Below are 57,671 nucleotides of genomic sequence, written 5' to 3' on the forward strand. Positions count from 1 at the left end.
GCGAAACAATCGAAAGGCCGTTTTGTTGAATAGCTATCGCATTTTCGAAACTGATCGATTTCAGAAAGATCTTAAACAGATAGCCAAATCGGGCGCTCCAAATATTTTGTTAAAATTAAAGGAGTATGTCTATCCTCAACTTAAAGTGCATCCCAATTACGGCCCCAATATTAAAAAACTTAAAACCTATTCCCCTCCAACCTGGCGCTACCGCGTCGGATCATGGCGCTTCTTCTACGAAATTGACGAACAGGAGTATATTGTTTTCATGATTGCAGCCCATCACCGCAGCCAAGCCTATCATTAAAAGTATTTTTCGCCTGTTCTCTTTCTCTCCGCATCTCGAACGAAGTAGGCGGTGAAAAAAAGCAGGTAGCAGGCTGTAGGTAGAAGGTTTTTAGGGCTGGATGAATGCTATCTTTTCCTATCAGCTATCAGCTATCAGCAAACAGCTTTGAGCTAATCTGTCCGTGTTCGTTCGTGTGTGTCGGTGTATGAAAACAGGTAATAGGTAGAGGGCTGAAGATGTTTAGGCCTGGTTGAATCTGTCGTTTTCCAAGCCCTTTTTCCTGTCGTTTGATTTCCATCTCAGAAATTAAGTCAACACCCTCTGTGATCTCCGCATCTCGAACGAAGTGGGCGGTGAAAAAAAGCAGGTAGCAGGCTGTAGGTAGAAGGTTTTTAGGGCTTGATGAATGCTATCTTTTCCTATCAGCTGTGTGCCTGTGGCTAAAAAAAGGCAGAAGGATGAAGTTGTTGAGGTCTGGTTGAACCTGTCGTTTTCTAAGCCCTTTTTCCTGTCGCTTAATTTCCCTCTCAGAAATCAAATCTTTCCCCCTGCGTCCTCTTCGTCTCGAGCGCAGCGGGCGGTGAAAAAAAACAGGTATCAGGCTGTAGGTAGAAGGTTTTTAGGGCTGGATGAATTTTCCGCTTTTAAAACTCAACCAACGACATACAACAAACAACCCACGACTCTCAGAAATTTTCTGAGAGTCTCTTTAAAGAAAACAACCCATCCAGCCCCTTCACCGACTTCGGCTTCTTCTCATGCCTGCACTGAAAAAGATGCTTGAACTGCTGGTAAGTTCCGGAAACAAATTCCCGCGACCCAATAATCCCGGAATCCGTAAAATACCGCGTCCGATATAAAAACCGATCCGTACGACTGATCTCGAAGTTCCTGTTCCGTTCTTTGGTTACGATTTTTCCACAAATCGATCTATCATTACGTTTTGCATTCGAGATGATACCGAGGCGGCCAGGAGATGCGGCCGCAGATGTACATTCAGAGTACTTCGAGGAGTCATCGACGCCGCCAACAAAGGTAGCGCTTGAATGCGAATTGGAATGTGGCTTGGTCGGTGGTTTTATTGCCCCCGTCTCATATACATATTCCCGATACCGCCGAACCCGCTCTTTCCCGCTCTTGACGTTGAATTCCTTTAACCCGAAATCAGTAGAAAGAAATCCACCTTTGTTCTTCGACTGAATGTGATACCCCAATGAATTCCAGCGGTAATCTTCGGGCCGTTCCACGATGCCGGCCCGCACCGGATTAAGATCGATGTAGGCCAGGCAGTTGATCAGTGTCTCCCCCTCCTCGACGATCACGCTCTTGAACCGGTCGCCCCAGAAATAGCCCCGACGTCCATGGCGTTTGTTATAAAAGCGGGTAAAATTGACCTTGATTTCTCGAATAAACTCCGAAAGGCTGCCAAGCTTCTGCCGGATAAACGGCAACTGGCCATCATCAACAGGCGCCTTCTTTTCGCCATAAAAAAGTACCAACCGTTGTTTCACCGCCTCGTCCGAAAAACGGTCTTCAGGGATCATCTTGACCAATAGATGAAAGTGGTTCCCCATCAAAGCAAACCCATAGACCTCGGTGAAAAACAAACCAGACATCCGTTTGATTAATTCAAGCAGAAAATCCTTTTCGAAAGCCTCCAGCGGGAATCCGTCCAGCGCTGTCCTGGACATTACATGATAAACCGCTGTCTGATTTTGAACAATCATCCGGGATACGCGTGGCATGATTATCTTCCTTTTTTATCGCTTTTTTGATCAATCTTCAGGAGAAAGTTTGTTTTTACGCAGAAATTCAACCACAGCTTCTTGGAACAACTTGAAATCGTTGAGGTTGTCCTGAAGGAATCCATATATGGATTCTTGATCAATATCCCAATACAGATGAACCAGTCGGTTACGAAATCTTGCCATTTTTATCAACCGCTGCTTGAAATCATGATCCACCACACCCAACCGACCAAGCTCTTTAAAAATATCAGCATATGTTTCCGGCGTCGTGACCGGTTTCATAAATTGAAACAAGGAAATAAGTCGATTACCAATATTTATACAGCTTTCTATGGCCAACTGTAGAAATCGCTCGGTACTTCCCTGATAAAGAAGGCTGTCGGCAAACTCGGTATAAGGTATTTTTCTGGATTCCAATAAGAGCAAATAGTATTTATTCAGATGCTTCAAATGGTCCTTGATGCGATCATCCATGATAGCCGACACCTTTCAGGAATGCTGAATCAAACGCGTCTCTCACAAACTTGAAATCCAAATAGGACATCACCACTTGTTCGCGAAAATCGATTAGCGCCCCCCTGTCATTGCACAACAGAAGATTTCCAGTTTTAACGATATGAAATGCTATATTAGACGGAGCATGGTTCATAAATACCAAGTCGATCTCTTCGGTTTGTAATGATTCTGTGAACAAGCCAACAAGTTTTAAATGCTTGTCAAAACTATCCTTTTTACTCATCTGATAGGAAAGCAGGATTCCAAAATCAAGATCGCTCAATGGTTTGAGTGCATTTTTCGCCAAGCTACCGAACGAATATAGCGCGACAACATCATTGTCACCAGCCAGCGAATCAACGAGTTTGGGAATCCTTATTAGGATATCATCCGGTAATTTTCCATTTTCCCTTATCATTTCAATGTATTTTCCGGTTTTAGAATCACCTGAGTTGAGCCCAACGTTGCAAAAGATAGAGGGCATCAGGGCCGAGGCGTCAAGGGTGAAGTTGTAATCGGCTACCGCGATCCCTTGTCAACACGGGATCTGAAGTCCTCCAGCTTTCCTGAAAGGTAAACAAAATGAGAAAAACTGTACCGTTTTTGGAATTCACCATTCGTGACATCCAGAAAATGATAGAAGCTTGGTTATATTCATTATAATATCTTTTATTTATCTATCTCTTCCCATATTGTTTATGCAACATTGGGGTTGAGCGATTGTCGAGTTTGATGCAGGTGCAAGGAAGATGTCTTTCCGCTATAGTGGGCTATGCGGGAAGATATCTGAGGCCGCAGATGCGGTAAGATCGGCAATCCCAACGTATCCATTCATCCATTACATGGTAAACCGCTGTCTGATTATGGACAACCATCCGCGATACACGCGGCATGCTCCCCTCCCCTTTTCATAATTCATTCGATGTCCAGCATTCTTTTGCCCTATCAGCTATCAACCATGAGCTACCAGCTACCAGCTATGAGCTATGAGCTATGAGCTTTTGTGCCAATACAGCCAAACCGCTTCCTTCTCAATCGTATCCACAAATCGACCACCTTTTTTCCGCATATCTTGCCACTCTTCCGTCGTATAGATAAGGATATCGGTCGGTACCGGCAGCGTATCGAAGTCCCACGCAAGTGGCCTTTTTTCAAAAGGTATTGAAGACTCTTGTATAATAACGATGAGATCGAGGTCGCTTCCGACGCCCCAATTACCTTTAGCCAGCGATCCGAAATATCCCAGCTGGATGATTTCTGGATGTATTGCCCTCTGTTTTTTAAGCCATTGCCGAAGCGCTTTTATTACCTCGTCACGACGCGGCCATTTGAGCACCGGCGAATTCAATGATCTCACTGGCATATTTAATCCCATCTGCGCTTTGCAAAGATCCATAATGCTCAAATGGTGCTCCCTCGGGATGGCCATTGGCATATCTGGTCGGAATATAAAAGGCATCGAGCACTTTTGCTTTGTCTATCAGCTCTTGCGGAACGGCTATGGGCAGCTCTTTAAGCAAACGTGCGACAACATGCCCCCAAGCCTCTTGTGAAAGGCTCAAATGGATGGCCTTCACGGCCTTTTCGGCAGCCTGTTGGGCTGCGAAACAGGCCCATTCGTGACGATCCTCAGCCCTTGAAGATTTGGCTTGTTCCAAATCCCTTTTGGCTTGCTGGAACCAGTCTCTCGCCCGATCCGGCATTTGCGACCTCCGATAAAAAGTAAGCCAATCACCCTTAACAGATCATACGGCAAAATTATTTCAATTTTTATTGGGTGTCAATCAAATTGTATTAAGTACCTGTCCCTTTATTCTTTTATTGGGTGTCAATCAAATTGTATTAAGTACCTGTCCCTTTATTCTATTTTCAGGTAAGGTAGGCATCCCAAGTTTCACGCAATCAGCGTTGCGGCGTCCAAAGTACATCCTTTTTCCCTGACCACACCCTCATCCAGGCAATAAATTGGGAAACACCGGTAATTAAAAATAATTTGCATATTGAAGGGATCCTTCCATCTCCGCTTCCAAGCATACTGCCGATACCAATGAACAAGAAGGTCAAAAAGCCTAACATCGGGATCCAATAAATAGTTGAAGTTCGGATCAGATACATGTTCAGAACAAAAGCTGCAATAAACCAAAAAGGCATCGTCAATCGCAAGAGCTTGTGTGACCACATAAAGTATGCAAAAAATCCATGCTTTTTTATATTTAACAAATCTCGGTTGTGGTAAAGCGCCCAAATGGTACGAGTTGAAATACGAATCTGCCGGCGCATGGCTTGCTTGCCCTGGCTGGATGCCTCTTCGATGCAAGGAGCATTCGGTTCGATAATTACACGCTTACCACCACGAACGACTTGCAGGGGAATCACTAAATCGTTGATGTCCTGATTTGAAAGCGGATGATAGAGTTCCTTGCGCAAGGCAAAAATGGCTCCGTCGGCCCCTACACACGAAGCGACGGCGCTTTCATAAACTTTGGTCCATTTCTCCAGTTTCGAATATATACCAGTCGGTTCCAGATTTCCTTCACTGTCGATATAAAGCGTGCCACCGGTAACGAGTCCGATGGATTGATCTTTGAAATGCCTTACCATCCTTTTAAGAGAGCCTGCTGGAAACATGGAATTGGCATCGGTGAAGACCACTATTTCTCCGCTGACCTGAGGTATCACCTTGTTCAGGCAGGCTGTTTTTCCGATTCTTTCGAAAGCCATCAATTTAACCCGCGGGTCATCAAAAGCTTGTACAATTGTATTGGTGTCATCCGTTGATCCGTCAGAACTGACTATTATTTCAAGCATCTCCGAAGGATACTCCAAAGCAAGGGCATTGCGGATTTTTTTCTGAATCACAGCGGCTTCATTAAATGCGGAGATTACAATCGAAACACGAGGGAAATCGTTTCCGCGCTGCCAACTCTTTTTGAAAAACAAGGCCAGGCACCAAAGCATCGGTGGATAAATGGCATATGAATAAACACACATGAACACACAAAGGATGAACAGGACTTGCATCAACGCACCCTCTCTTTTCCTAATTCTGAATGTAAATCTGGTGCCAACGCTGGAATACCAACATCGCCCATATCAACGTATCATGGATTTCTTTTCCCTCAAAATGAGACTTGACGATATCTTGCACAACAGCGTGGTTCAACACACCAACGGTTTCGATGTTCTCTTTTGAAAGCATGTCGAGTGTGAATTTTTTCAAGTCTTTCTTGAGCCATTGGGTCATCGGGCCGACAAATCCTTGTTTGCGATGGTCGATGACTTGATCGGGTAACAGTGGACGAACAGCCTTTTTGAGAAGGTACTTTTTTTGGGACGCTTTAATTTTCAAATTGGAGGGTATTTTGGCGCAAAGTTCAATGATTTTGTGATCGATGAACGGTACGCGAACTTCAAGGGAATGATGCATGCTCATACGATCTGTTACACACAGAATATCTTCCGGCAGATATGTTTTTAAATCGCAGTAAAAAGCACGATTGAGCAAGTCCCCACGATTACCGCCAGCTTCTTTGGAATTGAATAAGGACACCATCCGTTCGAGATTGGCCGAAAAACCTGATGCCATACGACCGTTATTGTTTAAAAGTGCCTTACACTTTTCCTCTTCAATGATTGTCAAAAAACGATAGTAAGCGATATCTTCAGGCAAGGCACCCGCGCGGACGAAACGTTTCAAGTGGTTGATCGTATAGTGGCCATCGGCTCGTTCCGGCAACATATTTACCAGTAGTGGCAGCAACTGCTGGCGTAGCAGCAAAGGTAATAGGTTGTAAGTATTGCGCAGTTTCAATCCAAGATATCGTTCATAGCCTCCAAAGGCTTCATCCCCGCCCAATCCCGACAACGCAACGGTCACCAGTTGACGCGCCATCTTGCAGACGAAATAGGATGGGATGGCGGAGTCATCGGCAAAAGGCTCATCAAAAGCCCGGACGATGATGTCTATAATGCCTTGCGGTTCAGGTACCACGTTGAACTCAGAGTGGTTGGCCTGATAACGGTCGGCAACACTTCGGGCATATCCTCGTTCGTCCAGGTATCCGCCGACATCGCCACCAAAACCGATGCAAAAGGTATTTACCGGTTCACTGCTGGATTTGCTCATCAAGGCAACCACCGCGCTTGAATCGACCCCTCCACTGAGGAAGGCCCCCAAGGGAACCTCGCTCATCAAGCGCATACGAACCGCCTCTTCGAACAGGTGCATGAATTCTTCGATGAAATACGATTCGGATTTGCCGTACTCCGGTGCGAATTGCACATCCCAATATTGATTCAACCGTATTTTGCCTTGTTGCCAGGACAAGGTATAACCTGCCGGCAATTTGCGGATATGCTGGAAAATGGTGAGCGGAGCGGGGATGTACGATAGCGAGAAGTAACTTACCAACGCTTCGTCATCAATTTTTCGCGGAATGGATGGATCGGCAAGAATGGCCTTCATCTCGGAAGCGAAATAAAGACGCCCATTATACAGTGCATAGAACAGGGGCTTGATTCCTAAGCGATCGCGTGCGAGAAAAAGTTTCTTTTTTACCGAATCCCATATGGCAAAGGCAAACATACCCCTTAATCGATCAACACACTTTTCACCCCATTGCTCATAAGCATGCAGGATTGTTTCTGTATCGCTATTGGTTGTGAATTGGTGGCCGTAATGCAGCAGTTCTGATTTGATAGCCTTGTAGTTGTATATTTCACCGTTAAAGATAATACATTGGGATCGATCTTCGTTGAAAATGGGCTGTTGCCCCCCGGACAGATCGATGATGCTCAGCCGGCGATGCCCCATTCCGATGTGATTGTCTTTATAGTAGCCGCATTCGTCCGGTCCCCGATGGGCTATCGTATCAGTATATCCTTCAAGATCAAAATCATAACGATCTTGACTCGCTATTCCAAAAATACCACACATACCTAATCACCTGTGTATTCCCATCAGTATTTTAATTATGGTTATAGTGGTTTATGATATTCTGCAAAGCATCATCTAAGGAAACTGGATATTTCCATTCTAATTCCCTGCTGATCTTTCTGCCGTCATAAATAACTTTTTTTTGTGAGGATTCAAGGCGATACCGGGTTAGGAAAGGTTTAATTCGAAAAGCTTTAAAAAGTATCTCCTGAAGATAAACAAGTAAATATAAGATCGGATAAGGCAAATATAAGAATATGGCTCGCGGATAAATTTTTTCCAACAGTACTTCAATGTATTCTTTTTTAGTCAAACGATGTGGGTCGATTAAATTATAAATTTGATTGTTGGCTTCCTTTTTTTGAAGTGCCACGCAAATCGCATCCGCCACATTATCGACATAAACAAGAGGGAGTACGAATTTCCCATCACCAATCGTAATAAAAACTTTTCGTCCTACTGAAAACCCCATCATTGGCGAATATATCTCACCGTCAGGCCCAAAGATTGTTCCGGGTCGCAGGCAAACAATCGGGAAGGCGTCCTCTTTGATTGCATGCCGAATAGCTTTTTCAGCTTGAAATTTGGCGTACGAATATGCCCCACGCTCAAAAGGCATCTCTTCAAGTGGTGAATCTTCGGTGATTACATCACCCTTTTTTCGATTAAACACATCGTAGACATTGCAGGAACTTATGTATACAAGCTTCTCTATCGTGTTTTTCTTGCACAACTTCAAAACGCTTAAGGTGCCTTGTACGGTAATACGTTGGCCACCATCAACGCTACCATCCGTGTCGGCAGCGGCATGAACCACGAAGTCGACACCCTTAAAAGCAGCTTTTAGAGAGCTAACATCCTTTACATCACCAACGCAAAGTTCTGCCCCCAATTTTTTTATTTTATCTGCTCTGGATGTTGGCCGAACAAAAGCACGGACCTTAAAACGTTCATTAATTAACCTTTCGACCACTCTCGATCCAAGAAATCCCGTGCTTCCAGTGACCAAAACTGATTTGTATTTATTATCTTCACTCATAGGCAATTCTCTGCGCTAGCCTCATCGCTAAAGAGCCGATGGTCAAGCCGGTATTCGCATAGGAGTGCTCCTGGATCACCGATCCGTCGCAGACAGAAACATTGTCACACCCGTGCAATTTAAGATTTTTATCCACGAGACCTTCAGGTGGGTCTCCCATCGAAATAGTCCCTGAGTGGTGCGCAGCGGACCAAAGCCAATCTTCTGTAATTGGCATTTGAATAACGATCTCTTCCGCAATAGGCTTGAGCATTGATCTCAATTTATGTATTAAGCCATTGTAGATGTTAAGCTCCTCTTCACTTACATCCCAATCGACCTTGATGGTCCTGCCTTCATAGGAAACGCGGTTAAGGCTTCGCTTCTGCTCAAAAAGTAAAAGCAGGTTAAAAACTCCGCTACGAACCTGGGCTCCCAATAAGTGCGAATAAATTTCCGCCAAAATATCAGGGTGAAAAAGGTTCGGAGAAAAAGCGGCACGTATCCGCTCCGTGCCGCTGCTCGCTCCAAGCAATGATTTATACTTATAAATGGAGAGGCGGTTTTGCATGGTAAGCGCGGGTCTGAAAAAAGCGCAGCCAGTATAACGCCCGCAATTGCTCTTCAAACGTACCGCCGTTCGGCATAGGTAATCGCTCTCGTTCCAGCAAGCCAGTTTCTGAACGCTCGCCTTGAATTCGGGTTTGACTTTAACTTTACCAACAAATCCCATGGGATGGTCTATCAAACCCATCCCTGATTGGTCATAAGAGTACCCTGAGGCTGAAAGGATTTGGGCAACCAACCTGGGTGTGCCCAAGGTACCGGCACAGATAATCACTCTATCAGGGGAAACTGATTGGGCACCGTACTGATTTTCGAAACGGATATTTGCTACATGGCTATTTTCAATATTGAAATCAATACTACCAACGTTATAAAAAGCCTTCACCCGGTCATTGACCCTGAGTCCTGTATGCTGTTTGGGATACAGCAAACAGTCAACTCCATCTGAAAATTCTCCACTGCTTTCTGCGACCCTGGTCATTTCAACCAGCGAAGATTCGTAGACAGTTGAATATCTCTGACGTGGGAAAAAGAGTCTATTTGCGGCACGATCCAAATAAGGCATGGTTTCATTCAAAACTTGCCTGAAGGCAGTGGATTGAACATCCTTCTGGTCAATGGGAATAAGCCCGTTATCCCAAAGGTTGGTGGTCCCCCCCTGGCCAAGACAAAACGTCTTCACCGCCCCGAATTGTTTACCAATATATTCCACACCCGGGTAGGATATACCAGTTTTCTGTCCCAACTCAAGAAGCGTTACCTCACAGAAACCGGACAGCACATTGCAGATCAGGCTGCCCGCCAACCCACTGCCGATGACGACCACTTTTTTTTTCATCTATTCCACCATCAATATGCGCCAACCCAATTTAGAACAGAAAAACTTTCCTTTTTTAAACACTGCGACCATAGCAATTTGCACAATCTTGCACATCTCCAGTCTTATACCTTGCACCAATAACTCAACTCAAGCCAAAAAAATCTTCCACCCTGTGAATTTCCCCTGTAACAGTGGGCACCAAGGTAAGCCGCAAGTGGATAAATTTCGTATTCTTGCGGCGTTGTATAATCAAGCGCGGAATAACGCCTTTTTCGGTTGCAGTAGATTTCAATATATAGAAACAGATTGCTGATCGCTTCTGATCGGTTGAGCTACCGATGGTGATGCCATATAAATTGGGTTTTCAGAGGTGTCCACGGAATTGAGGGAAATGCATTTCATTTTTTACCCCTTTTGCCTGCAAGAGTGCAAAAAAGGTAACCCAGACCCGCCTGCTGTGGCAAGCGGAGTAGGCAAGCAACAAATTCTAAATCTTATTTTCAGGGAGGATTTTCTTGGTAAGATTGTCCCTGGCAAAAGTGCCGAAAGGCCATGCATCTGAAAGGTCCGTTGGTATTCTTAGAATTGACTACGGGATACCTTGTGCATCCGGCAGGCATATGACGTTGCCCAGCTTTTCAGTCAACTGTAGCAGGGTAAGGTGCTTTTGTGCTAACTTTGTTGATGCGGTCATCGTTTCCTCCTTTTGAATTAGATGTTTTGGGGAAAACAAATAATACCCGAGAGGACGACCGTGCGCCATCCCCAGCCTCTATGGGCTGGGGATGACGCTTCTCTCAAACTGTCCGGGAAGATCTTAACTTTTTCAAGATATAAACAGCGAGGGGAAAAACGTAAACTACAAGATTAGGGCACCGCCCCTAAAACCTTAGTTAATGGGATAATATGCCCAAATCGCTATTTTCGATTAAATCGTATGTAAATTTAAAGATCAATAAATACAAAAAATCCGAGCCCTGGAAGCATCGGATTTTTTGTAATGATATAGTGATATAATTCTAATTCACGAGGGTTACTCCAGATGGAGGATCTATTGTATTCCCGGTATCCTGTACAGACCAAATTGATAATTCATCCAGCCACATGGTTTGATTAACTGGAGAACCATCTCCTATCCAAGGAGCAAGTGCCAACTTGTCCCAAGTTGCACCCTCATAAGCACCTGCAGCGTAAAGCACAGTATTGCTATCAATCGCTAAACTGTCATTGACCCACAGCTTCATAATACCATCAAAGTTTGCCACACCTGATGAAAAAGTATTCATTTTTACATAGGCGGTAATCTTTGTCCATACGTTTGCTGGAATTGCTACTGTCTTGGGGTTCCATGTGCTCGCTGAGTACCAACCGCCGGAATCATAGCACGTCCCAGAGGTCGCCCCTGTAAGAGCATAGGGAGTGTCACAGTGATTTGCACTTCGACTCTCTGTCACCTCGGTCAGGTCGTTCGTCCCTGATACTGCCCTGACTAGATCCTGATGATGTATGACCGGATAATTTTTGCCGTTACTTACAATAGATTCAAAATATAGATTACTATTAGACCCTGCAAAGCCTTGATAAGCTGTATCTTCGCTTGAAAGAACATGTATTAAGTGAGGGTGCCACGCAAGTCCCGATCCCTGCCAGCCGGTATCATGCTTGACATAATATTCAATCAAAAACTCATCAACAGACTCATCAAGTACTCTACGGATCGTACTAAATCCTGTTGGCCTTGTGCTGCCTGTTGTCCATGTCCACCGTAGTGCGTTCCCCTGATACCCCCCTAGAGCTGTTCCAGTTGAATCGGTACCGTCATACCATCCTCGGCTCGACCAACTATTATTCTCAAACGATTCTGACATAATTTGAGTCTGCTTCATCAGCCCTGTAACTGGATCAACAGGATCATAAGAATTACAAGGCAAACAGCTACCACCACAATCAATTCCAGTCTCATCCCCATTTTGTACACCGTCTGAGCAAGTAGGGGCAGGGTCGGTGGTAATTGGTGTAGAGCCTAATGGTCCAATTCTCCCTGTTGAACTTATGGCAATATCATCAAAATCAACAGGTTGGCAACCGCTACTTGCAGCGACATCTTCTTGATTTGAACCAATCAGAATATGTCTGATCCCTAAGTTTCCCTGAGTAAATCCCCCCCAGTCAACATTATGTTCGTCAATAATTTTTCTATCATCAATCCACATTTCCATAATGCCGTTAGAGCCGTTTGTATCAATTTTTATATGGGCTTCGAAATAATGCCACTGCCCATCACCACCTTCATAAATACTTCGTCCCATAGTAGTAGCCCATCCTCCGCTACCAGTAGGCGAATTAGTAGTCAACATCCCCTGTTTTGCTGCTTTGAACCCATCCCCACCAGCCCATTCTAGGATGATTTCTGAGTCCACTGAGGTAGGATGTAGATAAATATAGATCAACTTGTCATAGTTCAATCGATCCCAAGACAAACCTTCCGGAACTCTCATGTACCAGCGGAACCAAATTTCATTGGGTTGCTCAGACAAAGTTAGATTAAGGCCTCCGCTGTTACTATTTGTTCCCGGCCCGTACCAGTGTCTTTGCCCCCTCCCACCGCCACCACTAGGATTATTTGCAGCAGAGGTTATCTGCTCATGGTTTCCACAGGAATCAGTCCACCCTCCCGCCTCTTGAAGCCCGTCACAATTAAGATCATCAGAACCCTGTATAAACTCTGGGCAGTCATAGGTAGTAGACCACGGCAGGTTAACGCCAGCAAAAACGCTAATAGGAAAAAACAAATACAGCATCGTAATTATCTGTAAGAACATAATACATTGAGAAATTTTTTTTAAATTCACCATATCAGAAATTGTCCTTTCAAAAGCATTGGTTAATATCTTGGATATGGTCAAGCACATATTGTGCCGCATATCATAAATATGAAAAATTTGTTTGAATGATTCACTTTGAATGTCTCACAACAATTTGATAATAATAGAAATTATGCCCATAAGAATTCAATGTTTTGTTAAATTTTGTACTATTGAAATATGTGTGATTAAAAATTGTAGCCTGCAAAAAAGCACGAAATAAGACTCTTTGAGACCGAAGGTGGACCCATCGGCTGGTCACCCTGTCAATGGGAATGAAAAGTGTACCAGAAATGGGAAAATAAAATTGTACCACCCTGGGGTTCATTGAAGCTCCTTTTTCCCATCCTCGGCTACCGGCCCGGACGATCCGGCGGTGGCGAAAGCGCTCTTTGAAAATGTGTGGCCCCGGAGTCGGTAGCTGTGGCCCTTGATATTGATCACCCGGCAATGGTGAAGTAGCCGGTCGAGAATGGCGGTGGCGATGACCTGCTCGCCGAACAGTTCCTGCCAATCCCCGAAACTCTTGTTAGAGGTGATCAGGGTCGATGACTTTTCGTAGCGGTAGGAGACGAACTGGAAAAACAGGTACGCCTCCTTCGTGTCGATGGGCAGATAGCCGACCTCATCGACCACAACCAACGGTGATGTCAGATACGCCTTACGCCGGGATTGGGGTTCCTTGAGCTTTTTCATCAACGTATCCATGGTGGTAAAGTACACCTTGAAACCGTGATGGCAGGCCTTGGTGGCCAGCGATATGGCCAGATGGGTTTTGCCTACACCCCGGCGGTCCCAGGAAGATCACATTTTCCTGCTTGCCGATGAAGTCCAGATCGAAAAGGGCCATCACTTCCTTTTTGTTCAGTTTGGGATGAAAGGTAAAATCATACTCCTCGATGGTCTTGGCTGAAGGCAACCCAGCAGTTTTCATGGCGGTCTGCACACGCCGTTTTTCCTTGGCGGCGACTTCTTCTTCCAGCAGTTGGTCCAGAAAGGAAAGATAGGAGCCTTTTTCGTCTTCGGCCTGGGCAACAACGGTATCGAGCATCTCGGCAGCCTGAGTGAGCTTCAATCGCTTGAGGTTGTCCTGGAGGCGGTCTGATTGCGTATTCCGCCGCATAGTGACCACCCATTCCGCTGGAAACTGTCCAGTCATTCCGCTGCATTGTGACCACCCATTCCGGAGGAAACTGTCCACCGATTCCGGAACATTGTGACCACCCATTCCGCTGATTGTGACCACCTTTTCAGCAAACGAAGCGACGCTGGATCAATTGACCCATTAACGATAATCCTCCCTATTTTAATCCGTGAGGGGGGTTTGATGGCAAAGGATCGATTATCCATGCGAAAGTTCAAAGAAGTGTTGAGGCTCAAGCACGATCACCAGTTGACCAACCATAAAATCGCCAAAAGTTGCGCCATGTCCCATGTCACCGTGGGCAAGTATCTTGATCTGGCTGGACAGGCTGGGATCACGTGGCCTCTGCCCGACGACATCGATGACAGCCAACTCGAACAGCGCCTTTATGCAAAGGTCTCGCGACCTCCTTCCGACAAACCGGTCATGCCGTCCATGCAGTACCTGTTTCAGGAACTGAAGAAGAAACATGTCACCATGCAACTGCTGTGGTACGAATACAAACAGGACAATCCGGACGGATACCAGTACAGCTATTTTTGCGAACTGTATCACCGCTGGAGCAAGGGGCTTGATATCAGCCTGCGCCAGGAGCATCGGGCCGGCGAGAAGGCGTTCATCGACTACCCCCTGTGTCAGGATAGTTGTCGCATGAACCAAAACCCATTATAAGAGGGGGTACAGGAGGTTCATGCATGCGATATTCACCAGAGCGAAAAGAGGCGGTCCTGAAAAAGATGATGCCGCCGCACAACCGGTCAATCGCCCAGTTGGCCATTGAAGAAGGCATCAGCGAAGCTACTTTATACAACTGGCGCAAAGAAGCCCGGATTAAAGGGATTTTGATGCCTGACGGGGATACCGGTCCCGAAGGGTGGAATGCCCGGGACAAGTTTGCCGCCGTCATGGAAAGTGCGTCCTTGAACGAACAGGACACCGCTCAATACTGCCGGCGCAAAGGCATCTATCCGCATCAACTGGAACAATGGCGAAACGCCTGTGAAGATGCCAACGACTGGGACCGTCAGGCCAATATCAAACTGAAGTCGGAACAAAAAACCAGCCGTAAACGCATCAAGGATCTCGAAAAAGAGCTCCGGCGCAAGGAGAAAGCCCTTGCCGAAACCGCCGCTTTATTGGTGCTGCAAAAAAAAGTACAGGCGATCTGGGGGGACCCCGAGGACGAATGATCAGCACCGCTGATCGCCGCAAAAACGTTGTGCTGATCAACACTGCACGTCATGATGGTACCCGCCTGGCCCCGGCTTGCCAGGTGGCCCTGGAGGCCGGGGACGGTCTCGAAACGGATGTAAGCTTGGCGCTGGAGTTTCTTCTTCAGCTTACGCACATGGATTTTGACGGTATCGTACTTGCCGGCATACCCCAGTTGCTTGATCCGATTGTAAATCCAGGTGGCGCGGTAATCGTCGTCTTCCAGGAAATCATCGATGACCTGGTAGTAAGGCGCCAGAATGCTCTCCCGGCGCTTACCTTTTTGGTACTGAGGTGTTTGCCCCTCATGGATGTACTTTTTAACCGTATTGCGGTGAACTGCGTATTCCGCCGCATAGTGACCACCCATTCCGCTGGAAACTGTCCACCGATTCCGGAACATAGTGACCACCCATTCCGCTGATTGTGACCACTTTTTCAGCAAGCCAAGCGACGCTGGATAAATTGACCCGTTAACGATAATCCTCCTCATTTTTATCCGTGAGGGGGATTGATGGCAAAGGATCGATTATCCATGCGAAAGTTCAAAGAGGTACTGCGGCTCAAATACGAGCACCAGTTGACTAACCGAAAGATTGCCAAGAGCTGTGCCATGTCCCATGTCACCGTGGGGAAATACCTTGCACTGGCCGAAAAGGCCGGGATCACCTGGCCGCTGCCAGACGGTATCGACGACGGGGAACTTGAACGGCGCCTATACCAAAAGGTCGATCGGGCTGTGGCCCAGAAACCGACCATGCCTCCGATGGAGGATTTATTCAAAGAACTCAAACGCAAGCACGTCACCTTGCAGCTTTTGTGGTACGAATACAAACAGACCCAACCGGATGGCTACCAGTACAGCTATTTTTGCGAGCTGTACCAAAAATGGCGCAAGGGCCTCGACATCAGTCTGCGCCAGGAGCATCTGGCCGGTGAAAAGCTATTCATCGATTATGCCGGACAGACGGTGCCCATCATCGATCCCGAAACGGGAGCGGTCGCGTTCGAGGCCCAGGTTTTTGTCGCCACGTTAGGCGCCAGCAACTACAGTTTTGCCGAGGCCACCGCATCCCAGAAACTGCCTGACTGGATCAAATCCCATCTTCGTGCCCTGGAGTTCTTCGGCGGTGTTCCCCAGATCCTGGTGCCCGACAATCTGAAAAGCGGGGTCACTCATCCGTGCCGCTACGAACCGGATGTCAACCCTACCTACATGGATCTGGCGCGCCATTATGGCACCACGGTCATTCCCGCCCGGCCCGGTAAGCCCAAAGACAAAGCCAAGGTTGAGTCATCCGTTTTGATCGTCGAACGCTGGATACTGGCAGCATTGAGGAACCACCAATTCTTCTCTTTGGCTGAACTCAATCAGGCCATTTCTGAGAAGTTGACGATCTTCAACCAGCGACCGCTGCAACGCATGAAGGCCTCCCGCCGCCATCTTTTTGAAACCATCGACAAACCGGTGTTGGCACCGCTACCCGCCCATCGATACGAGTTTGCCCAGTGGAAAAAAGCGACCGTAAACATCGATTACCATGTGGAGGTCGACCGACATTATTACAGTGTGCCACACCAGCTTCGGGGTCAGAAGCTCGACGTCAGCATGACCGCTACCACCATCGCGATCTTTCACAAAAATCGTCGGGTGGTCAGCCACCTGAGAAGCCATCGCAAATACGGCCATACTACGGTCACCGAACACATGCCCAAATCCCACCAGCGGCACCTTGCCTGGACGCCCTCCCGGATTATCAATTGGGCGGGGAAGACGGGGCCGAGTACGCAGCTCGTGGTTACCGAAATTATGCGGCGTAAAACGCATCCGGAGCAGGGCTTCAGATCCTGTCTGGGAGTGATGCGCCTGGGCAAACGCTACAGTCCCGACAGACTGGAAAAGGCTTGCGAACGAGCGGTGGCCATCGGTGCCTATACCCTCAGAAATGTCGAATCCATCCTTAAAAACGGGCTCGACAAGCAACCGCTGGCGCCACCGTCCAAAAGTCGCAGTGTCTCCCATCCCAATATCAGAGGCTCCCGTTATTACCACCAGAAGGAGAATCAACCATGATGACCCAGCAGACCATAGACAAACTTCACGATATGAAATTGACCGCCATGGCCGATGCTTTTGCCGAGCAGATGGGCAAACCGGATCTGGGAGAGCTGAGTTTTGAAGACCGTTTTGCCATGCTGGTGGATCGGCAATGGACCTTTAAAGAGGATCGCCGCATGACCCGGTTGCTGCGAATCGCCAAACTCAAAGACAGCGCCTGCATCGAAAATGTCGACTTCAAGACGCCCCGCGCCCTGGATAAATCCCTGGTGGTGAGACTGGCCGGCAGCGACTGGATCAAAAAGGCCCAGAATGCGATCATCCTCGGTCCCACCGGTGTCGGTAAAACCTATCTGGCCTGCGCCATCGCCAACAACGCCTGCCGCAATGGTTTTGCCGCCATGTACAAGCGGGCGCCGCGATTGTATCAGGAGGTGGCCATCGCCCGGGCCGATGGCTCCTACCCCAAGCTGATGAATCGATTGTCAAAGATCAAGGTCCTGATCATCGACGATTTTTGCATCGCTCCGATGACCGATCCGGAGCGCCGGGATCTGTTGGAGGTGTTGGAAGATCGGCAGTCGATCTCCTCCACCATCATCGCCACCCAGGTTCCCGTCGAAAACTGGATCGAGCATATCGGGGATCCCACCCTGGCCGATGCCATTTTGGACCGCCTGGTTCACAACGCCCACAGAATCAATCTGAAAGGAGAGTCCATGAGAAAAATCCGTTCGTCCTTGACGAAATCCGACAAGTCTGGGAGGTAGGAAAAACCAGCGTCGCTTCGCTCCGATGAAGTGGTCACTATCCAGCGGAACGGGTGGTCACAATGCAGCGGAACAGGTGGTCACTTTGGAGCGGAATGACTGGTCACTATCCTCCGGAATGAGTGGTCAGATTGAGCGGAATACGCAGTGAACGCCAAGTTTTCTGGCAATGGCCCGATCGGAATGCCCTTGCCGATGTAATGCAACAATGTCCATGTACACCTCCCATGCGATCATGGCGACTCCCTCCTTTAAGAGAGGAATCTACCATGGGTTGCCTTTCAAGGGTGGTACACTTTTCGTTCCCATTTTTGGTACATTATTGCATTTCCGGCGACACACCCATCAGTATTGACGGCTGGGCTCCTATCGGGACAACATCTTCATCCACCGCCGTGATTCGCGTCTCTTTCATAAATTCGGCTTTCTGGATTTTCGAAACTTGAAAAAAGGAAATCAATTTTTTTGACCTCTTCACTTATTTTATAATATAATTTCTTAGTTTTTGGAAAACAAATATCGCTTCTGTCAAAATCTATCAAAAACGGTTTATCTCCAAACGTTAATATATTACCAAACTTCAAATCATTTATTATAACTCCTTTTTCATGGATGTCGTTTAACAACAAGTAGAGATCTGGAATAAAATCATGTTTAATCACGTTGGCCATTAAGATCTTAAAAGAAGCATAATTAATTTCCTGATTAAAAGGATTTCCTGATTTTAATTTGTTGTAATTAACGTCTAACTGATATTGATCAGAGACTGAAATGCCATATCTAGTTAATTCAGAGCCTAAATTTTTCCCTGGGACGAAAGTTTGATAAGTTACTAAATTATATAGATTAAATTTTTTTAAATCAGGAGTGTCTTTAACATTCCTAAGGAAATATAGTACGAATAATTCAGAAAAAAACATCCTTGGTGAAGCATATTTTTTTTTAATTAAAACCTCACCTTTAAAAAGAACAATGCTAACCCTATTAGTAGATCTGCTTTTAAACTCGTTTTGCGTTACAATAAATTTTGAGAATAGAGGTATGTCTCCAATATAAGAGAAAATCTTATTGTCCTGATCATATTCTGCTATCAAAACTTCTTCATTGTTTTTATGGCTTAATAGTTCTTGTATTACCGCGTCGTTTAATCCCATACCATAAAACATATCTTCTGATCTAAAATGCGGTATTGATATTTTTCTGTTTATAAAATATATTCTTATTTTCAAGTAAATCATTAGGATGATAAATATGCTAATGAAATTAAATAAAAAAAATACTAATATTGCAGGAATTAAATGCATATTTATTGATATAGCTGCTATTGAAATTAAAATTACAAAAATTAATGCTAAAATAATCCTTTTGTAAGTCGTTCTTTGTAATATTTTGTTATAAAATATAATTAACATCACTACCTTTTCTTACTCAACTTTCGGGGTAAAAGACCAAGGGGGCAACAATGAGGACAACTCTATGAATTAACTTGAGAAAATACTTGAAGAGCCCAGCCTTTTGATTTATAGTGGATTCGCCAAAAAACACAATAATATCAAATGGAAAGGGCTCAAATGATTCATAGCAGCATTGATCCCCAACACAAGCCGACATCCGCGTTCTTGGTAAAATCGACGATTTTTTCAGCCGACAACATCATTGCCGAACGCTATGAACGTTAAAGCACGATCGTCACGTCCAACCTGGATGTGCCTGAATGGACCGACGCCTTCCCTAACCGGATCCTGGGGGCGGCCACAATCGACCGCCTGCGCCACGGCGCCTACAAGGTCGTACTGGAGGGAAAAAGCTACCGGTCACCGCGCCCATTAAAAACATCTATAATAAGGTCAAAAAACAGAAAAAAGTGAACCCCAAAAAGGAGGAGAAAAAGCCTGATTTAGAAACCGTTCCGGAATGTTATTCGGTCACTTTCCGGTGGCTCCATTACGGCGAAAATCGGTGGCCTCATTAAGGTGATCATTGCCAGTTGACCTGGCTAACGACGAAATCATTCGTATTTACGGCAAGCGTTGGGACATCGAAGTATTTTTCAAAATGGCCATACAACATCTGAAACTGGCCAAAGAGATCCAATGCCGGGACTTCGATGCATTGATCGCTCATACCAGCATTGTGTTCATGCGGTATATGTTCCCGGCATATCAATGCCGGATAGAAACAGATCACCGCACATTCGGCGATCTGTTTTATGCCTGCTGCGATGAAATGGCAGATATTTCCTTTGTCGAGGCTCTCTACCGTATATTGACACTTGCCGGTGAACGCTTGAAAGAATTCGCCAGTTATTGTGAGAAAACGGCATCAGCCATATTTGATGCCATCATTGGAACCGCCCTGCAGTATATCGGCTTGTCAAAGAGCAACGGGGTGACAACAGCGTTCGCTTAACCCCGAAAGTTGAGTTCTTAGTGATAAAATTGGGAGAATGTGGGCGCTGGTCCCAAAAAACTGGACAGTATGATAAGCTCTGAGTCAGCCAAAACAAAAGGAGCTGAACATGAGCACGAAGCGCAAAACCTACTCACCCCAGTTTAAGGCCAAGGTGGCCTTAGCGGCCCTGAAGAACGATGAGCCTATTGCTGAACTGGCTGCCCGTTTTAAGATCCATCCAACCATGATCAACAATTGGAAGCGGGCCCTGGCTGACAGTGCCGCTGACATTTTCGATAAAGGCCATAAGTCACAAAAGCAAAACGAGGCCCAAGTTGATAATTTGTACCGACAGATCGGCAAGCTGAAAGTTGAAAACGATTTTTTGGCAAAAAAGCTCAGTCTTTAAGCATCAAGCAGCGGAAGCAGATGGTGGACCCTAAGGATCCGAACCTGAGCATTGCCAGGCAGTGCCGGATCCTGAACATTCAGCGATCCACGTATTACTTTAGACCCAAGCCGATAAAGGCAGAGGATCTGGAGTTGATGCGGCTCATCGACGAACAATACCTGAAGACGCCCACCTGGGGCTCACGGTCGATGAGAAACCATTTGCGTAGGCTGGGCTATAAAATCAACCGAAAACGTGTTCAACGACTGATGCGCCTGATGGGCCTTGAGGCGATCTATCCTCGACCTAAAACCAGCCGGCCGCATCCGGAGCATAAGGTATACCCTTACCTGCTAAGGAACCTGGACATTACGCGGCCGAATCAGGTGTGGTGTACAGACATAACGTATATTCCCATGAAACGAGGTTTCATGTACTTGGTGGCCGTCATGGATTGGCACAGCCGCAAGGTGCTTTCCTGGAGGCTGTCCAATACCATGGAGACCGACTTTTGTCTTGAGGCGGTGGAGGAGGCTATCCGCCGCTACGGAACCCCGGAAATTTTCAACACCGATCAGGGCTCCCAGTTTACCAGTGATGATTTTACCGGCTTGCTAAAAGACCATGGCATTGCCATCAGTATGGACGGCAGAGGCCGTGCCCAAGACAACATTTTTATTGAAAGGCTATGGTGGACCCTGAAGTATAACTATGTCTATCTCCGCGCTTTTAACAATGGGTCCGACCTGCGGAAAGGCCTTCGCGGCTGGTTCTCATTTTACAACAAGGAGCGATTTCATCAGGCACTTGACAACCTGACCCCGGATGAGGTTTATTACGGCCTTCCTCATCCATTCGCGGAGGCTGCCTGAGGCCTCCCCTTAACGAATCGGCTCAGAGCTTATCCTATACGTCAGGTTGTCCAGCCTTTCGGGTCCATCGCCCATTCAGCGATCCACGTATTACTTTAGACCCAAGCCGATAAAGGCAGAGGATCTGGAGTTGATGCGGCTCATCGACGAACAATACCTGAAGACGCCCACCTGGGGCTCACGGTCGATGAGAAACCATTTGCGTAGGCTGGGCTATAAAATCAACCGAAAACGTGTTCAACGACTGATGCGCCTGATGGGCCTTGAGGCGATCTATCCTCGACCTAAAACCAGCCGGCCGCATCCGGAGCATAAGGTATACCCTTACCTGCTAAGGAACCTGGACATTACGCGGCCGAATCAGGTGTGGTGTACAGACATAACGTATATTCCCATGAAACGAGGTTTCATGTACTTGGTGGCCGTCATGGATTGGCACAGCCGCAAGGTGCTTTCCTGGAGGCTGTCCAATACCATGGAGACCGACTTTTGTCTTGAGGCGGTGGAGGAGGCTATCCGCCGCTACGGAACCCCGGAAATTTTCAACACCGATCAGGGCTCCCAGTTTACCAGTGATGATTTTACCGGCTTGCTAAAAGACCATGGCATTGCCATCAGTATGGACGGCAGAGGCCGTGCCCAAGACAACATTTTTATTGAAAGGCTATGGTGGACCCTGAAGTATAACTATGTCTATCTCCGCGCTTTTAACAATGGGTCCGACCTGCGGAAAGGCCTTCGCGGCTGGTTCTCATTTTACAACAAGGAGCGATTTCATCAGGCACTTGACAACCTGACCCCGGATGAGGTTTATTACGGCCTTCCTCATCCATTCGCGGAGGCTGCCTGAGGCCTCCCCTTAACGAATCGGCTCAGAGCTTATCCTATACGTCAGGTTGTCCAGCCTTTCGGGTCCATCGCCGTGACCCTTAATTTAACCTAACGTAAACGATTTCCACGAAAAAAGAGGTAAGCGTGCAGGGCTATCCCAGAGAGTCATGATATCGGCGGCGGCCCCCAAAAACTGGTCCATGTGCTAAGCTATAAGAGTAGCAGAAGAGAAAATGTGACTATGTATTGCTTGCCCTCATTTATTTCAGTACCAGCAATCAACCCTTGAGAGTGTGAGCAATTTTCTTAATCATATCGGCGAAACCCAGAGTAATTAATTTATGTGGTAAAACTTTAATCCCGTGTGAATGATTGACTTCTATAATTTCTTTTATTTCTTTTGCTATCTTATAGTATACAGATCTGACATAATGATTTATATTGTCTGTGTAGGATTCCTGTCCCACAATGAATTTATTCACATCAATCAAATGAGTATTACTATAATTTTGAACAAATTTTTGTAATGAAGAATTGAACTCCTTATGAACTTCTTCTCTTTTAGAATACGATTCACTTCTATTATTCTCATAAATTAGTTCAGAGCCATTTATAATAAGAAATAAGGTTTTTTCAGAAAGTAAAGACCGGATGAGTCGCAAATTATCGTAAAAATCTTCAGGGCTAATTCGACCGACAAACTCGTAATCTGTTGAGAATTTTTTCAAAAACTCTATATTAAAAGATACACCAGAGTTGAACACTTCGCCTTCAATGTATTTTGCCCAACACATTTCATCAGTCAAAGGCCATGCAGCCTCCCCAAACGCGACATACTGATTAAGGCTACCCATTTTCTTGTATACACCCAAATTTGCGTCGGTATGCAAACTATATACAAATACATCAAAATCGTTATTAAATAATTTCGTGTCGAAATAGTTCTCATCGACAAATATCAAATCATCTTTTATCTCGTCCTTAACTTCTTGAGAAAAGGTCAAACTTCCAATAATCCCGTAAGTATGATTGTGACCTTCAACTGACATTCCATTATTAGCGACATAGGTAAACTCTTCGACAATATTATTATCACCAAAAAAAGCCATTGTTTGGGATATATCGCAAGGTCCTTTAGCAATAATATTATATTTATCTCCGGAATTTTCTTTTAGCAGTGAAGATCTTGCATTAATCCAAGTAACAACGTTACGCTCTTTAAGGTTAATGGTTGTTTCACCTTGTCTGTCAAATTTGGGAAAACCAAGATATTCATATATATATTGCTCTACACCCATCCCCATAATCCTGCACGAAAATAAAAAATGCTCTAATTCATTGTTCTTTAATGCATAAAAACCAGTAATGCCATAATCACCAAATCTATCTTTTACATACATATACCTGCAATCATAGTCTTTATCTTTGAGAAGAATCTCTAACTCGTCGAGAGTCAATCTCTTTTTAGTATAATTTAGTTGATTAGTTCTATTAATTAGCTCTAGAAGTCGACCTTGAACAGCTGAGCAATCTTTATGTAAAGTTACTTTTATTTTGGATGCGTGCAAGAATTCGTTGTCATTATCAAACCGAGTCCTTTCTTTCGTTTTACTCTCTAAAACTTTGTATTGCCTGAGTCTTTTTAACTGCGGATCACTATCTTCAAAGCCCTTTATTTTATGAATTAGTTTAGGTATCTCTTTATCACTAGCAACCATCAGTTTTGGTAAATAGAATCGAGCTTCTTCAAGATTATGAGTATTATCATCAAGAAATAAAACATTTTCATCCCTGAGTTGCATGTCCTCAATAATTGCTTTAATCCTTTTAGCTTTTGAATCCCAATTAATTGATGGAAAAACGAAAGAATCCCAAACTCCATATTTGACTAATTCTTTTTTAGTTAGATCATAATCATTTTTGGAACATATAGAGTTTACAATACCACTTTTGTTGAGTTTAAATATTAATTCTCTATTTTCTTGAGGAAGAGTTGTGTTCTCCTCACTCAAAGTTCCTTTCCAAAATGTATCATCTAAATCCCAAATAATGAGCTTTATTTTCTCATAATTAATCAAATCGTCTTGTATTTGCATATCATTTTCTCCCGAAAGGCATATATATCAATCCCAAAACGCTCTTTTAATATTATTTATCCACGCTTGATGACTAAATTGATGCTCTAACAACCTTCTCGCATTTTTTTGAATTCTCATTTGATCATAGGAACCATTAATGACTCTATTAAGAATTTCAGAAAGTTCACCATCATCATCACTATTGAATAAAAAACCGGTTTCATTATCACTAATAATTTCAGACACACCTGTAACATCGCTCCCTATACATATTAATCCGGTAGATAGTGCTTCTAATAAACTCACAGGGAACCCTTCTGAGAAGGATGGAAGACAAAAAGCATCCATAGCACTTAGCATTGCAGGTACATCGTCTTGATATCCAGCAAAAATGACCTTATCAGTCAAATTTAATTGGGTAATGAGTTGCCTGACGGTTTTTTCAGAATTAACATTGTCATCATCAAAACCAGTACCTACAAATAGTAATCTTGCATGTGGTTGTATTTTATTAATTTTGGAAAATGCTTTAACCAAACATAGGTGATTTTTAACCATCCTGAAATTCGCAACAATTCCGATTACATAATTTTCTTTATTAATACCAAACAATGATCGAACTTCGTTTCTTTTTGAACAACTTTCAAAAACTTCTAAATCAACAGAGTTATATACTGTAACAAACTTTGTTGTTGATTTTTGGTACTTTTTGATAAATGATTTAGTAATTTTGTCCGACACACCAACAACCAAATGAACATGTCTCAGCATCTTCTCAAAGAGATATCTATGAAATGAATGATATATTCCATCTACCTCAGTTGTTGAGTGTTCAGTGTAGATAAGCCTTGTGTTACTCAAACAAGAAGGAAAAAACGAATAAAATAAAGATATATAGTGATGAGCATTAACAACTTTAATATTATTAGTAATTATTATTTTGTAGATCTTGTAAATAAGTAACACATCAAATCTATATTTTTTAGTAAGGCAAAACACCCTAACACCATGATTGGCAAATTTATCAATTAATGGGCCTGGGCAAAAGGATATTACGAAAACAGCATCTCCTCTTTTTTTAAAGTTTAGTGCCAGATCAAGAACAGTATTTTCAGATCCACCTGATTTGAGCTGTGGAAGAATAAAAAGAATGTTATTTTTTTTATTAACTTGCATCAGTATGAGTGATATTTTTTTATTATTAATCCGGTGGCAAATAGAGCTATGCTGAATATTTTATTTTAGAATTATTAAAATACTCCTTCACCCTCTCCCTGGCTTCTTCTGTAACATTCTCATATGCCCTCGAACCTTACTTTTGAGCTCTTTAAGGTTTCTGGATGGTGATGAACTACGAACCCCATTTTTGAGGAAACAGTTCATATATTCGTCCGGGTTTAACTCCGGCGTTTATATGTAATCAGATAGTTTTAATGTTCATTTAATTAATCAACCATTAATGTCTTTTAGTCCTCACCCACTTTTTACCACGATATAACCCTGTAATGCAGAGGATATCAATGACCGCTTTCCACACCAAAAAAAAGGGCACGTAAAGCACAGCTTTAGAAGTTTTAATCGGTGATCCAGCGATGAAAGCTCCGGTAACAAACAGGGTGAATTGAGCCATGATTAGAAGAAAAAAAGCTATAAGTAAAAACAGTTTCAGGTTGGTGGTGGGCAACAGCAAAGAGATGAAAAAGCCGACAAGCGTCAAGTTGATCAATAGTGAGTAGTTGGGGGTCAACAATGGCAAAGAAGCATCAACAACGTGCCAGTTTTTTTTGCGAAGACCTTTAAACAATAAAGGTAAACCCTGGGTCCAGGCAACGTAAAAGCGCCCACTCGACCAGCGCAGGCGTTGGCTGGTGGCTTGATTGAGGGATTTCGACTCTTGATGAAACACCTTGGCTTTGGCTGCAAAAGCGACCATCACGCCCGACTCTACCAGCTGTGCGTAATATTCCCAGTCTTCACCAACTGAGAAAGCAGTCCAACCCTTTTTTTTGAGAAGTTCAGCTCTAAAACAAAGGCCATTCCCCATTAAATAGGATGACAACCCAAGCCGATATTTCGCCTCGTGGTACAGCAGATTTCCAATGGTACGCGACACGTAAAGCAACTGGGTGAACCAGCTATCCGCACGATTACCAACGGCATTGTAGCATTGAATTGATTGCTCACCAGAATTGATCATCCTGTTCAACTCAGTCAAGATGTTGTTGCCTACATAGTTATCTGCATCTACAATTAATACAGCATCAAACTGGTCAAGGTCAATTCGCTGTAACGCCCAGGATAGTGCTTGCCCTTTACCGACATCAGCAGGGTCAGTGCGCTCCAGAACCTTAGCGCATAGGCTGGCCGCGATATCAGCGGTACTATCGCTACAGTTATCAGCAATAATATGGACAACATATTTGTCTCTTGGGTAATCTACATCAAGTAAACTTTGACATAAAATACCAATCAGTAGTTCTTCATTGTGGGCTGGCACCAGTACCGCAAAACGGTTAAGCGGTTGATCGCTTCCCATTTTTCGTTCTCTGGTGATATAAAACGAAATAGCCAAAATCAGAAGGTAAAAGGTTGTTATTGTCAGGTAGATTAATAACACCGATACCAGCAGCGTCGCTATCAGTTGAATAAAAAATATCATGTTATTTATTATTGACCTTTTTTTATATCAATCCTGTTCTCTTTTTAACAAACCCGAGAACCGTTGCAGTTTGAAATAATTAGAGAGTGCAAAAGGGAGTAGCCTTTGTTCAGCCAATCGAAAACCATGATAAAAACGGCTAACCAGATCATAATAGCCTGGATAATTGACAATTGTCGGGCGATAGGCTGATTTAAGATTATCAAGACTATCTGCTTTTGGATCAAAAGAATCAGTGCCTTGTGTCGAGCCAAAATCGACAAATTTACAGCCATGCTCCCGGGCAATCTTTATAGCTTTCCACAATAACAACTTGTTCGGCATAATTTTGCGATAATTATAATCGTTGGCCAGATACAAAGCCCAGGCTCTGTTGCCAACCATTGTAACGACCAGACCGGAGATCACTTCATCGTTGTAGATAGCCTTTAAAAAGAAGCCTCTACTCTGACCAACTGTATTGTTGTAAATGGAGTCATAGTAGTCTTTTGAGTGAATCAGCGAATTTCTTCGCAATTCTAAACCACAAATTAAGTTGAAAAAAATATCTTTGTCACCTGGTGAAGCATCAGTTCCAACAGAAACACCTGATTTTATGGATTTATTGATATTTTGCCTGTGAGTCCGTCGCATATTCTTGAACAACTGATCTTCACTCTCATTGAGCAATACTCTTGTTGAGTACAACGCCCTGTTCCAAGTAGTTACCCTATCAGGCAATTTTACAACACCATGGTTAAATAAACACTCCTCAACACCAGTAAAAATAGAAGCGGGTTCAGGATCAAACCTCAAACACAGCCCATTGTGTTGCATAACAACGTCTTTCAATCCGTCGAAAAGCGCTGCAACGTGGTCAGAATTGGACCAATCAACAACAGGTCCACGGCAACAATATAAAAGTGAAAAAGGAAGTTTTATAATGTTTCTGATGAGGATTAATGCCGTCGCAACGAAAGCGTCATTATATTTCAATGCGTAACAGGCATAATTCCACCCAGAGGCTTTCTTAATTTCACCCCAATGGGTTGTTTGTCTGAAATTTCCGTGTGGAAAATCACCAATAAAATTATTGAAAGCAGAAAACTCAGAATCAGAAACGCGAGAAAATTTATACATAAACATCCATCCAATTTATCAATATAGTCCGTGTACCCAACAACATGTACAAAAAACTTTCCATAATGTTCTGAAGTCATCATACGAAGCGTTTTTTTGTGAAATCATCTTTTCAATAGTATCAAGATTAAATAAATTCATATTTTTAACACTATCATCCAAAATAATTTCTTTAACGTATTCATGCCAGTCATTATAAAAGAGCCTCTGATAAGGAATGCCCACCCCATAGGACATTTTTTTTCTATTGGTTATGTTTTCAGGTAGAAACCCTTTAGCAGCTTCGTATAAAACTTTTTTCTCTTGTTTTTTATCGCCTATCTTCAACGAAACTGGCAAAGAAAACGCAAATTCAACAAGTTTGTGGTCTAAAAATGGAGATCTCACTTCAAGAGAGTTTGACATTCCGGAGATATCGGTTGCAATAGTGGTAGCCCACGCGTAATTAATAAACAAATCCTGAGCAAGAACTCCATCCATAAAACATTTTGGGTTTTGATCTATATAAAATTGATCTAGCAGTCCAGACAAGCAATAATTATCAATACTAATATTGAAAGTATCTGAAAATATCTTCTTCGAACGTGATCTGAAGTTCACCTGCTTCAAATAGCCACGTCTATGTGCTCGTGGAATCATTGCTAAACACATAGCTAATAAATACTTATTACTGAAATTACCTGTATATTTTTTAGATTTTATGCTGTTTCTCAAGGGACTTAAAAAGCTTAATGCCTCAACAAAGCGCAATCTATGATAGACATCATAACCACCAAAAATTTCGTCAGAACCATCACCTGATAAAGCAACAACAACTGACTTTCTTGTTTCACGGCATAACTGATAATGAGCTAGAGCATTGGGAATACAAAAGGGTTCATCATAATTCTTCATCAATTGAGGCATATAAACGATAAGCCCCTTATCGAAAAGAAGCTCCGTGTGCTTTGTTTGAAAGTGCTCTGCTACTTCTCGACTGAAATGATATTCAGGGTCAGAGGTATTATCGTCTTTATAGCCAATTGAAAAAGTCGATATTGGTTCATTCACCAATTGGCTAGCAAGGCCAACAATGTAACTAGAATCAAGCCCCCCTGAGAGGAACATCCCTAAAGGAACATCGCTACGCAACCTTAAGGAAACGGACTCTTTCAATAATTGCTTTAACTCATCAGAAGCTTGATCAAGACTGATTTCGTGTTTGTGTTGTAAATCAAGTTTCCAATATGTTCTGACATCATGAACCCCTTCACCATTAACTATCATATAGGACGATGGTGGCAACTTGAACACATCTTTAAACATCGTCTTTGGCCATGGCACGTGGTCATAGGCAAACACATCAGCAAAGTTATCATACTCAACATCGAAGTTGAGCCAGGGGAGTGATTTCAAAGCTTTCAGTTCAGAAGCAAAAACGAAACAACCTTGCTGGTTCGTATAGTAGAGTGGTTTTTTCCCAATGCGGTCCCTGGCGATAAATAATTGTTTTTTATTAGAATCCCAAATAGAAAAAGCAAACATTCCACGAAGATGAGCAAGGCATTCAATCCCGACTTCTTCATATAAGTGGATAATTACTTCTGTATCGGTTGTACTTTTGAACTGATGGCCTAAGTCAATCAACCATTGACGAAGATATTCAAAATTGTAAATTTCACCATTATATGTAATCCAGATTTTGCCATCCTCATTTGTCATTGGCTGCTTGCCAAGTGAGCTCAAATCGATTATTGATAGACGGGTGTGAGATAGTCCGATATTTTTATCAGCCCATGTCCCGGATGCATCAGGCCCCCTGTGTGACAACATGCCGTTCATTAGAAGTAAATCCTGAGGGTTTACGTTTTTTTCAGTTTTGTTGTAAATCCCAGCAATACCACACATTTTATCACCAATTGCCTAATTTAATTGCTTCTTAATTTTAGCCGGAGCGCCTGCAACCAAAGTATCTGCAGGAACATCATTCGTTACCACACTGCCTGCAGCCACAACAGCGTTATCGCCTATTGTCACATCACATAAAATAATCGCTGCGGCTGCAACATAAACATTATCGCCTATTATTACAGGTGCAACTTTTCTTGGAAAACGAGAGACGGTAGTCGATTCAAACAGTTGGGAGCCTGAGTCTTGATGTGTAAAAATACTACCCGCAATGATCGTTTTTTTACCGATTTTTATATCTCCTGTAAGGTCTAGTCGCGCTTCATGCGTCAGCACTGAATAATCTCCAATCTCCAACTTATCAAAACCCCAATGAGCTTGATTGGCAACACTAATATCCTCTATCCTGACTTTTGTACCTATCTTAGCACCCAACATGTAAAACACCCATGAACGCAGCTTAGGATGTGGAATTAACAACTGTAACTTCGAAACATAAAAACGAATACAATATAGAAAAAAAGAAGTTAGTTTTTTTATAATCGAACCTATGTTCACTCCCACTCTCCTGAAAGACTATCATAAGCTACAGGCTTGACCCCTCTATTTCTTATCATTTTATAGATAGCGTGACAAAGCCAGGTAAAAAAAGGCAATGGGTCATCCCAATAAAATTCATCTGTTTTCGTTTTATCAACAAGCAACTTTAAGTAATGCCCTGCTGCACTTGATTTGCTCTTACTTTTGCTTAAATATTCTGGCAGAACACGCATATCGCCCCAAAACCATCTTGAGATCACATCAACTTGGTAACTATCTGGCATAGCCTTGTTGCCAACGGCCAAATCGAGATACATACTTACAACATCAAGACTTGACAAAATGGCACTGTTGACACCTCCCCAGATCCGTGGATTAATTTCGATCAGATAAAACTCTCCTGTTTCAGCATGCCTAACGTACTCCACTTCCGCAATACCATGCCACCCGATACCATCAAACAATCGCTTAGAAATCTCTGTCATCGGGGTTGCTTCACACGACTTCCTCAGCACACCCGCCCCACCAGTAAGAGGGAAGTCTCGAATGTGGATATCGGCAAAGTCCTGAATAAATTGTCCATTCTGGTAGATAACGACATGAGAAAATTTTTCCTGTGTCGGAATCCATTCTTGCACAAGAACTCTTGTGATATCTACATTCAAATCCTTCAAATACGGCTTGATTTGTTCGTTGTAACAAGAATCAGGCTCAGGAAACAATATCCCCCAATTCCCCCCGCCCTGTCTCGGTTTTAAAACGACCTTGCCGGGTAACTGTTGTTTTATTTGATTGTAATCATCGAAATCTTTTATATATCGAGTGGTTGGAGTTTTAATCGAACGCTGCGTCAAGGCATCATAGAGCTTGTCTTTGTTGTGTACGGTCAAAAATGATTCGTAATCAGGAACAGCTACCCTCAAATGATTTTCTACTTGGCTTTTTCTTTTTGAAAAAAGAAAGGTTTCTTCATGTACGGGAAAAACAACGTCTATATTTAATTTTTTAACTTGTTCTAAAATCGTTTCAATAAAACCATCTGGATCAGAATACGGAGAGGGATAAATGAAATGTTCTGATTTTTTATTTGAAAAAAAACACATTGATTTTTTTATATAATCAGCAACTACAACATCATGCCCTTTTTTCTTTAATTCTCTGGTAATACAAAGGGCCATTCTGCTGTTTGCATTGGTGACAAGCACTCTCATGGGATCCTCACAATTATAGAATTGTTATTTCTATATACAATTTTTCAATATTAAGGCACCACTGCTCTGCATTATACTCAGCAGCTATAGTCTTTTGTGCTTCAGCACTTAATTCGCCTGTAAGTACTTGATCTTCAAATGCTCGCCGTATCGCCTTTGCAATTGTATCAACATTTCCAGGTTCTACCAACAATCCATTATGTTCACTGATAACAACTTTCGGCACCCCCCCCACTTTAGTTGCCACAACCGGCACACCTATCGCCATGGCCTCAAGTAACGCCAGGGGTGTACCTTCCGTCAGTGATGGCAATGTAAATAGATCAAAAGCCGACAACCAGCATTGCGTATCAGTCTGAAACCCTGCAAAGGTGACATTTTGTTTTATGCACCTTTGAATAACCTGTTTTAGGAGATTTGCTCTTTCGTCACCATCGCCTACAATCAATAACCGGATCGACAGTCCATCTTTTATCAAATCAGCAACCGCTTCAATGAGAAAGTGGACCCCCTTCTCGCGACTGAGGCGGCCTAAAAAGCCTACAACAAAATCACCATCATCAATCTGCAACTCTTTGCGCTTACTAACTCGCCACCTCGCTATCTCAATATCATCGGATGTTACTTCAACCGCGTTAGGAATAACTGTAATCTTCTGAGACCTTACCCCTGATGCAATTAATTGTCCTTTGATGCCTTCAGACACCGCTACCACCTGTTGACATAACTTTATAGCACATACATTCAATCGATTATACAGCCTTAATCTTTTGTCGTTGGTAATGAATCCATGGCAAGTCGTGATCGTTTTCATACTTAGTATTCTCGCCATAGGTATGGCGCAAATATCGGCAAAATAACCATGGGTGTGCACAAGGTCAAAATTACCGATCTTCAAAAGCTTCAATAGTCGCCAGGCTACTTTTGGTACCCGTAGAGGACCACCGCCTGGTTTCAAACTAACAGTAAGAGTGATGTATTCGTAACCCAGCTTTACAATCTCTTTTACGAATAGTGGAGGTTCTTCCCAAGGACGCAACAGCAGTATCGGGGTGATATCAAACTGATGACGATCAACCGTTTTTAAAAAGTTGAAGCTGACCTTTTCAGCGCCCCCATAGGTGATAGGCGTCAATATGTAAGCGACTTTAATAGTAGCCATAAGATCTTCGTTCAAGCCCTGTCTCGTTCTTTAAATAACCAATAAATCTCAGCCAACAACAATCCGACCAACACAGAAAGACAAATACGGATCGTGAGGAGCAGTGATTTAAACAAAAGAATCTGTGTTTCAAATTGTTCAAGAAAACCATCATCAACGTATATGTGGTAATATTGCCCGAACAATAGAGCTAAACCGTCATAAAGCATTTTTTCAAGCTTTGGGCTGCCAAAACTCAAATATACGATTTCAATAAAATTGAAATACCTTATTACGTCAGATGCTGGAGTGAAACCAAGATAAACCTGATCGAGATATTCTTCTGTATAGTAGGTGCGATAAAAGTCACCGGCCCTCTCATTGACCAAATTAAATGAGATTCTGTCCTTTTGATCTGTCAAATCGTCAATATCAGCAATTGATGCGCCAACCATCGGCACGCCACCACCGGCAAGGTCGACTACACCAACACCCTCCAATCCATTATGTTGATATGGTACCCGAACAGCCACATGACCGCCGCCAGAAAACAACCTCTGCGGCGGAAGAAAATGCACCAGTTCAAAATATATATTATTGCGGATAAAATGATAGCCTCCTCCAAACGAAAAATTTGAACAGTCTCCATTGCCCCCTACAATGGTTTGTTCAAATTTTTCCTCGGGCGAGACAGCATATAAATAGTAGCGCTTTTCCTGGTAAGGAATAGTTTGAAGGGTGTGTTGCACCGATAATAGATTGTTGATATTTTCGAATCGCTGATTATTAAATTGTCGTGAGGATGTTAGAGAATTAAATTTCTGGAATCTGTTCGGCTCCATCAATACTATAATTGAGCAGAAGATAAGGAGGGCAAACGTTACGAAAAAAACAACTCTTAGAGTCTTCATGATGAAAGTACCCTTTGCGTAACTTTTTCTTTACTTTGCCGTTGTAGCATCTGGTTAATGGCAGCCGATAAAGCAATATAAAAGACCCAATAAATAGAGAAGGCTTGGCTTAAAAACATTGCCGCCGTGAACATGCCGACAAAACCGATGACAAGAAATTCACATATTCTACTTAAAACAGGCTCACGGGTTTGATTTCTGCCCCTGACAAAAATCCGCAAGGCATTAAAGCTGAGGTATAGATAAAGACCCAAAGCAATAAAGCCAGCCTCAGTTCCAACCTCAATTAATGAGTTATGAGGCGATTGCCACCTAGCTGGCCCTGATCCAATTTCTTGCCGTTCATAACCAATGGCACGAGCAAAATTACCAACTCCCACTCCCGTTAGAGGATTGTCTATCATCATCCTGAGGCCAGTCTTCCAGATTTCAATTCTTCCTGTAGGGGACGTAAGATTATAATCATCCTCAATACTCATCAATGTAGAAAACCTTTCAAAATTAACTGGTGCCACAGAAATTATAAAAGCACCTATAACAAGAAGAGCTATCTTTATTGATTTGGATATTTTTTTTGACCAAAAAAATAATATAATCAAAGAAACAACCAAGGCAACAAAGCCGCCACGCGATTGCGTTAAAAATATCAACACCAGACCGGCAACAATAAAAATAAGAGCGGACAGCCTAATAAAAATACCATTTGAGCGGGTAATAAAAAATAAATTAAGAGGCAGAAAAACTAATGTAAAATACGCAAGGTCATTCGGATCGAAGGTCGTGCTGAAGAAAAGTCGCCTATCAGCACCTCCGCCAGCTAATGAAGCCATCAAACTATAAATACCGCAACCAGCGCAGGTCACGAAAATTACCTTAATAAGATGTTCAAGATTATTAGTAAATTTGTAAAAAAGAATAAAAAAAATAAACGTTATAAGATAACCCGGAAAAATAAAATTGAAAGAAACACGCACATGAACAGCGGTGGGTATACTCATGATAAACATTGCTACAAGAAAAAAATACAAACCTACCTGTTTTTCTTCAAACAACTTGAACATAGAGTTTTTTTTAGAGTATATCAAACTAAAAAAAATTATCAGTGCAGTAGAAACAAGTGCCGGCCTAAGTGGAAGTAGAAATGAAATATAATTTTGAGGTCGACATAGTAGAATAAATATCCACAAATAAAAGACATTGTATATAGCGTCTGTATTTTTATTGTTTGTTTTTAATATTATTTTTGATCTTGACCTATGGTTCATTTAGGACTTCTTTATGATTTTTTAGATAGTGCGAGAATACTTTTATATTGCGATTTTCCCAGACTCAAAGTCAGCCCTGTATATACAAACACACCTAAGGCTATCAAAGTCACCAGCGTAATAGGTTGAGACAAATTTTGTGGTAGCATCACACCGAAAACAGATACGCATAAATACATCAACAAAGAAAAAACAACGGGCTTCACTAATAATGACAGCACTTCAGTAAGCCTCCCACCTACAGCACGCATACAAATAAACATATTTAAAGAAAATATCACAGGAAATCCTAAGACCCAAGCGAAGCTGACACCAAAAAGCTCCCACCGAACACCAACAAATAAAGATAAAGAAATTATTAATAGAAAATTAATTTGGTTAATAATTAATAATTCAATTTTACCGACTCCGCCCAACAATGGTGCAATCAGAGTGTTAGCCATTCGCAATGGAATTACCAGTGCAATCAGTTGCAAGGGTACAGCCGCCAATTGCCACTGCTCTCCCAACACTACCACTACCAAACTCGGCGCTACACTGGAAATACCCCAGAAAATCGGAAAGCATACAAAAGCAACAATGCCTACGGATTTTAAAAATCCACGTTTCACCCGTTCCAGGTCATTTTGAATCTTCGAGTAAGCAGGAAAAGCTACTTCCTGGAGTATCGGTGACAACTTATCCATCAGCAACGACGCCAAATGCTTGGCTACACTGTAAAAACCCAACAGTTCTTTACCGAGTAGCTTTCCAATGATAAAAACATCGATAGAGGTAGATACTTGCCATATAAAATCGTTAACCGTAGCCTTCCCGCCAAAGGACAAAATACCCTTCATGCCAGTAAATCCAAACTGCGGACGGATAAATTTGCTAGAAGAAAAATTATAGATGACCATTTTACATGATTTTATGGCAAAAGTTCCCCACACTAGCGCCCAAACTCCTTTCCCTAAAATGGCAAGCGACAAGGTGACAACACAACCAACCAGAGCCGCAATACAATTAAGCAGGCCAATTTTTCTGAAATCCATTTCTCTTCTTAAAAGTGTCTGCGGAATAACCGTCAGGGCAATAAAAATAAAATTCAGAGACAACAACCGCATGATTGGTGTGATTTCATCTTCCCCGAAAAAAGTTGCGGTTACCGGGGATAGGATATAGCCAAGACAAAACAATAACAGGCCGATCTGCAGGATAAAGCCAAATGACTTTCCTAAGAGGCTCTCGTCCAGATATTTTCGTTGTATCAGGGCCACTCCAATGCCTAAATCTTTGAACCCATGCATGAATGTTAGCACTACTCCAGCCAAGGCCATCAAACCGTAATCAGCCGGAGTCAACAACCTCATAACAAAAATTGTAGATACCCACGTTATGATTTGGGCAGCGAACCTAAAGGTCGCACTCCACTTCAACCCGTTGATAACTTTATTTTTTAGTTCACTCATAATCCAGTTCTACCCCATCTTTCCCTCTGCCAGAACCATTGATAAAAACCAGTTGTTAATGTCCTTGTTTAGTACTGGATCAATCTGTTGATCCGTAAGCGTCTAAGCAACCGCCTTCCTTGTGAAAGCATTGATTGCGGTTTTGTTAACGCGGTTGGGAAGAAGATTCAGAAAGTCAGCCTCGCTCTGGGCGTGGGGCAGGTTGGTTGGAAAGTCCAAACACCAGATTGAGAAAGTATCGATACCAGATCAATTTCACCCAGGCGTTTTCAAAAAGCAAAGGGGTGATTGCACTGTTGTTCCATGATACCCCAAACGAATCAATCGCTTGGTTGCTGATCTGCAACATATTTTTCAAAGAACCATAGAACCGGTCAGACCGGGAAGAAAATATCCGCGAAATCATAAAGCCAAATCGAGAAGATACTTCCTTCAGTACAAACCGATCGGTTAAGTTAATGACATTGATCGTAAAATCTCAAAATCTTTTTTAAAAGTGCCTAGTATTTTTGATAATTATAGAAACTTTAGCAGTTCTAAAGACAATTCCCTACGAGAAAACGAAGCAAGAAAATCCTGAATATTATTGCCAGGAAAGTCTTTCCTATTCGAAATCACAGCTTTACCTAACCAAGAAGCAACTGAGCTAGCCGACTCATCTGTAATAACTGCAGAACTCGGACTATATTTCCTCACTATTCTGGCAACCTCACCTTCTGGAATTGTTGATAGAAGAGGTATATCTAGCGCAATCCCTTCAAAAAGCTTGGTGCTAATCATTGGTTGAATAATCCTCAACAACTGTATATGTGCACGTTTTATTTCAACCAAGATATCAACATATGGGATCCGTGGCTTCACATGAATGAGGTCACCTACATCCCATCGCTCAATAGAATCTTGGATACGTTCAATTTGTCCTCCATAAAATAGAAATTGAAACTCTTCACTGTTAATCATTCCTTCATTTTTCAAAATCCCTAACGCTTCAAAAAAATAATCAAAAGCAATATTATAGTAAAAATTACCAGTATAGATAATGGTAAATTTAGAGTTTTTTTCCTGTTCCTTAACTACAGACAAAAACTGATCATCAAATCCATTATAAATGGTTCTAATTTTTTCTCTTACTTCGGGGAATTGCTCAAGATACAACTCTTTTGTTTCTCCCGTTGTAACAATAAAAAGATCACTTAATTTCAATATAGATGCGACTATCAAACGGTCAATTAATTTACGAATAAGTGGTCCGCCATAAATTATATTATATTTAGCTCCATCTACCCCAAAAAGATCACGAAAATCCACAACTAAGGTCTTACCTGTCAATATCTTCAAAACCCATCCAATAATCCCCCCACTCACGGGACTTACAGAGACATAAATAATATCAATTCTTTCTCTAGTTATTATCCGGTAACCACTTATTATAGCTGGGATTATCCATCCAAAAAAAATATCCGGGACACAGAAAATGTCATAAAAATAATTATGTTTTAACTTGCCACCAAAAAGCCCAACAAGTCTGTCAAGAATACCATTCACACGGCCAAAAAATCTATAAACATTAAGAAGAGAATATGCATAAGTAACTGGGATATCTTCAGGAGGTTTGTCATCACCTAAAGAGCAATAGTACTTATCCGGATTTTTCACACTCAACACATGGGGATGCCAACCTTCTTTATGCCAATATTTGGCAAAAGCCACACTACGTTTACAACCAACATCTGTTAACGGTGGATAGTAGTAGCATATCATCAAAATTTTTTTTCCCATATTACTTACCAATCCTTTAAACCAAATACCCTTGGTATCAATAACTATCTTCTGCTGCAATTTTTCGGTTCATCACTGAAATGAGTACCTAAAGTAAAAAGATTGCGAAAAGACATGGCGTAAGACATTTTGTTTGGTGCCTAATCAAATAAAAAAATGGAGGTCTCAGCCATGTCTCAGTCTATACTTTTCCATGCTTTCGGCATCAAGGGTGTAACTTATCGTTCTACCAACCTTTTGGGCAACGCCATTTCTTACATATTCATCGTCAATACGTGCGGATTTTCCCGGGTTTACAAGGGATGGGAGTGCGCACTTCTCCAATCAACTGTTTGCAGGACTCGTCCATACACACGACTGGAAAATCCGGATCGTAAGGAAGGTGATATACCTCAAGTACGTCTTCCATCGCCGCCACAAATGCTGCACTTTATTTTGGAGGAATTTCCCAGTATTTTTTTTAGGGAGGCTTACATTCATTTTTTAAAATTCGTTGTACTGTCATGCGTGAAACTGATGGATCGAAATCAAGTTCAACCGCTTTATCAGCCAGAAATCTGACCGTCCAGCGACGATATCCTTCCGGGCCTCTGAACAGGCTAAGGCGATAATCTGTGCCTCAAATTTGATGGATCCGTAAAAAGTAGCAGCAACTTATCCACCTGAAAATATTGTTAAAATACACAATCAGGCATTGCTTTCTTCATCCCGCTGTGATATGTAAAACACTATATTTACAGCACGTTAACTTGGAGACTGCATGATTCGCATCAAGAACCACAAACAGCGACAACTGTTTGATCCATGGCGCCATTTAAGTGCTAAACGGCGCAAGATGCTCGACGAGGACTGGCCTGGTCTTTTTCGGGAACATCTGCTGGAAGAGCTTCCCGTAGATCGGATGTCGCCGCATTTTACGGATGGAATCGGAAGGCCCAGCAAGGAACTTCACACGGTACTGGGCCTGCTGCTTCTCCAGCAGACCATGGACCTCACTGACAAGGCCGCCATCGAACAGCTGGCTTTCAATATCCAGTGGCATTACGCGCTCAACATCCCGGAAGAGAGCGACGACGCCAAAACCATCAGTGAAAAGACCCTTTACTCAATGCGCCAGGTGATGATCGATAATCATCTTGACGAGACCATGTTCGATGCCATCGCCGACAAACTGGCCGTGGTGTTCGGCGTTGATACCAAAGACCAGCGCATCGATTCGGTGCACATCAAATCCAATATGCGCAGGCTCGGGCGGATCGGTATTTTCAGCCGGACGATTTTCAAGTTTTTGGTCAACCTCAAACGCCATCATCGGGCTCTTTTTGAAGCCATCGATGAGAAAACCATCACGCGCTATTGGGGAAAGAAAGCCCTGGCTGCCTTTGCCATGGTAAAACCTTCCGAATCCGAGAAAACACTGAAAACCGTCAGTGCCGACCTGTTTGATCTCATCGGGCGGTTCAAGGATCAACCGGCAGTCGTTTCCATGCACAGCTACAAGCTGATGCAACGGGTGCTGGCTGAGCAGTGCAATCTGAGCGGCGGCTCCGGCAAAAAAAAGGTGACCGTCAAAAATCCCGCCGAAATCCCGTCCGATTCGTTACAAAACCCCTCTGACCCGGATGCCACATACAGTGGACACAAGGGGCAGGGATATCAGGTCCAGGTCATGGAGACTTTCGACCGCGGTGAAGACGAAAAAGAGAAACAGCTGCAATTAAATCTGATTACCCACATCGACGTGCAATCGGCCTGCGAGAGTGACGCCCAGGCACTGATCCCGGCCATCGCCGATACCAAGGTGCGGGGGCTTGGCCCAGAGAAACTGCTGGCCGACCCCTTTACGGCAGCGATGACAACGAGCGGATTGCCAAGGTGGCCGATGTCGACCTGGTTGCCCCGGCATCCAAAGGGCGTCAAGAAGATCAGCTAAGCAAGTTCTCCTTCGATGAAAACGGTCTCGTCACCCAATGTCCCGCGGGCTATCGTCCAGATCAAACATCACCGAAAACGAAGCGCTCCAACTACAGTGCCGGCTTTGACCTGCAGCGCTGTCTCGCCTGCCCCTTGTTGGCCCAATGTCCGGTAAAGCCCGGCAAGAAGAAGGCTTATTTACGGTACAGTGCAAAGCGTTATCGCCTGGCAAAACGGCGAGCGTTGGAAGCCAGTGAAGCGTTCATTGACGACTATCGCTGGCGGGCCGGCGTGGAGGCGACCATGAGTGAGTTCGATCGACGGACAGGAGTAAAAAAACTCAGAGTCCGGAGGATGCCGGCCGTGCGGTTTTACGCCAGAATGAAGGCAACCGGCTTGAATATCCTTCGCGCGGGAGCCGTCCGCAAGGCCAGAAGAAAGGCCCGGGCGGCCAATGGTGCCTCTATTGGCTTTGTCGATATCTGTATCCATGCTGTCAAAGAGCGAATCCAACGATTTATAAAAGATCTTGGATCGGTTTTTCTCCAAACTAATCAGGCCGCCGATAATTATTGGAAGATGGCGGCATGAGTTTTTACGGGTCCATCAAATTTCCCGTCAAATATTATCACCACCCATCAGGCTGTCCAGCCTATGGGGTCCACCTACCATTTGTAATAAATCAATGTCACACTATTAAATAACCCCACTGGCAAAAGCCTGGCTAATATAAATAAGGATTTACTAGTAGTCATTCTCTATATGCTTATCTTCCAGCATGAGGCTATCCATAAAAAATTTGGCGGCCCAGTTTAGGTACTGATACTTGCCATACCCCCCGTTCACCGGGAACGAGCCCTTGATTCCCCCTCGAATTCCAGGGTTTCTATTTTCTAAATCTTGAGTAGATTTTAAGAACGCATTGGCTTTTGCGGCACCTTTCTTAAAATTATCATTTCCAGTATAGTCGTAGAGCAACCACCAGCAAATTGCTATTTGAGCAAGGCCGGTGAGGCAGATCCAGCTTTCGACCGGTTTCCATTTTTCGTTAAACCGGCCGGGCAGACTACCATCATGTTGTTGAACTTTTAATAATTCTTCGGCGGTTTTTTGTGCAGCTAAAATGTAAGACGGTTCATTTAAAGCCAAACCGATACCTAATATACCCTCAATAGTGTACCCTATTGTATGGGTCAAAGGATTTTTGTTATCATTTAGACAGTTGTTGTCAAACCAACCATTTTCATTTTGTTGCGTTAGTACCCAGTTCATATTCTTTTCGACAGCACTTAAAAGCTCTCTTTCTTGTGTCACATTAAATACTTTGCACATTCCCCATGCACTTCGTATATTGTAGGTATTCACTTTAAACTTGGCAAACGGAGAATGAAATTTTGCCCAGCACCCCTCTTCATCCTGAGCCTCCTTCATCCATTTTACTGCTTTTACGGCCGCATTCAAATACCTCTCATCATTTGATTCCTTATAAGCATCTATCCATCCAAAAAGATTTTGTCCTGTATTAAAAATTGTTGGAGCGACTGGGTTTGCATCAATTGTCCCAGCCATTACAGCACCGGACTCCAACTGGATTTCAATCTCCCAATCCGCCATTTCCAAAGCACGCTTAGAGAATTTATCATTGTTTGTTTTTTTCCCGTACTCAATCAGTGTTGGAATAATATAACCTGTCGTTTCCGGATAAGATGGCCCCCAGCCTTTTAACAGGCTGTACATCCTTGAAACCCCTTTATCTTCTGTTGCTTCCTGAGCCCGTAAAATCCACTCAGCGGCAGCTTGGAGATGAGAGTCATTATCGAACGTTTTATTAATTCCAAACCCTGCCTTATCTTTAACTAGCTCACGGATGCTTTGAAAGGATCTTCGCTTAAAGATCATAAAAAAATCTCCCTTCAGATATCATTTTATTCGCACACTCAAGCGCATCACTCGTCCGTATCACCCCAAGAGATGTATTGCCAATTTTGTCCCAAGAAAAACAACCTTTTTTTAAAAGCTCTTTTTCTAAAAGTAACGGTCGTCTTCTTGTTACAGCTTCGTCAGAAAAAGCCCTTGCTTTCACAATGATTTCCTGTCCCTCTTTATTAATAACTTTTAATTCATACTCTTTTTTGTCATAAAGAGGAAACGGTAGTTTTTCTTGAATTATATGCTCGATATGATGAAAAAAAGTCATTGTATTAAATTTGACATCAAAAAAAAGAATTTTGCCTTTTCTTCCGGCAATCTTTCCGAAAGGGCTTTTTCTACCACATGAAAAGACACAGTTTTCGTGCTCTTGAATAAACCAATCGGCATCTTTTCCCCAGACAATAATAGGGTGGCACGGATGCAGGCTGCGTGAAACATCTTTTTGGCGCCTGAAAATCTCAGATAATAACCCCATCTTCCCTGAAGTCTTACGAACATTGAAACTTTTATATTCCTTTAAATACTTTGACGTTGCACTCCGATATGGCATGGAAACCATAAGCAACGTCCCTTTAGTACCGACAACCTTTTTCAAGATTCTAATAACATCCTGAGGTGTCCCTATGAAACCATTCGAGTAAGACCAACCACTGTGAATTAGAACAGCGTCGCCCTTTTTTAATCCCACATCATGGAATTTTCTTTCCAATTTTTCTTGTGAGTAGGACATCGTAAGGTTTACAAACTTTTGCTTGATTCGGTTTAAATAAGATTTGATCTTCCTTTTTTGACCTGAAGATAGTTTACTCACTATAAAACTACGCATTTTCAAAATCTGCCTTATGGATTATAATATTTTCTTGGTTCAGATTTCCGATCCCCTGTTTTTCGGTTTCTTTTATAAATTTGAAAAAAGGGCCAGATTCAATTAACGGATTATTCATTTTTTGGTAACTAACACCATAATAATTATGCTCACCAGAAGGTGTCGCAGGCAACAGAACATCCCGAGCGGCTATAAAATCCAAAGAAACAGGATCTATACCGGCTAAGACGGTTTTTGTTTGTACTGACTTTTTCGTATTAACACGAGACCCCCAACCGACTATTTCAGCGGTGATAATATTTAAATCGGGCATCCGAACATTCCTCATAAAATATCCCAAGACACCTCCTGTATGGTGAAAATCCTTATAGCAATATTCAATGTAAGCTTTTTCCAACCCCAGGCGGGAAATTAAGCGCATAAACAACTTATTTTTCTTAAACCGAATTAACTCACTTACTCCAATATGATGGGTATTATATGTTCCTTCCGGCTCATTACCAGGAAATCCACAGGACATATCAACAACTCCCATCAGGTTTTTTACAGATGCCGTTAACCCAGAGTATAGACCATGATGGTTGAGAGCAGAAAAATTAATAAAACGTACTTTTCTATCTGAAAAGTAGGCTCCATCTTTCCAGGCACCGTTTTTAAAATCTACCGTTATCCCACTATGAGCTGACTTGAAGATCGGATATGTCATAAGACATTTACGCCCGTCAGGAGAGAGATAAAACTCATCATCCATCCAAACATATCCTTCACCGTCTTCAGGGCCATTTATTTTAGAATTTCCCTGGGCATCACCTTCCAAAGGCAACTCTGTTTGTCCCCCAACATGCCAGTGGGTCTTGGTGACGTTTTTATAGCCACGAACCTGATAATCTTGAATTAACTCGTTATAGTTGACGGAACCATTTCTTTTTTTTGTTGTCCATGCCCTTGAATTATCTTCCGCAAATTGATGATTATCGGCAATTATAATTTCACCGTCGAACCTACGAATGGATAAAACTGCATCCATGAAAGCCTTCATGGCATCGGTATTGGTCATACCCTGGGCCCACCATTGGGAATTCGGCTTGAGGATGACGATATCATGTCGCCCAACGATCGTCTCGATGCCACCCAGCCGCTCCAGTATGGCATTCATGTTGTTTTCCGGTGTGTCCCCCTTAGCCAAATAGACGGCCGAACGCCCATCCGGCTCCACACCCAAACGGCCTCCATTGCCTGTCAATGTTGTCGAGGATTTGGCTCCGGCAGACGCTGCATGGGCCAGACCTGATTGCTCCGTCATGCCAGCCTTTCCGGAAACGCGGCGCACGCCATTACGGACATGGCACCACACGCCCGTAGCCAAGGCAATGAACACCCCGGCAAAGACTTTGATAATGGTTCGTTTGCTCACCTTTCCAGCGGTCAGCGGGCAGGGGTTCGACTCCTGGTGTTCTTCGAGAGTGTGTTTATCCATGGTTTGTCAACTCCTCTAAGATTTTTTCAGCCGGTCATTCGAACGCTATGGTGCAGGATCTTTGCCGGCACATGACCATCAAGGATGTGGCCGATCATCTCAACGTCGGGTGTGTCATCATCAAAGATATACAGAAAAGGAATCTGGAAAAACGATTCTCCCATCCCAAACTGAAGCATCTCAGAAAGCTGGCCATCGATGAGATCTCCATTGGCGCAGGCCATAACTATCTGACCGTCGTTCTGGACCTGGATTCCGGTGCTGTCATTTTTGTAGGCGACGGAAAAGGATCCGATGCGCTCATTCCCTTCTGGCGTCGATTGAAGTGCTCGAAAGCCACCATTGAAGCGGTCGCCATCAATATGTCCCGGGTTTACATACAGGCTGTCCGGGAAAATCTTCCCAAGGCGGTCGTCGTCTTCGACCATTTTCACGTCATCAAACTCTATAATGATCGGCTTTCCGATTTTCGCCGCCAATTGTTCAATCAAATCGAAGACCCGCAAAAAAAACAAGTCGTCAAAGGGACTCGCTGGCTGTTGCTTGCGCCTGAAATTTCAAAAGGTAGTGCCAACAACTTTTTTGTGCCTTGTAGTAGCTTGAAATGAATGGGTATTAAAAAAACAACTGTCAAACTTGAGTCAAACTCAAAATTATGGCGCTTCATGAAACAAAGTACGCTTTAGTCGGATGAACCTAAATTTTATATGATTTTCATCAAAAAGCAGACAAATTACTGTGGATAAAGGGCATTATAATTCTAAGGAAATCTAATGATTTATTCTCTGGAGTATTTGTCTCAATAATAATTATACCTGCATTTTTTTTTCTTTTAAAAAAGGCATCCCAGAATGTATAAAATTTTCCGACAAATTGATTAGTAATTATCCTACCATTGATAAAATACCAAAAATAGATGTCTGTATCATTGGGAGCTTCTATCTTTTTTTTTTTTATCACTATTTTTTCATGTTTCAAAAAGACTGAAACTTTTGCCACCTCTTCATGCATCCATGCTCGACGATAGTCAATAAGTTTTTTTTTCCTACTCTGGCTCTCAAAATATCCAATATAAACCTCAAAACTGTTTCCTGCATTGTCCGAGTAATGCCTCATAATTTCTTCATCCGCTGCAAAGGGTCTGAGGCGCTTGTTGATTTGGTCAATTGTGTTACCTGTATAACCGCCTATCTGTATTGGTAGTGTGTCTAATGGGATTCTAAGTGGGATAGGGTTCGGTTTGGAAAAGTGAATTAACCCGAAAGTGAACGCAAACAAGGCCAGAGCAAGCAAAGCAGGTGACTTGCCTCTATGGATAGGATTCGTTTGAGGCTTTAAAGGCGCCTGCACTGCAGCTTTCGTTCCTACTTTAGAATCGGTAACGCTATTTATTTTACCAAAGTTTTTAATCAGTTGGTTGAATAAAATCAGCACGACCATACCGAAAAAGAAAACAAAGGAAACATATAAAGTTTCATTTGGCCCGTGCAGATCAGCCCCATGGTTGTACAATGCGTAAACTCCAATTAGGGCAACCCTCAATCCATTTGCCAAAATTCCAATTACAAAGGCCATTAGAACAACGAGGCCTCTTTTAACCAAGCTTTTTTGGCTCCAATAGGCTAATGGAACCGACAAGGTCACCAGTGAAATGATATGACTTATTCCGCTGCAAGCTCTGGCCACCTCCAAGGAGATGTGGGGAAGTTCTAACACGGTACCCGTTTTTAAGACTGGCATTCCAGTCAGAGACAGAAATATCGATGCAAGGGAGGCTGTTAGGTTTTGGAATTCATAGGCCATACTACCCAGACCAATTTCAATCAGCCCGGTCAAAAAAATCAGATATCCAACCGGTACGAAGAATGCTCTCAAAAAGGCATAGCCCAAGAACAACCAGATATAACCCAGTATCATGGGTATAACGGATAAATACTGGACAAGCATTGTATCACTAAGTTTTCCAGCAAACAGGAAAAAACTACCGGTCAAAACGATTACCGCACCCGACAAAGAAGAGGGCTTTATAGGCAACTTTCTTAATTCATTACGTTTATACCATATCAAATAAAGGCTAATTGCCAATATCAGAAACGAATGAGAGCCCTCGGGTGTGAATGCCTTTCTTATAAAGTGCTTTAAAGTCTCATAGTATAGAACTATAAAGGCAACGATAAAAATCAAAATAATTGGAATCACTTTGGATGTTTTTCGAGCCACTATTTATATGATCTCCGTGAAGCAGACGCTTGAATGGCTAAAGAAATTTGTGCTGCCATTTTATCATCGATTCCCATATGGGTGGGTACTGTAAACAACCTCTTGGAAATCTCAATGGCCCCCGGCGACGGTTGTGTATTCGGATGCATGTAGGACTTGATGGCCTTCTCGGCACCAATGGCGTAAGGATACATCCTCCTTAGGCCCAATTTCTTTAGAGTTAGCGGCAGATTCTGAAACGGCAACATGACAGGATAACGAACAGCCGAAATTGCATATTCGTCGCCTTTGATCTGCCAGTTTTGGTTTAACAATTGGGTATATATATCCGCTATACGACGCCTATGAGAGTTAAAATCATCGAGAACGGTTATCGCATCGGCCGCTATCCGTTCAGCCAATGAGGATATGTTGTTTACGGAGAAACCGGGATCGAAAACTGTTTTTCCGAGACCAAGGGGAAGCATCTCAGGCAACCAGTAAAATACCGGTTTAGACATTATCTTTACTGCTACGCAAAGGAACAAATCATCATAACCCTTTCCCGCATTTTCCCACCGAATTGTATTTAAAATCGCGGGATAATTTTTAGAAACCAACGCACCCCCATTGCCAACGGGAAGGGGCTTGCCCCGTCCAAAACTAAGAAGGCCGAAATCTCCAAAGGTGCCTGGTGGCATGCCATTTTTGACCCTTCCAAGTGACTGCGCAGCGTCCTCTATAAGGTAGGAACCATTCGCCCGGGCCATCTGCTTGAGTTCGTCCATCGGGCTTATTCTACCGAAAAGGTGCTGCGTAACAATAGCCAGTGTCTTTGTAGATATTGCTTTCTCGAGGGAATCTAAATCGGGTTGCAGGGTCTTGGGATCAAGATCATAGACCGTAATGGTTAAACCGGCTTTGGCAACAGCTGCAGCAACAGAATAGCAGGTATAACCAGGTATTAAAACCTCGGTGCGTTGTTTTTCGACCCCATACTGCTTGAGGGCTGCAATTAATTTGAAAAGCAGGGCCCTTGCACTTTGGCCCAGCACACAGTGATTGACGTTCATATAGCTGCAAAGGGCTTGCTTAAAGCTCTTCGGTTTTCTGCGGCAAGCACTCAGAATGACGCCCCACGGAATTTGTGTTTCAGCGGGGGGATACCAGGCTAAATTTCTTAAGAAATTTAGAGCCATAAGGTTTGAGCTTGAAGGTTTAAGTGACGAGATAAAGAACGCTGCCTGATGTTCACTTTAATCATATCTTATGCCCTATTCCTTACACCTAACACCTTATAACTTCTACCTTCCACCTTATACCTGCCCTTCACAAACTTATATATTTTCGGATATGTGGCCCTATCGTATTGGCCACCCCCAGCGGCAATTTTTGCCATATCGCAGCGGCAATCTCACGTTTTCGCGAATCAGTCGATGAAGGTTTATTTTCATCTTTTCCGTTACCAATATATTCGTACCAAACTAGCGGTTTTGGAAATGCGCCCCACTGTTTTTTAAACTTGTAGGTACCCTCACCTTCAGATGAACGTCCAAAATCAAAAAACGAATAACCATTATCAGCACTATACTGCAAAAAATTCAAGTAGAGCAGCATGTTGGGGCCCAACCGATTGTAATCTCTCAAAGTTGACGCCCACGGGATGGAAACGCCTTCACCGCCAAGCAGAATTATCCCCATCCCAATGGTTTTTCCTTGAAATTGAGCGAGCCCGAGTTTTGCTCGATCACCATAATTCATCAATACAGCTTTTAGGAAAAATTTTGAATGGACCGGAGACCCGAGTTCTCGCATATTTCTTGAGAAAACATTATAGGCAGCATCCATATCCGGTAGACTTCCCCAGCGAAATGTCACGCCGTTTTTTTCCGCCTTTCGTACCTGGCTGCGAAGTTTGGATTTGAAACTGCTCAAAAGTTTATCAGCCGAATCAGGTAAATCCAAAATCATACGGACTTTTCCTGTATTAAGTTCTTCTAATTGCAAATGCATTTCAGTGTTATGATACAGTTTTCCTCTGAAATTTAGGGAGTACGCTTTAACCGACTTTTTGAGTTGAATAGCCTGATATATTAAGAAATCTTGTATTTCTAAATTATCGGCCAAGCAGCAGCCGATATCACAAAATGGAAGACTAACCATATTGTTTATAAAAGGTAAAATACGAATGTTAACAAATGGCAAAACACCAACTATTTTTCGATCTTTTATAGCCATCAAGTAGAAAGTAGGATGTTTATAGGAAGATTCTACCGCTTTCTTCCATGCAAAAAGGTGATAAGGTGAACCTTTAGAATGGTTGAGAACGTATTCATCCCAATATTTTTGGTCTGAAAGCTTTGCCAAACGTATTTTTAAAATTTTATTGTTCATAAAATAATTGTGAAGATTAAAACACGAAAACGAATGATGATAATTATGTTATTAGTACGGTTACAAACGCAGTTCAACTTATTCAAGCCCCTAATTCTTCAATCTTTTCTTGTCAATTTTTCCACTACTGCTCTTAGGCAAAAAAGATACAAATTCGATATATTTAGGTAAAAGAACTGGTTCCAGTTTTTCTTTACAATAGCGCAGCACATCTTCCTTATTAAGCGAATTGTTTTTAGAAACAATAAAAGCCTTAATCGCTTGACCTAAAAGATTATCAGCTACCCCAATGACCGCAGCTTCTATAACATTTTCCAAACTGCAAATAATATTTTCTATCTCTTTCGGGCTTATGCGTTCCCCTTTGCTTTTGATCATATATTCTTTGCGACCAATAAAATAAAGGAAGCCATCTTCGTCGCGCTTGAACAAATCTCCGCTGTAAAGCAAGGTTTCTCCTCGATAGCGACCGGGTCGAAAAGTACGTGCTGTTTCTTCAGGGCAGTTCCAATAGCCTTGCATGACGTTTATACCTCGCACAACAAGTTCTCCGACTTTACCAGTTTCGACTTCATGACCATCTTCATCTACTACAAATACCTCCTCGTTGGGAATAGGAATACCGACAGATGTGGGTTTCGAAGTTAAATATTCTGGAGGCAGATAGGAGACACGCTTACACTCGGTGAGCCCGTACATAGAATAAATCTTAACATGAGGTAAAACGGATTGAAGCTTTTTAGTGTGAGCGATAGGAAGTGCGTCAGCTGTATTGGTTATGTAACGAAGAGAACCTAATTTTAATTTAGATAGGTCGAATTGTAGTAGCAACGCGGCTATAGTTGGTACAATAGGAATTCCTGTCACTTTCTCTTGTTCAATTTTTTTTAGGACACTATATGGGAATGTGAATGATTTTTCCAAAACCACGGTGCCACCAAATGACGCTGCCATAATTATTTGATATAGTCCATAGTCAAAAGATAGTGGAAGCATGTTTAGGATGACATCGTTTTTAGTGTTTCCCAGTACTGACGAGATACTCCGTGAAACATTTACTATATTATAATGTGCTGAAACCACACCTTTGGGTTCACCAGTTGATCCTGAGGTGTAGATAATAGTGGCTAAATCCACATCAATAGTTCGAGGTAGTGCACAATTGCTTCTACAAGTAACCGCATCTATCCATTGATGGCTAACTATGTTTAGCTCTTGTTCGCTTTCATCTTGGGCAAAATCATTTACCCAAAGAAGATTTAGTTTTGATCGTTCTTTAGTCGTAACTTTTGATAGGTCTTCCCTCTTTTTATTTCCAGCTATTAGAGCAGTAGCTCCAGAATCATTAAGAATATGACTCAATTTTGGCGCTTTAATATTTGGGTTCACAATAACGAATACAGCGCCTGCTTTCAAAACACCGAATATTGATATGACTGCTTCAATAGAGTTTTCAAGACAAATAATTATTCTTTCTTGGCGCTTTATCCCGATATCTATCAAAAAACGTGCAAGGTTGTTGGAAACATCATCTAGGTCATGGTAAGTAATACGTTGCTCACCAGATACTAGTGCGATCTTGTTTCTAAAATGAATAGCAGAGTTTTCTAGAAAATTGTGTACGAGCATATTGAATTTCACGTTCTTATTTTTTAAAGATTTTAACAAAATTGAGGATTCGGAATGAAAGAAATACGACGTTAATAGAATGCATTATTCGCATTAATAGCAGTTGATAAATGTGACACTCGGTTCAATTTTTGCGTTCATGATATAGGTATCAACTGCACGAATACAATGCCATTTTTCTGTGATGGTTAATACGAAAAATAGAGCCGCAATTAAATTTTTTCTAATATTCTGATTTTTAACTAAGTCAGGGGTCGGGGAGTTTATCCCAAGACCTGTTCTTTGATATTCCAAGTTGATCGGCCTTGCTTGAACGCTTGAAGCTGATGCATTTGGATGGTCAAACCCATGGCGGCAAACAACCAACGGTTGTTGGCGTCACCTCGCATCCAGCAACGGTCTAACTCGAAGATGTCTTTCACCAGACCTTGCATCGGCTCAACCTTATAGGCGCGTTCCCGGTAGATCTGTTTGTGTTTCGGTTTACTCATGAACGCGATCATCTTCTTGCGAGGCGTTGTCTTGTCCATGTTGGTGCGGCAACTGGTGATCAGGTTCATCTTTCGTTGCCTTTTGAACTCGCGGAACAGGTCAGCATCATCGGCTTTCGAGTCCATGGCGATGTAGTCCACATGATCTTTGACATGAAACGTTTCCAGCCACATGCGTTTGGCTTCGTTGGCGCTGTTGCGCATCCATACAAAGCAACCCAGCACCGGATGCTTATGTGAGGTCAGGGAAAACGATCCATGGCCGTACACCCAGCCAGCAGCCTGGGATTTGCACCAGGTGGCCTCTTTGTCGATGCCACGCAACCCCTTGGGGATAATACCCTGATCCTTTTGTTTTTTGTGCCAGACCGGACCCTTAGCTCTGTTCATCATCTTGTCGGCGCTGACCACCCGGTCTTTACTCAAGCTCAGGAAATAGCTGAAAAATAAACGCTGCTGGGTCTCCAGGGAAATGACGGATTTTTTTTAACCGGTCCCTAAGCTGTTTTTCACTGATGGGGGTCAGATCCATATCCGTTGCAATGATGTCCCAGTATTTGACAGCCATCTTGTGAATTTGCACGTAACTTTTGACTTTCAACTTAACCGACAGAATCGCAATGAACATGATCAGCCACTCTGGATATTTGAACGTGGGTCCGCGTTCACCCAACCGTTCCGGATCGGGGAAGTTGGTTTCATCGAGAAAGTCTCTAAAAGCCTCACGGGTTTCACGAATCCAACGGGTCGAGATCTTGTTTGCTTTTCTGGGCATGAATAATCTCCTTTGTTGTTGAAATTATTGAGATTATTCATAACAATTTTAAAGGCTTATGTCTAGTCAAAAATACTATTGAATATCAACGGGTTAGAGGATTTTAGCTGATCAGAAAAACTCCACTACCCCTCAACTAAGTCTTTCAGCCTTTTTATCCGTATCGATAAGCTCTATATTCATCCCATTTTTAGCATAAATAAATGCAATTTTCTAATTCTCAAAAGCTTCCCCCGGCTCGGGTTTCGCCAGAACACGAAGTCCAATATTCTTTAATCTCGAGATCTCATCATCTATTTGATTGCATTTGAAGCATAAATGATGAAGCCCCCCTCTTTTAAGCGCATGTTTATAAATGGGGGAGGTATCTGATGTTGGTTCAGTATGCTTTATAGCTATAGAATCCTCGTTTTGAAGGAAAACCACTTTTACCATTTGTCGTGTATTTTCGACAACCTTGGTTGCCTGTTTATATCCAAAGACTGTCTCCCAATGCGAAATTCCTTTTTCAATATCTTTTACTACAATTCCAATGTGGTCGATTATCATTAAGAAGTCTCCATTTTTTAAACAATCTTGAATCAACCTATGAATTTACGCTTTATCGCATCAACTACTCTTTTTGCTGTTTTTCCATCCCACATTTCCGGAACCTGACATTCGGTCAAATCATGAGACAAAATTAGCTCAGCTTTTTCCTTAATATCAGACACAAAACAAAGCTGGTTGGTGCCTTGGGTAACGGTAACCGGACGTTCTGTGTTGGGCCGCATGGTCAGGCAGGGAATACCCAGATAAGTTGTCTCTTCCTGAATCCCACCCGAATCGGTAATGGCCAGACGGCAGTTGAAGACCAGGCTCATGAAACGCACATAGTTCAGTGGTTCGGAAAGGATGATCGTTTCCGCCTTTTCCAGCATGTCCATCAAGCCGAAACCCTGCAGGTTCTTTCTCGTACGGGGGTGAACCGGAAAGATTAAAGGAAGTTGCTCAGAGATGCTGATCAATGAATCACAAAGCATTGACAATAATTTGGGATCGTCCACATTGGCGGGACGGTGGAAGGTCATGACCCCGTATTGACATTTTTTCAGTCCGTAGTCGGTAAAGGCATGCTGCCGTTCGATGGTCTGGCGCATCATTTCCAGAGAATCAATCATGATGTTACCGACACGGACGATTTTATCCTGAACGACTCCCTCTTTAATGAGGTTCTCATCACCATCCGGTGACGGCGTCCAAAGCACATCGGCCAACGCATCGGTGGCAATACGATTGACCTCTTCGGGCATGGTTCGGTCGAAGGATCGCAGGCCGGCCTCTAAGTGCGCGACAAGGGGTCGACGCAAATTTTGAATTTTTGATTTTGAATTTTTAATTGGGTAAGAGACCTTTACTGTGGCCAGTGTGCAAGCGACGGTGGAATTGACGTCACCGACCACGACCACCAGATCAGGCCTTTTTTCAAGTATGACCTTTTCGTAGGCCATCATGACGTTTCCGGTCTGTTCGGCATGGCTGCCGCTGCCGACACCCAGATGGATATGTGGAGCGGGAAGATTCAGATCCGTAAAAAACGCATCGGACATATTGAGGTCGTAGTGCTGCCCGGTATGAACGATAATCGGTTCCGCCCAATCTTCTTTTTTTAAGGCATGGTAGAGAGGCGCAATTTTCATGAAATTTGGTCTTGCTGCGGCGATCAGGTGAATTAGCATTTTTTTCTCTTTTTTTTTGGACACAGATAAACGCGGATGAACACGGATAAAAACATAAAGTTAGTCAGCTATCGCTGAAAGAAAAGCTTAACACTTTTTTTTGGCCGGAGGCCACGGCTGTAATGCTGTTGATCCGCTGTTTCCGTGTAAATCCGCGTACTATTCTATTTTTTGCTGTTATCGAACACTTTTCGGGTCAATTCCGGTTTCGGTCCAAAGTTAATCAGAAGGCCGACCTCTTTATCCGTGGCTTTTAGATAATTGAGCAACTGCGCTTCATCTTCCGGCATAAGGTATTTCTTTGCTTTGATTTCAACAATAACTTTTTCGTCGACGATCATGTCTGCGAAATATTGTCCAACGATCTGGTCGGAATAAATCACATTGATGGGGGACTGTTGGATTGTGGACAGGCCCTCCTTTTTTAATTCGATCATCATCGCATTTTCGTATACTTTTTCAAGGAATCCATATCCCAGCGCGTTGTATACCCGGTAAAATATTTTGATGATTTCTTCGGTGAGCGCTTGATGTTTCATTATTTTATGGGACACGGATCAACGCGGATGAACACGGATAGGACATTAAGTTGTCAGCTTCGCTGAAAGAAAAGATTAACGATTTTTTTTGGCCGAAGGCCACAGGTGTACTGTTGTTAATCCGCTGTTTCCTTGTAAATCCGTGTCCTATTCTATTTTAGTGAACGGTGTATCCTCGTTTTTCCAAGGCATCCGCCAATGCCACCCGCGCCCCCTCCTCCCCATGCACCAATTTCACCGAACCGGGTTTTTCGGGCATGGACGCAATCCAGTCAGCCAGCCCTTTCTGGTCGGCGTGGGCGGAATAGCCGGAAAGGGTGTGCACACTGGCCTTGATGGTTTTGCGTTCACCGTCGAGATCGACATAGCCGTCGGGCCTGTGGCTGTGACGCTGGATGGCCCGTCCGGGCGTGCCGGCAGCCTGGTAGCCGACGAAGAGGATATCATTTTTTGGATGGTCAATGCCTTTTTTCAGATGGTTGATGATCCTGCCGCCCGTGCACATGCCGCTGCCGGCCAGGATGATGGCCGGGCCTTTGGCATCGCAGAGCTTCAGGTGATCGCGGTGGTTTTCCACCGCGTAGAGGCCCTCAAAATCGATGGGGTGATCACCCCGCTCCTTCAGATCCCTCGCTTCTTTGTCCCAGTATTCGGACAGGCTGGAATAGATTTTGGTGATCTCTAAACCCAAGGGCGAGTCAACGAATACCGGCGGGCGCTGTTCACCCTGAAGATCGGGGAACATCTCCTGGTATGTGGGATCGGAAAAAATCCGATCCATTTCATAGATCAGCTCCTGGGTGCGCCCCAGGGAAAAGGCGGGGATGAAGACCTTGCCGTTGTCAGCCAATGCCCGGGTGAGGATTCCTCCCAGTTGTCGGATACGCTGATCCCGTGGTTCGTGCAGCCGGTCGCCGTAGGTGGACTCCATAACCACCAGATCGGATGTGTCCGGCGTTTCGGGATCGCGGAGAATGGGCGTATCCGCGGCACCGAGGTCTCCTGAAAAAAGCACCGACCACCCGGATCGCTGGTTCTGGAATCGGATAAAACTGGAGCCAAGGATGTGCCCTGCCCTTCCCATCTTGAATTGAATGCCCTTTTCCAGGTCGAAGTTCTCACCGAATTCAAACCCCCAGGACAGGTCGTCGATGGCTTTTTCGATGCTGCCGACGGCCTGCTCCGGCATCCCGGAAAACTTCATGGCGTCGCCCAGCATGGGGTAAAGCAGGGATTTGGTGGGGTGGGAGCAGATGATTTCGCCCCTGAAACCCTCCTGGATCAGTTCCGGCACGCGGCCGATGTGATCGATGTGGGCATGGGTAAGGAACAGGTAGTCGATCTCGGCCGGCTTCACCGACCATGAGGCAATCGGATTTTCTGCATCGCCGCCCTGTACCAGGCCACAGTCCACCATGATGGTCAGGCCGTTGGCCTGCAACAGGTGGCAGGAACCGGTGACGCAGTTTTCGGCGCCCAAATGCAGTAAATTAAAGACAGCGTTCAATTTAATGTTGAATTTTTAGTTTTGAATTTTGAATTAATGGATAACAAACTTTTTATCTCGCCCACTTCGTTAGAGGACGCGGAGACGCGGAGTTGGGTTTGATTTTTGAGAGGAAAATCAAACAGAAAAGGATTGGATCCTTTTTTTTGAACTTGGGCGGAGCCCACCTAAACCTTGCTTTCTCTGCGTTCTCTGCGGCTCTGCGAGAGACATTTTTTATTTTTGATTTACGATCCTGGTGATGCCTTCTTTCAACAATGTTTCATTAAAATTGATCATTAACCCGAGGGGTTTTCTAGATAATCGTAAATAGGTAAGCAATTGCTTTTTGTGGAACGATTTGACCATTTCAACCGACTTCAATTCAACAACGATAGCGTTTTCTGCAAGTATATCAATTCTGAAACCATCTTCGGTAATAATCTGATTTCGATAAACTACAGGCAACGAAACTTCTGATTCGCATTTTAAGCCAAGGACATCAAGCTCTATTGCCATGCATTTTTGATATACCGACTCCAACAACCCTGGCCCTAAAGCACTGTGTATGTTAATTGCCGCTTTGATAACTTGTGATGAAAGGGCATTTAATTCCATTGTTTTTATCTCTCGCTCACTTCGTTAGAGGGCGCAGAGACGCGGAGGGGGTTTGACCCAGTGAAGTTCGCTAAGCTTGTTCCTATCGGAAAGTTCACGGGTTAAAATGTCTGAAAGGAAAATCAAACGAAATAGGGTTCTATCAGTTTTAGATCTTTTCGGGCGAAGCCCACATAAAACTTTGCATCTCTGCGTGCTCTGCGACTCTGCGGTGAAGAGAAAATAAAACAGGTAGAATTCATACAGTCCTAAACCGCTTCAGCCAAAAGCCTTCTACCTGCCCTCCCCCATAGCTCCGCCTGGCCAATTACATGGGTAGGAAATGGTATAGATGGCCTCGCATTCGGACAAGGATGTCTGCATGCCACATGCCAAAACATATTGATTTAAATATCATATAATTAAGGAACCTTAATGATGGCATGCGTATTATTCCAATTTTTTGGATGTTTGCTATGCCAAGAAGATGACGCAAATGGTTTAACGTTCATCCTGTATTTTAAGTTTTTGGAACAATTTTAAACCGAGACTTTCTCTGCGATCTCTGCGGCTCTGCGAGAGGCTGGTTTTTTTAGTTTCACACTGCTGTGCTTGACATGTGTATGCATCAATTGTTAAAACTATGCATAAAAGGAGGTCTTGTCATGAGGACAACACTTGATTTACCCGAAGATTTAGTAGCAGAAGCGATGAAGGCGACCCATATCCGCACCAAGACCAAGGTCATCATTACTGCTCTGGAGGAATTGATTCGCAAATCAAAAATCGCCGAGTTAAAACAGTTCAAAGGCACCGTGGATGATTTGAACATTGATTTAAACGTGTTACGAGGCCGTTCATGACTGTTCTGGTCGATTCTTCGGTCTGGATAGACTATTTTAGAACGGGAAGGGGCGATAACAGACTCGATGGTTTGATTGATGAAAACATCGTCGCCATTAACGATCTGATCCTTTGCGAACTCGTCCCCTACCTTAAATTGCGCAATCAATCCAGAATTATTGAGCTTCTCAATACCATTGAGAGAACCAGTTTGACGATCGATTGGAATCAACTCATCGATTGGCAATACCGATGCTTGAAACAAGGCCTGAATGGTATCGGCATCCCGGATTTGATCATCGCCCAGAATACCATACAACATCGCTGCCTACTTTATTCACTGGATCGCCATTTTGAGATGATCAAAGATATTGTCAACATCAAGCTTTATTAGGTCGTGGGT

54 protein-coding genes and 2 pseudogenes (1 of these 56 running past the window's edge) are annotated in these 57,671 nt (G+C 43.3%); 16 read left to right on the top strand and 40 right to left on the bottom strand.

Translation table 11 applies throughout. The annotated features are described in order from the left end of the window. Positions 1–33, top strand: partial view of a ribbon-helix-helix protein, CopG family gene (locus tag DSCA_RS05805; RefSeq protein ID WP_155315528.1) — the 3' portion only. Its footprint begins 210 nt before the window's first position; the window shows 33 of its 243 coding nt (coding positions 211–243); the start codon falls outside the window, past its left edge; its stop codon occupies positions 31–33. Further along, positions 26–307: a type II toxin-antitoxin system RelE family toxin gene (locus tag DSCA_RS05810; protein WP_155315529.1), complete on the top strand. Its 282-nt coding sequence runs from the start codon at positions 26–28 to the stop codon at positions 305–307. The genes DSCA_RS05805 and DSCA_RS05810 overlap by 8 nt, the downstream gene beginning before the upstream one ends. A 668-nt stretch (positions 308–975) precedes the next feature. Here the strand turns inward: DSCA_RS05810 and DSCA_RS05815 are convergent. From DSCA_RS05815 to DSCA_RS32900, 12 genes are all read right to left on the bottom strand, one after another. After that, positions 976–2,034 (bottom strand): transposase, encoded by a 1,059-nt coding sequence (locus DSCA_RS05815; protein ID WP_155315530.1) that lies wholly within the window; start codon positions 2,032–2,034, stop codon positions 976–978. 30 nt (positions 2,035–2,064) lie between these two features. Continuing rightward, positions 2,065–2,511, bottom strand: coding sequence for a type VII toxin-antitoxin system HepT family RNase toxin (gene hepT, locus DSCA_RS05820; protein WP_155315531.1), 447 nt, complete (start codon positions 2,509–2,511; stop codon positions 2,065–2,067). Further along, positions 2,504–3,016 (bottom strand): type VII toxin-antitoxin system MntA family adenylyltransferase antitoxin, encoded by a 513-nt coding sequence (gene mntA, locus DSCA_RS05825; RefSeq protein WP_155315532.1) that lies wholly within the window; start codon positions 3,014–3,016, stop codon positions 2,504–2,506. The genes hepT and mntA overlap by 8 nt, the downstream gene beginning before the upstream one ends. Positions 3,017–3,523: 507 nt before the next feature. After that, positions 3,524–3,928, bottom strand: a complete 405-nt coding sequence (locus DSCA_RS05830; RefSeq protein WP_231716589.1) for a nucleotidyltransferase domain-containing protein — start codon at positions 3,926–3,928, stop codon at positions 3,524–3,526. Further along, a complete protein-coding gene (locus tag DSCA_RS05835) occupies positions 3,846–4,235 on the bottom strand; it encodes a HEPN domain-containing protein (RefSeq protein ID WP_155315534.1) in 390 nt (129 codons plus the stop codon). The genes DSCA_RS05830 and DSCA_RS05835 overlap by 83 nt, the downstream gene beginning before the upstream one ends. A gap of 199 nt (positions 4,236–4,434) precedes the next feature. Further along, positions 4,435–5,553, bottom strand: coding sequence for a glycosyltransferase family 2 protein (locus DSCA_RS05840; RefSeq protein WP_155315535.1), 1,119 nt, complete (start codon positions 5,551–5,553; stop codon positions 4,435–4,437). Between the two features lie 19 nt (positions 5,554–5,572). Beyond that, complete coding sequence (gene asnB, locus DSCA_RS05845) at positions 5,573–7,468, bottom strand: asparagine synthase (glutamine-hydrolyzing) (RefSeq protein WP_155315536.1); 1,896 nt, start codon at positions 7,466–7,468, stop codon at positions 5,573–5,575. Positions 7,469–7,499: 31 nt separating this feature from the next. Beyond that, positions 7,500–8,507, bottom strand: coding sequence for an NAD-dependent epimerase/dehydratase family protein (locus DSCA_RS05850; RefSeq protein WP_155315537.1), 1,008 nt, complete (start codon positions 8,505–8,507; stop codon positions 7,500–7,502). Then, on the bottom strand, positions 8,500–9,891 hold the full coding sequence (locus DSCA_RS05855; RefSeq protein WP_155315538.1) for a GMC oxidoreductase: 1,392 nt from the start codon (positions 9,889–9,891) through the stop codon (positions 8,500–8,502). Before DSCA_RS05855 ends, DSCA_RS05850 begins: the two co-directional genes overlap by 8 nt. A gap of 1,001 nt (positions 9,892–10,892) precedes the next feature. Further along, complete coding sequence (locus tag DSCA_RS05860) at positions 10,893–12,779, bottom strand: hypothetical protein (protein WP_155315539.1); 1,887 nt, start codon at positions 12,777–12,779, stop codon at positions 10,893–10,895. Between the two features lie 282 nt (positions 12,780–13,061). Next, the gene (locus DSCA_RS32895; RefSeq protein ID WP_407924240.1) at positions 13,062–13,460 is read right to left on the bottom strand and encodes an ATP-binding protein; all 399 of its coding nucleotides are present in this window, start codon (positions 13,458–13,460) and stop codon (positions 13,062–13,064) included. Beyond that, positions 13,399–13,896, bottom strand: a complete 498-nt coding sequence (locus tag DSCA_RS32900) for an ATP-binding protein (protein WP_269434648.1) — start codon at positions 13,894–13,896, stop codon at positions 13,399–13,401. Before DSCA_RS32900 ends, DSCA_RS32895 begins: the two co-directional genes overlap by 62 nt. A 189-nt stretch (positions 13,897–14,085) precedes the next feature. On the opposite strand from DSCA_RS32900, the gene DSCA_RS05870 reads away from it, so the two are divergent. The 5 genes from DSCA_RS05870 (at position 14,086) to istB (ending at position 17,922) form a co-directional block, all read left to right on the top strand. Next, positions 14,086–14,553 carry a hypothetical protein gene (locus DSCA_RS05870; RefSeq protein ID WP_155315540.1) on the top strand — a complete coding sequence of 156 codons (468 nt, stop codon included), beginning with the start codon at positions 14,086–14,088 and terminating at the stop codon, positions 14,551–14,553. 23 nt (positions 14,554–14,576) lie between these two features. Beyond that, on the top strand, positions 14,577–15,071 hold the full coding sequence (locus tag DSCA_RS05875) for a transposase (RefSeq protein ID WP_155315541.1): 495 nt from the start codon (positions 14,577–14,579) through the stop codon (positions 15,069–15,071). Then, positions 15,068–15,517: a hypothetical protein gene (locus DSCA_RS05880; protein ID WP_155315542.1), complete on the top strand. Its 450-nt coding sequence runs from the start codon at positions 15,068–15,070 to the stop codon at positions 15,515–15,517. Before DSCA_RS05875 ends, DSCA_RS05880 begins: the two co-directional genes overlap by 4 nt. Positions 15,518–15,607: 90 nt before the next feature. Next, entirely contained in the window at positions 15,608–17,167 is a 1,560-nt protein-coding gene (gene istA / locus DSCA_RS05885) for an IS21 family transposase (RefSeq protein WP_155315543.1), read from the top strand. After that, entirely contained in the window at positions 17,164–17,922 is a 759-nt protein-coding gene (istB, locus tag DSCA_RS05890; RefSeq protein ID WP_155315544.1) for an IS21-like element helper ATPase IstB, read from the top strand. Before istA ends, istB begins: the two co-directional genes overlap by 4 nt. A gap of 383 nt (positions 17,923–18,305) precedes the next feature. Here the strand turns inward: istB and DSCA_RS05895 are convergent, their stop codons facing one another. Further along, positions 18,306–19,334 carry a BUD32 family EKC/KEOPS complex subunit gene (locus DSCA_RS05895; RefSeq protein WP_155315545.1) on the bottom strand — a complete coding sequence of 343 codons (1,029 nt, stop codon included), beginning with the start codon at positions 19,332–19,334 and terminating at the stop codon, positions 18,306–18,308. A 273-nt stretch (positions 19,335–19,607) separates the two neighbouring features. Here DSCA_RS05895 and DSCA_RS33135 point away from each other — a divergent pair, with 273 nt between their 5' ends. The 4 genes and pseudogenes from DSCA_RS33135 to DSCA_RS05915 form a co-directional block, all read left to right on the top strand. Beyond that, positions 19,608–19,790, top strand: a complete 183-nt coding sequence (locus DSCA_RS33135; protein ID WP_269434707.1) for an ATP-binding protein — start codon at positions 19,608–19,610, stop codon at positions 19,788–19,790. Positions 19,791–19,902: 112 nt separating this feature from the next. Further along, positions 19,903–20,331 (top strand): hypothetical protein, encoded by a 429-nt coding sequence (locus DSCA_RS05905; protein ID WP_155315546.1) that lies wholly within the window; start codon positions 19,903–19,905, stop codon positions 20,329–20,331. A gap of 109 nt (positions 20,332–20,440) precedes the next feature. Continuing rightward, positions 20,441–21,576 (top strand): IS3 family transposase gene (locus DSCA_RS05910; protein WP_407924241.1). Its coding sequence is split into 2 segments (ribosomal slippage): positions 20,441–20,714 and positions 20,714–21,576, totalling 1,137 coding nucleotides; the frame shifts between segments, so codons are not numbered across the junction. Positions 21,577–21,649: 73 nt separating this feature from the next. Continuing rightward, a pseudogene (locus DSCA_RS05915) lies at positions 21,650–22,426 on the top strand (IS3 family transposase); the annotation flags it as partial. A gap of 259 nt (positions 22,427–22,685) precedes the next feature. On the opposite strand, the gene DSCA_RS05920 reads toward DSCA_RS05915, so the two are convergent. From DSCA_RS05920 to DSCA_RS32445, 13 genes and pseudogenes are all read right to left on the bottom strand, one after another. Next, the gene (locus DSCA_RS05920; protein ID WP_155315549.1) at positions 22,686–24,503 is read right to left on the bottom strand and encodes an HAD family hydrolase; all 1,818 of its coding nucleotides are present in this window, start codon (positions 24,501–24,503) and stop codon (positions 22,686–22,688) included. A gap of 27 nt (positions 24,504–24,530) precedes the next feature. Continuing rightward, positions 24,531–25,661, bottom strand: a complete 1,131-nt coding sequence (locus DSCA_RS05925; RefSeq protein ID WP_155315550.1) for a glycosyltransferase — start codon at positions 25,659–25,661, stop codon at positions 24,531–24,533. A 280-nt stretch (positions 25,662–25,941) separates the two neighbouring features. Next, positions 25,942–27,144 carry a glycosyltransferase family 2 protein gene (locus tag DSCA_RS05930; protein WP_155315551.1) on the bottom strand — a complete coding sequence of 401 codons (1,203 nt, stop codon included), beginning with the start codon at positions 27,142–27,144 and terminating at the stop codon, positions 25,942–25,944. A gap of 27 nt (positions 27,145–27,171) precedes the next feature. Then, positions 27,172–28,263, bottom strand: a complete 1,092-nt coding sequence (locus DSCA_RS05935; protein WP_167527629.1) for a lipid II:glycine glycyltransferase FemX — start codon at positions 28,261–28,263, stop codon at positions 27,172–27,174. Between the two features lie 18 nt (positions 28,264–28,281). Then, a complete protein-coding gene (gene asnB / locus DSCA_RS05940) occupies positions 28,282–30,150 on the bottom strand; it encodes an asparagine synthase (glutamine-hydrolyzing) (RefSeq protein ID WP_155315553.1) in 1,869 nt (622 codons plus the stop codon). A gap of 15 nt (positions 30,151–30,165) precedes the next feature. Beyond that, positions 30,166–30,708: an acyltransferase gene (locus DSCA_RS05945; protein ID WP_155315554.1), complete on the bottom strand. Its 543-nt coding sequence runs from the start codon at positions 30,706–30,708 to the stop codon at positions 30,166–30,168. Beyond that, the gene (locus DSCA_RS05950; RefSeq protein WP_155315555.1) at positions 30,705–31,901 is read right to left on the bottom strand and encodes a carboxylate--amine ligase; all 1,197 of its coding nucleotides are present in this window, start codon (positions 31,899–31,901) and stop codon (positions 30,705–30,707) included. Before DSCA_RS05950 ends, DSCA_RS05945 begins: the two co-directional genes overlap by 4 nt. A 13-nt stretch (positions 31,902–31,914) precedes the next feature. Further along, positions 31,915–33,078: a glycosyltransferase family 4 protein gene (locus DSCA_RS05955; protein WP_155315556.1), complete on the bottom strand. Its 1,164-nt coding sequence runs from the start codon at positions 33,076–33,078 to the stop codon at positions 31,915–31,917. Next, on the bottom strand, positions 33,075–33,953 hold the full coding sequence (locus tag DSCA_RS05960) for a hypothetical protein (RefSeq protein WP_155315557.1): 879 nt from the start codon (positions 33,951–33,953) through the stop codon (positions 33,075–33,077). The genes DSCA_RS05955 and DSCA_RS05960 overlap by 4 nt, the downstream gene beginning before the upstream one ends. Next, positions 33,950–34,951: an O-antigen ligase family protein gene (locus DSCA_RS05965; protein WP_167527630.1), complete on the bottom strand. Its 1,002-nt coding sequence runs from the start codon at positions 34,949–34,951 to the stop codon at positions 33,950–33,952. Before DSCA_RS05965 ends, DSCA_RS05960 begins: the two co-directional genes overlap by 4 nt. Before the next feature lie 278 nt (positions 34,952–35,229). Next, positions 35,230–36,669, bottom strand: coding sequence for a lipopolysaccharide biosynthesis protein (locus DSCA_RS05970; RefSeq protein WP_155315559.1), 1,440 nt, complete (start codon positions 36,667–36,669; stop codon positions 35,230–35,232). Positions 36,670–37,185: 516 nt separating this feature from the next. Continuing rightward, positions 37,186–38,448, bottom strand: coding sequence for a glycosyltransferase (locus tag DSCA_RS05975; protein ID WP_155315560.1), 1,263 nt, complete (start codon positions 38,446–38,448; stop codon positions 37,186–37,188). Positions 38,449–38,719: 271 nt separating this feature from the next. Further along, a pseudogene (locus tag DSCA_RS32445) lies at positions 38,720–39,069 on the bottom strand (IS630 family transposase); the annotation flags it as partial. Positions 39,070–39,208: 139 nt separating this feature from the next. Here DSCA_RS32445 and DSCA_RS05985 point away from each other — a divergent pair. Further along, a complete protein-coding gene (locus tag DSCA_RS05985) occupies positions 39,209–40,381 on the top strand; it encodes a transposase (protein WP_155315562.1) in 1,173 nt (390 codons plus the stop codon). After that, complete coding sequence (locus DSCA_RS05990) at positions 40,324–40,953, top strand: transposase (protein ID WP_167527631.1); 630 nt, start codon at positions 40,324–40,326, stop codon at positions 40,951–40,953. Before DSCA_RS05985 ends, DSCA_RS05990 begins: the two co-directional genes overlap by 58 nt. A gap of 153 nt (positions 40,954–41,106) precedes the next feature. Here DSCA_RS05990 and DSCA_RS05995 read toward each other — a convergent pair whose 3' ends face one another. From DSCA_RS05995 to DSCA_RS06005, 3 genes are read right to left on the bottom strand one after another with little or no spacing between them, the layout of a single operon-like run. Next, the gene (locus tag DSCA_RS05995) at positions 41,107–42,261 is read right to left on the bottom strand and encodes a hypothetical protein (RefSeq protein ID WP_155315564.1); all 1,155 of its coding nucleotides are present in this window, start codon (positions 42,259–42,261) and stop codon (positions 41,107–41,109) included. After that, the gene (locus DSCA_RS06000) at positions 42,251–43,120 is read right to left on the bottom strand and encodes an AAC(3) family N-acetyltransferase (RefSeq protein ID WP_155315565.1); all 870 of its coding nucleotides are present in this window, start codon (positions 43,118–43,120) and stop codon (positions 42,251–42,253) included. The genes DSCA_RS05995 and DSCA_RS06000 overlap by 11 nt, the downstream gene beginning before the upstream one ends. Beyond that, positions 43,113–44,597 (bottom strand): DUF362 domain-containing protein, encoded by a 1,485-nt coding sequence (locus tag DSCA_RS06005; RefSeq protein ID WP_155315566.1) that lies wholly within the window; start codon positions 44,595–44,597, stop codon positions 43,113–43,115. Before DSCA_RS06005 ends, DSCA_RS06000 begins: the two co-directional genes overlap by 8 nt. Before the next feature lie 71 nt (positions 44,598–44,668). Here DSCA_RS06005 and DSCA_RS33140 point away from each other — a divergent pair, with 71 nt between their 5' ends. Next, positions 44,669–45,205: a transposase gene (locus DSCA_RS33140; protein WP_167527632.1), complete on the top strand. Its 537-nt coding sequence runs from the start codon at positions 44,669–44,671 to the stop codon at positions 45,203–45,205. A gap of 109 nt (positions 45,206–45,314) precedes the next feature. Here DSCA_RS33140 and xrtW read toward each other — a convergent pair whose 3' ends face one another. From xrtW to DSCA_RS06065, 11 genes are all read right to left on the bottom strand, one after another. Continuing rightward, positions 45,315–46,817: an exosortase W gene (xrtW, locus tag DSCA_RS06015; protein WP_155315568.1), complete on the bottom strand. Its 1,503-nt coding sequence runs from the start codon at positions 46,815–46,817 to the stop codon at positions 45,315–45,317. Beyond that, positions 46,817–47,995 carry an aminotransferase class V-fold PLP-dependent enzyme gene (locus tag DSCA_RS06020; protein WP_155315569.1) on the bottom strand — a complete coding sequence of 393 codons (1,179 nt, stop codon included), beginning with the start codon at positions 47,993–47,995 and terminating at the stop codon, positions 46,817–46,819. Before DSCA_RS06020 ends, xrtW begins: the two co-directional genes overlap by 1 nt. A gap of 130 nt (positions 47,996–48,125) precedes the next feature. Beyond that, positions 48,126–49,190 (bottom strand): FemAB family XrtA/PEP-CTERM system-associated protein, encoded by a 1,065-nt coding sequence (locus DSCA_RS06025; RefSeq protein ID WP_155315570.1) that lies wholly within the window; start codon positions 49,188–49,190, stop codon positions 48,126–48,128. A gap of 90 nt (positions 49,191–49,280) precedes the next feature. Beyond that, positions 49,281–50,819 (bottom strand): class I adenylate-forming enzyme family protein, encoded by a 1,539-nt coding sequence (locus DSCA_RS06030; protein ID WP_155315571.1) that lies wholly within the window; start codon positions 50,817–50,819, stop codon positions 49,281–49,283. A gap of 263 nt (positions 50,820–51,082) precedes the next feature. After that, the gene (locus DSCA_RS06035) at positions 51,083–51,736 is read right to left on the bottom strand and encodes a hypothetical protein (protein ID WP_155315572.1); all 654 of its coding nucleotides are present in this window, start codon (positions 51,734–51,736) and stop codon (positions 51,083–51,085) included. After that, positions 51,729–52,085, bottom strand: coding sequence for a hypothetical protein (locus tag DSCA_RS06040; RefSeq protein ID WP_155315573.1), 357 nt, complete (start codon positions 52,083–52,085; stop codon positions 51,729–51,731). The genes DSCA_RS06035 and DSCA_RS06040 overlap by 8 nt, the downstream gene beginning before the upstream one ends. Before the next feature lie 213 nt (positions 52,086–52,298). After that, positions 52,299–52,634: a VOC family protein gene (locus tag DSCA_RS06045; protein ID WP_155315574.1), complete on the bottom strand. Its 336-nt coding sequence runs from the start codon at positions 52,632–52,634 to the stop codon at positions 52,299–52,301. Positions 52,635–52,666: 32 nt separating this feature from the next. Then, a complete protein-coding gene (gene wecB / locus DSCA_RS06050) occupies positions 52,667–53,803 on the bottom strand; it encodes a non-hydrolyzing UDP-N-acetylglucosamine 2-epimerase (RefSeq protein ID WP_155315575.1) in 1,137 nt (378 codons plus the stop codon). Between the two features lie 164 nt (positions 53,804–53,967). Beyond that, entirely contained in the window at positions 53,968–54,342 is a 375-nt protein-coding gene (locus DSCA_RS06055; protein ID WP_155315576.1) for a GxxExxY protein, read from the bottom strand. Between the two features lie 157 nt (positions 54,343–54,499). Then, positions 54,500–55,849, bottom strand: coding sequence for an MBL fold metallo-hydrolase (locus DSCA_RS06060; RefSeq protein ID WP_231716388.1), 1,350 nt, complete (start codon positions 55,847–55,849; stop codon positions 54,500–54,502). A 216-nt stretch (positions 55,850–56,065) separates the two neighbouring features. Then, complete coding sequence (locus tag DSCA_RS06065; protein ID WP_155315577.1) at positions 56,066–56,446, bottom strand: GxxExxY protein; 381 nt, start codon at positions 56,444–56,446, stop codon at positions 56,066–56,068. Between the two features lie 644 nt (positions 56,447–57,090). On the opposite strand from DSCA_RS06065, the gene DSCA_RS06070 reads away from it, so the two are divergent. Beyond that, positions 57,091–57,288: a type II toxin-antitoxin system VapB family antitoxin gene (locus tag DSCA_RS06070; RefSeq protein WP_155315578.1), complete on the top strand. Its 198-nt coding sequence runs from the start codon at positions 57,091–57,093 to the stop codon at positions 57,286–57,288. Continuing rightward, positions 57,285–57,662 (top strand): PIN domain-containing protein, encoded by a 378-nt coding sequence (locus tag DSCA_RS06075; protein WP_155315579.1) that lies wholly within the window; start codon positions 57,285–57,287, stop codon positions 57,660–57,662. The genes DSCA_RS06070 and DSCA_RS06075 overlap by 4 nt, the downstream gene beginning before the upstream one ends. Positions 57,663–57,671 lie beyond the last annotated feature (9 nt).

This window comes from Desulfosarcina alkanivorans, assembly GCF_009688945.1.
GTDB classification, from domain to species: domain Bacteria; phylum Desulfobacterota; class Desulfobacteria; order Desulfobacterales; family Desulfosarcinaceae; genus Desulfosarcina; species Desulfosarcina alkanivorans.

Bases quoted from the DNA above. Each gene is read 5' to 3' on its own strand.
- DSCA_RS05815 (WP_155315530.1), bottom strand. From the start codon at position 2,034: ATGCCACGCGTATCCCGGATGATTGTTCAAAATCAGACAGCGGTTTAT.
- DSCA_RS05950 (WP_155315555.1), bottom strand. From the start codon at position 31,901: ATGAGAGTGCTTGTCACCAATGCAAACAGCAGAATGGCCCTTTGTATT.
- DSCA_RS32900 (WP_269434648.1), bottom strand. From the start codon at position 13,896: ATGACTGGACAGTTTCCAGCGGAATGGGTGGTCACTATGCGGCGGAAT.
- DSCA_RS06055 (WP_155315576.1), bottom strand. From the start codon at position 54,342: ATGAAACATCAAGCGCTCACCGAAGAAATCATCAAAATATTTTACCGG.
- DSCA_RS05855 (WP_155315538.1), bottom strand. From the start codon at position 9,891: ATGAAAAAAAAAGTGGTCGTCATCGGCAGTGGGTTGGCGGGCAGCCTG.
- DSCA_RS05830 (WP_231716589.1), bottom strand. From the start codon at position 3,928: ATGGATCTTTGCAAAGCGCAGATGGGATTAAATATGCCAGTGAGATCA.
- DSCA_RS06020 (WP_155315569.1), bottom strand. From the start codon at position 47,995: ATGGCTCTAAATTTCTTAAGAAATTTAGCCTGGTATCCCCCCGCTGAA.
- DSCA_RS06075 (WP_155315579.1), top strand. From the start codon at position 57,285: ATGACTGTTCTGGTCGATTCTTCGGTCTGGATAGACTATTTTAGAACG.
- DSCA_RS05895 (WP_155315545.1), bottom strand. From the start codon at position 19,334: ATGTTAATTATATTTTATAACAAAATATTACAAAGAACGACTTACAAA.
- DSCA_RS33140 (WP_167527632.1), top strand. From the start codon at position 44,669: ATGACCATCAAGGATGTGGCCGATCATCTCAACGTCGGGTGTGTCATC.
- DSCA_RS06025 (WP_155315570.1), bottom strand. From the start codon at position 49,190: ATGAACAATAAAATTTTAAAAATACGTTTGGCAAAGCTTTCAGACCAA.
- istA (WP_155315543.1), top strand. From the start codon at position 15,608: ATGGCAAAGGATCGATTATCCATGCGAAAGTTCAAAGAGGTACTGCGG.
- DSCA_RS05930 (WP_155315551.1), bottom strand. From the start codon at position 27,144: ATGATATTTTTTATTCAACTGATAGCGACGCTGCTGGTATCGGTGTTA.
- DSCA_RS05995 (WP_155315564.1), bottom strand. From the start codon at position 42,261: ATGATCTTTAAGCGAAGATCCTTTCAAAGCATCCGTGAGCTAGTTAAA.
- DSCA_RS05965 (WP_167527630.1), bottom strand. From the start codon at position 34,951: ATGAGTATACCCACCGCTGTTCATGTGCGTGTTTCTTTCAATTTTATT.
- wecB (WP_155315575.1), bottom strand. From the start codon at position 53,803: ATGCTAATTCACCTGATCGCCGCAGCAAGACCAAATTTCATGAAAATT.
- DSCA_RS05970 (WP_155315559.1), bottom strand. From the start codon at position 36,669: ATGAGTGAACTAAAAAATAAAGTTATCAACGGGTTGAAGTGGAGTGCG.
- mntA (WP_155315532.1), bottom strand. From the start codon at position 3,016: ATGCCCTCTATCTTTTGCAACGTTGGGCTCAACTCAGGTGATTCTAAA.
- DSCA_RS05880 (WP_155315542.1), top strand. From the start codon at position 15,068: ATGATCAGCACCGCTGATCGCCGCAAAAACGTTGTGCTGATCAACACT.
- DSCA_RS05985 (WP_155315562.1), top strand. From the start codon at position 39,209: ATGATTCGCATCAAGAACCACAAACAGCGACAACTGTTTGATCCATGG.
- DSCA_RS06070 (WP_155315578.1), top strand. From the start codon at position 57,091: ATGAGGACAACACTTGATTTACCCGAAGATTTAGTAGCAGAAGCGATG.
- asnB (WP_155315553.1), bottom strand. From the start codon at position 30,150: ATGTGTGGTATTGCTGGGATTTACAACAAAACTGAAAAAAACGTAAAC.
- DSCA_RS05935 (WP_167527629.1), bottom strand. From the start codon at position 28,263: ATGTATAAATTTTCTCGCGTTTCTGATTCTGAGTTTTCTGCTTTCAAT.
- DSCA_RS05875 (WP_155315541.1), top strand. From the start codon at position 14,577: ATGCGATATTCACCAGAGCGAAAAGAGGCGGTCCTGAAAAAGATGATG.
- DSCA_RS05925 (WP_155315550.1), bottom strand. From the start codon at position 25,661: ATGCAAGTTAATAAAAAAAATAACATTCTTTTTATTCTTCCACAGCTC.
- hepT (WP_155315531.1), bottom strand. From the start codon at position 2,511: ATGGATGATCGCATCAAGGACCATTTGAAGCATCTGAATAAATACTAT.
- DSCA_RS05850 (WP_155315537.1), bottom strand. From the start codon at position 8,507: ATGAGTGAAGATAATAAATACAAATCAGTTTTGGTCACTGGAAGCACG.
- DSCA_RS05975 (WP_155315560.1), bottom strand. From the start codon at position 38,448: ATGGGAAAAAAAATTTTGATGATATGCTACTACTATCCACCGTTAACA.
- istB (WP_155315544.1), top strand. From the start codon at position 17,164: ATGATGACCCAGCAGACCATAGACAAACTTCACGATATGAAATTGACC.
- DSCA_RS06065 (WP_155315577.1), bottom strand. From the start codon at position 56,446: ATGGAATTAAATGCCCTTTCATCACAAGTTATCAAAGCGGCAATTAAC.
- DSCA_RS06005 (WP_155315566.1), bottom strand. From the start codon at position 44,597: ATGGATAAACACACTCTCGAAGAACACCAGGAGTCGAACCCCTGCCCG.
- DSCA_RS05920 (WP_155315549.1), bottom strand. From the start codon at position 24,503: ATGCAAATACAAGACGATTTGATTAATTATGAGAAAATAAAGCTCATT.
- DSCA_RS05870 (WP_155315540.1), top strand. From the start codon at position 14,086: ATGCGAAAGTTCAAAGAAGTGTTGAGGCTCAAGCACGATCACCAGTTG.
- DSCA_RS05840 (WP_155315535.1), bottom strand. From the start codon at position 5,553: ATGCAAGTCCTGTTCATCCTTTGTGTGTTCATGTGTGTTTATTCATAT.
- DSCA_RS05960 (WP_155315557.1), bottom strand. From the start codon at position 33,953: ATGAAGACTCTAAGAGTTGTTTTTTTCGTAACGTTTGCCCTCCTTATC.
- DSCA_RS05835 (WP_155315534.1), bottom strand. From the start codon at position 4,235: ATGCCGGATCGGGCGAGAGACTGGTTCCAGCAAGCCAAAAGGGATTTG.
- DSCA_RS06030 (WP_155315571.1), bottom strand. From the start codon at position 50,819: ATGCTCGTACACAATTTTCTAGAAAACTCTGCTATTCATTTTAGAAAC.
- DSCA_RS06040 (WP_155315573.1), bottom strand. From the start codon at position 52,085: ATGCCCAGAAAAGCAAACAAGATCTCGACCCGTTGGATTCGTGAAACC.
- DSCA_RS06000 (WP_155315565.1), bottom strand. From the start codon at position 43,120: ATGCGTAGTTTTATAGTGAGTAAACTATCTTCAGGTCAAAAAAGGAAG.
- DSCA_RS06045 (WP_155315574.1), bottom strand. From the start codon at position 52,634: ATGATAATCGACCACATTGGAATTGTAGTAAAAGATATTGAAAAAGGA.
- asnB (WP_155315536.1), bottom strand. From the start codon at position 7,468: ATGTGTGGTATTTTTGGAATAGCGAGTCAAGATCGTTATGATTTTGAT.